Annotated in this window: 54 protein-coding genes (2 of these 54 cut by a window edge); 24 read left to right on the top strand and 30 right to left on the bottom strand. The window is 51.6% G+C overall.

What is annotated here, in order from left to right:
* Both fadB and fadA read left to right on the top strand, forming a co-directional pair.
* Positions 1-1759, top strand: the 3' portion of a protein-coding gene (gene fadB / locus JG725_RS16545; RefSeq protein WP_199378872.1) for a fatty acid oxidation complex subunit alpha FadB. The gene continues 431 nt to the left of window position 1, outside the view; only the last 1759 of its 2190 coding nucleotides appear in the window; the start codon falls outside the window, past its left edge; it ends in the stop codon at positions 1757-1759.
* 11 nt (positions 1760-1770) lie between these two features.
* Positions 1771-2934 (top strand): acetyl-CoA C-acyltransferase FadA, encoded by a 1164-nt coding sequence (gene fadA, locus JG725_RS16540; RefSeq protein ID WP_199378886.1) that lies wholly within the window; start codon positions 1771-1773, stop codon positions 2932-2934.
* An 88-nt stretch (positions 2935-3022) separates the two neighbouring features.
* Here the strand turns inward: fadA and fre are convergent, their stop codons facing one another.
* Positions 3023-3724 carry an NAD(P)H-flavin reductase gene (fre, locus tag JG725_RS16535; RefSeq protein ID WP_172291103.1) on the bottom strand — a complete coding sequence of 234 codons (702 nt, stop codon included), beginning with the start codon at positions 3722-3724 and terminating at the stop codon, positions 3023-3025.
* Between the two features lie 53 nt (positions 3725-3777).
* Positions 3778-5274, bottom strand: coding sequence for a 4-hydroxy-3-polyprenylbenzoate decarboxylase (gene ubiD / locus JG725_RS16530; RefSeq protein WP_199378870.1), 1497 nt, complete (start codon positions 5272-5274; stop codon positions 3778-3780).
* Positions 5275-5449: 175 nt separating this feature from the next.
* On the opposite strand from ubiD, the gene rfaH reads away from it, so the two are divergent.
* Positions 5450-5938, top strand: coding sequence for a transcription/translation regulatory transformer protein RfaH (gene rfaH, locus JG725_RS16525; RefSeq protein WP_172291101.1), 489 nt, complete (start codon positions 5450-5452; stop codon positions 5936-5938).
* 39 nt (positions 5939-5977) lie between these two features.
* On the opposite strand, the gene hemB is transcribed toward rfaH, so the two are convergent.
* The 12 genes from hemB to argC all read right to left on the bottom strand — a co-directional run bounded on the left by hemB (position 5978) and on the right by argC (position 17574).
* The gene (gene hemB / locus JG725_RS16520; RefSeq protein WP_199378868.1) at positions 5978-7000 is read right to left on the bottom strand and encodes a porphobilinogen synthase; all 1023 of its coding nucleotides are present in this window, start codon (positions 6998-7000) and stop codon (positions 5978-5980) included.
* A gap of 17 nt (positions 7001-7017) precedes the next feature.
* Entirely contained in the window at positions 7018-7800 is a 783-nt protein-coding gene (gene tatD, locus JG725_RS16515; protein WP_199378866.1) for a 3'-5' ssDNA/RNA exonuclease TatD, read from the bottom strand.
* A 22-nt stretch (positions 7801-7822) separates the two neighbouring features.
* Complete coding sequence (tatC, locus tag JG725_RS16510) at positions 7823-8575, bottom strand: Sec-independent protein translocase subunit TatC (protein ID WP_172291098.1); 753 nt, start codon at positions 8573-8575, stop codon at positions 7823-7825.
* Positions 8576-8578: 3 nt separating this feature from the next.
* A complete protein-coding gene (tatB, locus tag JG725_RS16505) occupies positions 8579-9100 on the bottom strand; it encodes a Sec-independent protein translocase protein TatB (protein ID WP_172291097.1) in 522 nt (173 codons plus the stop codon).
* Positions 9101-9103: 3 nt separating this feature from the next.
* On the bottom strand, positions 9104-9370 hold the full coding sequence (gene tatA / locus JG725_RS16500) for a Sec-independent protein translocase subunit TatA (RefSeq protein WP_172291116.1): 267 nt from the start codon (positions 9368-9370) through the stop codon (positions 9104-9106).
* An 80-nt stretch (positions 9371-9450) separates the two neighbouring features.
* Complete coding sequence (ubiB, locus tag JG725_RS16495) at positions 9451-11091, bottom strand: ubiquinone biosynthesis regulatory protein kinase UbiB (protein ID WP_199378864.1); 1641 nt, start codon at positions 11089-11091, stop codon at positions 9451-9453.
* Positions 11088-11696 (bottom strand): SCP2 domain-containing protein, encoded by a 609-nt coding sequence (locus JG725_RS16490; protein WP_199378862.1) that lies wholly within the window; start codon positions 11694-11696, stop codon positions 11088-11090. The genes ubiB and JG725_RS16490 overlap by 4 nt, the downstream gene beginning before the upstream one ends.
* A 12-nt stretch (positions 11697-11708) precedes the next feature.
* Positions 11709-12464, bottom strand: a complete 756-nt coding sequence (gene ubiE, locus JG725_RS16485; protein WP_172291094.1) for a bifunctional demethylmenaquinone methyltransferase/2-methoxy-6-polyprenyl-1,4-benzoquinol methylase UbiE — start codon at positions 12462-12464, stop codon at positions 11709-11711.
* A gap of 154 nt (positions 12465-12618) precedes the next feature.
* Complete coding sequence (gene rmuC / locus JG725_RS16480; RefSeq protein WP_172291115.1) at positions 12619-14139, bottom strand: DNA recombination protein RmuC; 1521 nt, start codon at positions 14137-14139, stop codon at positions 12619-12621.
* 186 nt (positions 14140-14325) lie between these two features.
* A complete protein-coding gene (argH, locus tag JG725_RS16475; protein ID WP_199378860.1) occupies positions 14326-15699 on the bottom strand; it encodes an argininosuccinate lyase in 1374 nt (457 codons plus the stop codon).
* Between the two features lie 62 nt (positions 15700-15761).
* Positions 15762-16535 (bottom strand): acetylglutamate kinase, encoded by a 774-nt coding sequence (argB, locus tag JG725_RS16470; RefSeq protein ID WP_199378858.1) that lies wholly within the window; start codon positions 16533-16535, stop codon positions 15762-15764.
* A 34-nt stretch (positions 16536-16569) separates the two neighbouring features.
* Positions 16570-17574 carry an N-acetyl-gamma-glutamyl-phosphate reductase gene (gene argC / locus JG725_RS16465; RefSeq protein ID WP_172291091.1) on the bottom strand — a complete coding sequence of 335 codons (1005 nt, stop codon included), beginning with the start codon at positions 17572-17574 and terminating at the stop codon, positions 16570-16572.
* 203 nt (positions 17575-17777) lie between these two features.
* Here argC and argE point away from each other — a divergent pair, with 203 nt between their 5' ends.
* A complete protein-coding gene (gene argE, locus JG725_RS16460) occupies positions 17778-18929 on the top strand; it encodes an acetylornithine deacetylase (protein WP_172291090.1) in 1152 nt (383 codons plus the stop codon).
* A 297-nt stretch (positions 18930-19226) separates the two neighbouring features.
* Positions 19227-21866, top strand: coding sequence for a phosphoenolpyruvate carboxylase (ppc, locus tag JG725_RS16455; protein ID WP_199378855.1), 2640 nt, complete (start codon positions 19227-19229; stop codon positions 21864-21866).
* Between the two features lie 86 nt (positions 21867-21952).
* Here the strand turns inward: ppc and JG725_RS16450 are convergent, their stop codons facing one another.
* The 3 genes from JG725_RS16450 to metE form a co-directional block, all read right to left on the bottom strand.
* Positions 21953-22735: a tyrosine-protein phosphatase gene (locus tag JG725_RS16450; protein WP_172291088.1), complete on the bottom strand. Its 783-nt coding sequence runs from the start codon at positions 22733-22735 to the stop codon at positions 21953-21955.
* Positions 22736-22764: 29 nt separating this feature from the next.
* A complete protein-coding gene (gene udp / locus JG725_RS16445) occupies positions 22765-23535 on the bottom strand; it encodes a uridine phosphorylase (protein ID WP_199378853.1) in 771 nt (256 codons plus the stop codon).
* Positions 23536-24002: 467 nt separating this feature from the next.
* Positions 24003-26267 carry a 5-methyltetrahydropteroyltriglutamate--homocysteine S-methyltransferase gene (gene metE, locus JG725_RS16440; RefSeq protein WP_199378851.1) on the bottom strand — a complete coding sequence of 755 codons (2265 nt, stop codon included), beginning with the start codon at positions 26265-26267 and terminating at the stop codon, positions 24003-24005.
* Between the two features lie 103 nt (positions 26268-26370).
* Here metE and metR point away from each other — a divergent pair, with 103 nt between their 5' ends.
* A complete protein-coding gene (gene metR / locus JG725_RS16435) occupies positions 26371-27306 on the top strand; it encodes an HTH-type transcriptional regulator MetR (protein WP_172291085.1) in 936 nt (311 codons plus the stop codon).
* Here metR and JG725_RS16430 read toward each other — a convergent pair.
* The 6 genes from JG725_RS16430 to JG725_RS16405 all read right to left on the bottom strand — a co-directional run bounded on the left by JG725_RS16430 (position 27212) and on the right by JG725_RS16405 (position 32323).
* Positions 27212-28111, bottom strand: coding sequence for a carboxylate/amino acid/amine transporter (locus JG725_RS16430; RefSeq protein WP_172291084.1), 900 nt, complete (start codon positions 28109-28111; stop codon positions 27212-27214). The two genes, metR and JG725_RS16430, sit on opposite strands and share 95 nt — an antisense overlap.
* Before the next feature lie 268 nt (positions 28112-28379).
* Positions 28380-29012 (bottom strand): lipid IV(A) palmitoyltransferase PagP, encoded by a 633-nt coding sequence (gene pagP, locus JG725_RS16425; protein WP_233356453.1) that lies wholly within the window; start codon positions 29010-29012, stop codon positions 28380-28382.
* Between the two features lie 249 nt (positions 29013-29261).
* Positions 29262-30083 (bottom strand): serine O-acetyltransferase, encoded by an 822-nt coding sequence (gene cysE, locus JG725_RS16420; RefSeq protein ID WP_172291083.1) that lies wholly within the window; start codon positions 30081-30083, stop codon positions 29262-29264.
* A 186-nt stretch (positions 30084-30269) separates the two neighbouring features.
* Complete coding sequence (gene gpsA, locus JG725_RS16415) at positions 30270-31289, bottom strand: NAD(P)H-dependent glycerol-3-phosphate dehydrogenase (protein ID WP_199378850.1); 1020 nt, start codon at positions 31287-31289, stop codon at positions 30270-30272.
* Entirely contained in the window at positions 31289-31759 is a 471-nt protein-coding gene (secB, locus tag JG725_RS16410) for a protein-export chaperone SecB (protein ID WP_172291081.1), read from the bottom strand. Before secB ends, gpsA begins: the two co-directional genes overlap by 1 nt.
* A gap of 132 nt (positions 31760-31891) precedes the next feature.
* A complete protein-coding gene (locus JG725_RS16405) occupies positions 31892-32323 on the bottom strand; it encodes a rhodanese-like domain-containing protein (RefSeq protein ID WP_172291080.1) in 432 nt (143 codons plus the stop codon).
* Positions 32324-32619: 296 nt separating this feature from the next.
* Between JG725_RS16405 and envC the strand changes: the two genes are divergently transcribed.
* The gene (gene envC / locus JG725_RS16400) at positions 32620-33921 is read left to right on the top strand and encodes a murein hydrolase activator EnvC (protein WP_199378847.1); all 1302 of its coding nucleotides are present in this window, start codon (positions 32620-32622) and stop codon (positions 33919-33921) included.
* 65 nt (positions 33922-33986) lie between these two features.
* Entirely contained in the window at positions 33987-34877 is an 891-nt protein-coding gene (locus JG725_RS16395) for a divergent polysaccharide deacetylase family protein (RefSeq protein ID WP_172291078.1), read from the top strand.
* Between the two features lie 59 nt (positions 34878-34936).
* Here the strand turns inward: JG725_RS16395 and tdh are convergent, their stop codons facing one another.
* Complete coding sequence (gene tdh / locus JG725_RS16390) at positions 34937-35965, bottom strand: L-threonine 3-dehydrogenase (protein WP_172291077.1); 1029 nt, start codon at positions 35963-35965, stop codon at positions 34937-34939.
* Between the two features lie 10 nt (positions 35966-35975).
* Positions 35976-37172: a glycine C-acetyltransferase gene (locus JG725_RS16385; protein WP_172291076.1), complete on the bottom strand. Its 1197-nt coding sequence runs from the start codon at positions 37170-37172 to the stop codon at positions 35976-35978.
* A 378-nt stretch (positions 37173-37550) separates the two neighbouring features.
* On the opposite strand from JG725_RS16385, the gene rfaD reads away from it, so the two are divergent.
* The 15 genes from rfaD to coaD all read left to right on the top strand — a co-directional run bounded on the left by rfaD (position 37551) and on the right by coaD (position 53346).
* A complete protein-coding gene (rfaD, locus tag JG725_RS16380; protein WP_172291075.1) occupies positions 37551-38483 on the top strand; it encodes an ADP-glyceromanno-heptose 6-epimerase in 933 nt (310 codons plus the stop codon).
* Between the two features lie 24 nt (positions 38484-38507).
* Entirely contained in the window at positions 38508-39560 is a 1053-nt protein-coding gene (gene rfaF, locus JG725_RS16375) for an ADP-heptose--LPS heptosyltransferase RfaF (protein ID WP_199378845.1), read from the top strand.
* A complete protein-coding gene (rfaC, locus tag JG725_RS16370) occupies positions 39557-40540 on the top strand; it encodes a lipopolysaccharide heptosyltransferase RfaC (RefSeq protein ID WP_199378843.1) in 984 nt (327 codons plus the stop codon). Before rfaF ends, rfaC begins: the two co-directional genes overlap by 4 nt.
* 130 nt (positions 40541-40670) lie before the next feature.
* The gene (locus tag JG725_RS16365; protein ID WP_233356452.1) at positions 40671-41819 is read left to right on the top strand and encodes an O-antigen ligase; all 1149 of its coding nucleotides are present in this window, start codon (positions 40671-40673) and stop codon (positions 41817-41819) included.
* Positions 41820-42113: 294 nt separating this feature from the next.
* Positions 42114-43373, top strand: a complete 1260-nt coding sequence (locus JG725_RS16360) for an O-antigen ligase (RefSeq protein WP_199378839.1) — start codon at positions 42114-42116, stop codon at positions 43371-43373.
* A gap of 34 nt (positions 43374-43407) precedes the next feature.
* Entirely contained in the window at positions 43408-44487 is a 1080-nt protein-coding gene (gene rfaQ, locus JG725_RS16355; RefSeq protein ID WP_199378837.1) for a lipopolysaccharide core heptosyltransferase RfaQ, read from the top strand.
* Positions 44484-45605 carry a glycosyltransferase family 4 protein gene (locus JG725_RS16350; protein WP_172291069.1) on the top strand — a complete coding sequence of 374 codons (1122 nt, stop codon included), beginning with the start codon at positions 44484-44486 and terminating at the stop codon, positions 45603-45605. Before rfaQ ends, JG725_RS16350 begins: the two co-directional genes overlap by 4 nt.
* Positions 45602-46399: a lipopolysaccharide core heptose(I) kinase RfaP gene (rfaP, locus tag JG725_RS16345; RefSeq protein WP_172291068.1), complete on the top strand. Its 798-nt coding sequence runs from the start codon at positions 45602-45604 to the stop codon at positions 46397-46399. Before JG725_RS16350 ends, rfaP begins: the two co-directional genes overlap by 4 nt.
* A gap of 22 nt (positions 46400-46421) precedes the next feature.
* Positions 46422-47504, top strand: a complete 1083-nt coding sequence (waaB, locus tag JG725_RS16340; RefSeq protein ID WP_199378835.1) for a lipopolysaccharide 1,6-galactosyltransferase — start codon at positions 46422-46424, stop codon at positions 47502-47504.
* Positions 47505-47553: 49 nt separating this feature from the next.
* Positions 47554-48567, top strand: coding sequence for a lipopolysaccharide 3-alpha-galactosyltransferase (gene waaO, locus JG725_RS16335; protein WP_199378833.1), 1014 nt, complete (start codon positions 47554-47556; stop codon positions 48565-48567).
* A 25-nt stretch (positions 48568-48592) separates the two neighbouring features.
* On the top strand, positions 48593-49582 hold the full coding sequence (locus JG725_RS16330; RefSeq protein WP_199378831.1) for a glycosyltransferase: 990 nt from the start codon (positions 48593-48595) through the stop codon (positions 49580-49582).
* 24 nt (positions 49583-49606) lie between these two features.
* Positions 49607-50509, top strand: a complete 903-nt coding sequence (locus tag JG725_RS16325) for a glycosyltransferase family 2 protein (protein ID WP_199378829.1) — start codon at positions 49607-49609, stop codon at positions 50507-50509.
* Between the two features lie 102 nt (positions 50510-50611).
* Complete coding sequence (locus tag JG725_RS16320; RefSeq protein WP_199378827.1) at positions 50612-51355, top strand: glycosyltransferase family 2 protein; 744 nt, start codon at positions 50612-50614, stop codon at positions 51353-51355.
* 190 nt (positions 51356-51545) lie between these two features.
* A complete protein-coding gene (waaA, locus tag JG725_RS16315; RefSeq protein WP_172291063.1) occupies positions 51546-52823 on the top strand; it encodes a lipid IV(A) 3-deoxy-D-manno-octulosonic acid transferase in 1278 nt (425 codons plus the stop codon).
* Positions 52824-52860: 37 nt separating this feature from the next.
* Positions 52861-53346 carry a pantetheine-phosphate adenylyltransferase gene (coaD, locus tag JG725_RS16310; protein WP_172291062.1) on the top strand — a complete coding sequence of 162 codons (486 nt, stop codon included), beginning with the start codon at positions 52861-52863 and terminating at the stop codon, positions 53344-53346.
* 6 nt (positions 53347-53352) lie between these two features.
* Here the strand turns inward: coaD and JG725_RS16305 are convergent, their stop codons facing one another.
* The 5 genes from JG725_RS16305 to radC all read right to left on the bottom strand — a co-directional run bounded on the left by JG725_RS16305 (position 53353) and on the right by radC (position 56950).
* Entirely contained in the window at positions 53353-54438 is a 1086-nt protein-coding gene (locus tag JG725_RS16305) for a glycosyltransferase family 4 protein (RefSeq protein WP_199378825.1), read from the bottom strand.
* A gap of 38 nt (positions 54439-54476) precedes the next feature.
* A complete protein-coding gene (gene mutM / locus JG725_RS16300) occupies positions 54477-55286 on the bottom strand; it encodes a bifunctional DNA-formamidopyrimidine glycosylase/DNA-(apurinic or apyrimidinic site) lyase (RefSeq protein ID WP_172291060.1) in 810 nt (269 codons plus the stop codon).
* A gap of 343 nt (positions 55287-55629) precedes the next feature.
* Entirely contained in the window at positions 55630-55797 is a 168-nt protein-coding gene (rpmG, locus tag JG725_RS16295; protein ID WP_004392084.1) for a 50S ribosomal protein L33, read from the bottom strand.
* Between the two features lie 11 nt (positions 55798-55808).
* The gene (rpmB, locus tag JG725_RS16290) at positions 55809-56045 is read right to left on the bottom strand and encodes a 50S ribosomal protein L28 (RefSeq protein WP_048637009.1); all 237 of its coding nucleotides are present in this window, start codon (positions 56043-56045) and stop codon (positions 55809-55811) included.
* Positions 56046-56284: 239 nt separating this feature from the next.
* Entirely contained in the window at positions 56285-56950 is a 666-nt protein-coding gene (gene radC / locus JG725_RS16285; protein WP_199378823.1) for a DNA repair protein RadC, read from the bottom strand.
* A gap of 184 nt (positions 56951-57134) precedes the next feature.
* On the opposite strand from radC, the gene coaBC reads away from it, so the two are divergent.
* Positions 57135-57671 carry the 5' end (the start) of a bifunctional phosphopantothenoylcysteine decarboxylase/phosphopantothenate--cysteine ligase CoaBC gene (gene coaBC, locus JG725_RS16280; protein ID WP_199378882.1) on the top strand. 720 nt of this gene lie beyond the right edge of the window, so 537 of the gene's 1257 nt are visible here — the first part of the coding sequence; its start codon is at positions 57135-57137; the stop codon falls past the right edge of the window.

The following is a 57671-nucleotide window of genomic DNA, read 5'->3' as shown; positions in this document are numbered from 1 at the left end:
CATGCCGGGATTTGGCGGAACCGTACGGTTACCACGCCTGTTGGGCGCAGACAACGCGCTGGAAATCATTGCCGCAGGCAAAGACCTCGGCGCGGCTGAAGCATTAAAAGTCGGTCTGGTACAGGCGGTCGTGGCCAATGAAAAGCTTGTTGCCGCCGCAATGCGGATATTAAAGCAAGCGATTAACGGTGAACTGGACTGGAAAGCCTATCGGCGCCCGAAACTTGAAGCCCTGAAACTCAGTAGCATTGAAGCCGGCATGAGTTTCACCACGGCGAAAGCGATGGTGCTGCAAACGGCCGGTAAACATTACCCCGCGCCAATGACCGCGGTAAACACCATCGAAGCCGCCGCGACGATGGCTCGTGATGAGGCATTGCGGCTTGAGACAAAAAATTTCGTCCCGCTGGCGCATTCCGACGCCGCGCGGGCGCTGGTCGGTATTTTCCTTAGCGATCGGTATGTCAAAGACAAAGCGAAAAAAATCGTCGGCGACATTCAACCACCGGGACAGGCAGCGGTATTGGGCGCAGGCATTATGGGCGGCGGCATCGCCTATCAGTCCGCGTTCAAAGGGGTGCCCATCCGCATGAAAGACATTAACCAAAAACCGCTCACGCTGGGGATGAATGAAGCGGCGACGCTGCTGAACAAACAGATGGCGCGCGGCAAGCTGGACGGTATGCAAATGGCGGGCATACTGGCGAACATTTGCCCAACGCTGGACTACGCTGGATTTGAACGGATGGATATCGTGGTTGAAGCCGTGGTCGAGAATCCCAAAGTGAAGGCCAGCGTACTGGCGGAAACCGAATCACAAGTCAGCGAGCGCACTATACTGGCATCAAATACCTCAACCATCCCGATTGCGCTGCTTGCCGCCTCATTAAAGCGGCCGCAAAATTTCTGTGGTATGCATTTCTTCAATCCGGTGCACCGTATGCCGCTGGTGGAAATTATCCGTGGCCCGCAGACTGACGAGAAAACCATCGCCCATGTGGTGGCCTATGCCGGCAAGATGGGGAAAACGCCGATTGTCGTCAATGATTGCCCGGGATTCTTCGTTAACCGGGTGCTGTTTCCCTACTTTGCCGCTTTCAGTTTATTGATGCGAGATGGCGCGGATTTTCGTGAGATTGATAAGGTCATGGAGAAACACTTCGGCTGGCCGATGGGCCCGGCGTACCTGCTGGATGTGGTCGGTATTGATACCGCGCACCATGCTCAGGCGGTGATGGCCGAAGGATTTCCACAGCGCATGGCGAAAGATTATCGCGATGCCATTGACGTACTGTTTGAACATCAGCGATTCGGCCAGAAAAATGGCCGAGGCTTCTATCGCTATCAAACGGACAACAAAGGAAAGCAGCGTAAAGAACAGGATGAAAATATCGATAGCATGCTGACGGCCATCAGCCAGCCACGACGACACTTCAGCGCTGAAGAGATCGTTGCCAGGCTGATGATCCCGATGATTAACGAGGTTGTTCGCTGTCTGGAAGAAGGCATCGTCGATAGTCCGGCGGAAGCGGACATGGCATTGGTGTACGGACTCGGTTTCCCGCCTTTCCACGGCGGCGCCTGCCGCTATCTGGACACGCAGGGCAGCGCCCGCTATGTCGAAATGGCGCAGCGACTGACGCACCTCGGGCCGATTTATCAGGTTCCGGATGGGCTGCGACAAAAAGCCAGCCGCAATGAAAGTTATTATCCCCCTGTCGCGCCGCACGCGGACGTTTCTCAAGGGCAACCAGCATGAGGTCGGAGAATATGGAAAACGTGGTGATTGTCGATGCCGTGCGTACGCCGATGGGCCGCTCCAAAGGCGGCGCATTCCGTCAGGTACGTGCTGAAGATCTGTCCGCTCATCTGATGCGTAGCTTGCTCAGCCGCAACCCTGCGCTTGAGGCGGGCGGCATTGATGATATTTACTGGGGCTGCGTGCAGCAAACGCTCGAACAGGGCTTCAACATCGCCCGCAATGCAGCCTTGCTGGCAGAAATTCCCGCCTCTGTTCCTGCCACCACGGTTAACCGGTTATGCGGCTCCTCTATGCAGGCGCTGCATGACGCGGCGCGCGCCATTATGGTTGGTGACGCTCATGTCTGTCTGATTGGCGGCGTTGAGCATATGGGCCACGTGCCGATGAATCATGGCGTGGATTTCCATCCCGGACTTAGCCGCACCGTCGCAAAGGCGGCGGGGATGATGGGATTGACCGCCGAAATGCTGGCTCGCCTACATAATATCAGCCGTGAAATGCAGGATCGGTTTGCCGCGCGTTCGCACCAGCGCGCCGCTAACGCAACGACGTCAGGTGCGTTTCGTCAGGAGATAGTCCCGACCGCCGGTCATGACGCCGATGGCGTTTTACAGCGCTTTGACTATGACGAGGTCATTCGTCCGGAAACCACCGCGTCCGGCCTCGCGGCGCTAAAGCCGGCCTTTGATCCGGTTAACGGCACCGTGACCGCCGGCAGTTCTTCCGCGCTGTCCGACGGCGCGGCAGCGATGTTAATCATGAGCGAATCGCGGGCGGCGTCATTGGGCTTGACCGCACGGGCGCGCATTCGTGCGATGGCCGTGGTCGGCTGTGAGCCTTCCATCATGGGATACGGCCCCGTTCCCGCCACCAGGCTGGCATTGAAACGGGCCGGCTTGAGCGTTGCAGACATTGACCTGTTTGAACTGAACGAAGCGTTCGCCGCACAAACTCTGCCGTGCATAAAAGATCTCGGTCTGCTGGAAACCATGGATGAGAAAGTGAACCTTAACGGCGGCGCGATTGCGCTCGGTCATCCGCTGGGCTGTTCCGGCGCCCGGATTTCCACCACGCTGATTAACCTGATGGAAAGCCGCGATGTGCAATTCGGCGTGGCGACCATGTGTATTGGTCTGGGCCAGGGGATTGCCACCGTATTTGAGCGGCCGTAAATACCGTCAGCCATTCAGGCGTAACCAATAAATCACCCCGCGGATCGTCAGGCGGGGTTTTTATTTTATTCGAGCGCAGACAACTTGCTCAGATAAACGAAAAAGCGTCGCTGAACATATTCGCCGCCAGCGCGCCGCGTTCATTACAGAAACGCTCGCGGGCGATTTTCGCCATTTCAAAGCGGCCGGCGATATAAATGTCCTGTTCGGCTAATGAGCCGTAATCCTGTAGTACCGCGCTTAATACGGTGCCGGTTCTGCCGTTCCAGCCCTCTTCCGGCTGCTCAACCACCGGGATCACCTGAAGATTGACGTATCGCGCAGCAAGTTTTTCCAACTCGGCAAGATCATAAAGGTGCTTGGTTTCCCTGCCGCCCCAATAGATCGCGATGGAACGTTCGGGTTGCTGCGCCAGCGCCGTCAGCAAAATAGAACGCACGTACGAAAACCCCGTACCGCCGGCAATCAGCACCAGCGGACGTTCGCTCTCTTCACGCAGCCATGCTTCACCATGCGGAATATCCACCGTCAGCGCTTTCTCTTTCAGGATACGCTCCATCACCGCCATAGCGTAAAGATTAAGCTCAGAAGCACCAATATGCAGTTCAATAAAGTTCTGCTCCATCGGCGTGGACGCCATCGAGAAAGGACGTTTATCGCGTTCGTCCATGACCACCATCAGATACTGACCAGCACGAAAAGAAAAAGGTGCCTCAGGTAATAAACGAACCCGATAAACCGTATCGGTTATTGCCTCTACCAAAGTCACTTTACAGCTCAATGTTGTCATGCATTCCCTCTGTAGGGTAATCGAAGCAAAACTGGAAACAGAGCAACCGCAAATTAACGCCGGGGTTCTCTGTCACTAAAAATGGCAAGGTCATCCCATATGGCATCAACACGTGCACATACCTGCGGATCTTTCTCGATCGGATGCCCCCACTCGCGTTGTGTTTCGCCCGGCCATTTGTTGGTGGCATCCAGTCCCATTTTGGAACCCAAACCGGAAACCGGTGAGGCAAAGTCCAGATAGTCTATCGGCGTATTTTCCACCAATACGGTATCTCGCGCCGGATCCATGCGTGTCGTGATCGCCCAGATGACATCTTTCCAGTCACGCGCATTGATGTCATCGTCACAGACAATAACAAACTTAGTGTACATAAATTGCCGTAAAAAAGACCAAACGCCCATCATGACGCGTTTGGCGTGACCGGCATACTGCTTCTTCATGGTAACGATCGCCAGACGATAAGAGCAACCCTCCGGCGGTAAATAAAAGTCGACGATCTCCGGAAATTGCTTTTGCAAAATCGGCACAAAGACTTCATTGAGCGCCACGCCCAGCACGGCGGGTTCATCCGGCGGACGCCCGGTATAAGTGGAATGATAAATCGCATCATGCCGCTGTGTTATGTGCGTCACGGTAAAGACCGGGAAGTCATCAACCTCATTGTAGTAACCGGTGTGGTCACCGTAGGGCCCTTCCGACGCCATTTCACCCGGCTCAATATAACCTTCCAAAACAATTTCCGCACTGGCGGGCACTTCCAAATCGTTGGAAAGACATTTTACGACTTCAGTTTTATGGCCGCGCAATAGCCCGGCAAAAGCATATTCAGATAACGAATCGGGTACGGGCGTGACCGCGGCCAGAATAGTGGCGGGATCGGCGCCCAACGCCACCGACACCGGGAAACGCTGGCCCGGATGTTCCTGACACCACTCCTGAAAATCCAGCGCGCCGCCGCGATGCGACAGCCAGCGCATAATCAGCTTGTTTTTACCCAGCACCTGCTGACGGTAAATGCCCAGATTCTGACGCTCTTTATTCGGGCCGCGCGTCACCGTCAGCCCCCAGGTAATCAGCGGCGCCGCATCCTCCGGCCAGCAGTGCATCACCGGTATGCGGCGTAAATCAACGTCATCCCCCTGCCACACCTGTTCCTGACAAGGCGCTGAAGCCAGCCGTTTCGTCGGCATATTAAGCACCTGGCGGAATTTAGGCATTTTATCCACCAGATCGCGAAATCCTTTCGGCGGTTCAGGCTCTTTCAGAAAGGCCAGCAGTTTTCCGACATCGCGCAACGCGCTGACGTCCTCCTGTCCCATTCCCATGGCGACGCGTTTTGCCGTGCCAAACAAGTTGCACAGCACCGGCATGTCATAGCCTTTCGGATTTTCAAACAGCAGCGCCGGGCCTTCCGCCCGCAGGGTACGGTCGGCTATTTCCGTCATTTCAAGATAGGGATCAATGGGCTGGCTAATGCGTTTCAATTCCCCTCTCTCTTCCAGCAGCGAGAGGAATTCGCGTAAATCACGATATTTCATGCTGATCATCGGGGCAGTCAGTGGAACTGGTTATTATAAAGTCTCTTCGCCGACCTGTCGCTTCTTAGTGTGGCTATTTATGGTCGCCGCAACGTGATATGGCGTTAAAAATTCCTGCTGAAAATTTTTTATCCACGTCGGCTTTTGTTATGCTTAGCCACCGAAATGACAAGTCTGCGAAATTATGGAAGCTTGGTATTTACTGTATTGCAAACGCGGTCAATTACTGCGGGCGAAAGAGCATTTAGAGCGCCAGGATGTTACCTGCCTGAGTCCGATGATCACGCTGGAAAAAATAGTACGGGGTAAACGTACCGAGGTTTGCGAGCCGTTGTTTCCGAACTACCTGTTTGTGGAGTTCGATCCTGAACGCATCCATACCACCACCATCAGCGCTACGCGCGGCGTAAGCAATTTCGTACGTTTCGGTAATCTGCCCGCCACCGTTCCGCAACAGGTGATCGATGACCTGTCGCAGCATCCGACACAGGGCGTTACCGATCCGCTGACGCCTCAGCCAGGCGATGAAGTAACGATCACCGATGGGATTTTTACCGGCCTGCAAGCTATCTATACGGAACCGGATGGGGAAGCCCGCTCAATGTTGTTGCTGAATTTGTTGAATAAACAGGTTCGCCAGAGCATTGATAATCGGCAATTTCAAAAAATGTAATCGTCAGGGACGGCGAAAACCGCCCTGACGTCACTGACATCAGCGCTGTAATTGCCCATCGCGTAACCACTGCGCGACGCGCTTGGCGAAGTAGGTCAGTACACCGTCCGCCCCGGCACGTTTAAAGCACAGCAGCGATTCCATGACGACAGGCTGCTCCTGTAGCCAGCCATTCTGAATAGCCGCCATATGCATCGCGTACTCTCCGGACACCTGATAGGCGAAAGTCGGCACGCCGAACGTCTCTTTCACGCGCGTAACCACATCCAGATAGGGCATACCCGGTTTTACCATCACCATATCGGCGCCTTCCTGAAGATCCTGGGCAATTTCCTGCAAGGCCTCATCGCCGTTGGCCGGATCCATTTGATAGGTTTTTTTATCGCCGCCTTTCAGATTGCCGGCGGAACCCACCGCATCACGGAACGGGCCGTAATAACAGGACGCATATTTCGCCGAATACGCCATAATCTGCGTATTAATCAGACTCTGCGCTTCCAGCGTCTCGCGAATAGCGCCAATACGCCCGTCCATCATATCGCTAGGCGCGATAATTTCCGCGCCCGCTTGTGCATGCGACAGCGCCTGACGCACCAGAATCTCTTTCGTGACATCGTTAATAACATAACCATCTGCATCGATGATGCCATCCTGCCCGTGCGTGGTATAGGGATCGAGCGCCACATCCGTCAACAGCCCCAGTTCCGGCACCGCGTCTTTGAGGGCGCGAACCGCACGCTGAACCAGACCATCCGGGTTATAGGCTTCTTCGGCATGTAATGATTTTTTATCCGCCTCGATTACCGGAAACAACGACAGTACCGGGATGCCAAGTTTAGCGATGTCCTCAGCCTCCCTTAGCAATACATCAATGGTCATCCGGTATACGCCTGGCATAGAAGGGACTTCCTGCTGATGGTTTTTTCCTTCCATGACGAAAACGGGATAGATCAGATCGTTTACCGTCAGTTGATTTTCAGCAACCAGGCGGCGACTGAAGTCGTGACGACGCAGACGACGCAGACGTCGGCCAGGGAACGTACCGGGAAAAACATTGCTCATATAATTATTCTCCTGAATCAAGCCAGTTGGAAAACCCGGCGGGCGTTTTCATCTGTTTTCTGCCCCAGCCACGCGGCATCTTCTTCGCGCCAACCCGCGACCTGACGGACAATGTGCGGCAGAAAACAGGATTCATTACGGCGGGATGCGGGCTTGGGCGTTAAATCCCGGGGCAATAAATAGGGGGCGTCGGTTTCCAATAACAGCCGATCGGCTGGAATATCCGTTAACAACGCGCGCAGCTCAAGGCCCCGCCGCTCATCGCACACCCAACCGGTAATGCCGATCATTAACCCTGCCGACAGACATTCTTCAAGCTCACTGCGGTTCCCGGTAAAGCAATGGATAACCGCAGCAGGCAATTTGCTCAACCAGGGCGTCAGCAAGGTAATAAAACGGGCGTGGGCGTCGCGACAGTGCAGAAACACGGGCAGCGATAACTCCGCCGCCAACGCCAGTTGGGCGCTGAATGCCTGTTCCTGTTGCTCAGGGGGGGAAAAGTTGCGGTTGAAATCGAGTCCGCATTCGCCGATCGCAACCACGGGATCGGATTGCGCCATGCGGTAAATCTGCTCAGCGGCCGACGCCTGCCAACGGCTGGCATCATGGGGATGAACACCCGCCGTTGCCCAGCAGTAATCCGGATACGCCAATGCCAGCGCCAATGCCTGACGGCTTTCATCAACGTTGGTGCCCGTCACCAGCATACCGCGGACGCCAGCTTGTTTAGCCCGGGCAATCACTTGCCCGCGGTCTTTCGCAAACTGCGTACTGGTTAAATTAACTCCGATATCAAACATGTGCTGACGTATTCGCAGATAGCTACGGTGAAGGTTCTTCCGCTTTCGCCCGGCGACCTTTGCCCACATAAAACCGGGAGAAGAACACACCGATTTCAAACAACAGATACATGGGGAGAGCCAGCAACGTCTGCGAGAACACATCGGGCGGCGTCAATAACATACCGACGATAAAAGCGCCGACCAACATATAAGGCCGTTTCTTTTTCAGGTCTTCCGGCGTGACCACGCCGCTCCAGCATAACAATACAATCGCGATCGGCACTTCAAACGACACGCCGAAGGCCATAAATAGCGCCATGACAAAATCGAGGTAATTGTTGATATCAGTCGCAATCAATACGCCTTCCGGGGCGGTTTTGGCAAAGAAGCCAAACGCCAGCGGAAAAACCACGAAGTAGGCAAACGCCATACCGGCATAAAACAACAGGCTACTGGAAACCAACAGCGGTATCATCAAGCGACGTTCATGCTTGTACAGGGCCGGCGCAATAAATGCCCAAACCTGATACAACACCAGCGGCGCCGAGACAAACACCGACACAATCATGGTGAGTTTTATCGGCGTAAAAAACGGCGATGCCACATCGGTGGCGATCATGCTGGCACCGGCGGGAAGTTTCGCAATCAGCGGAGCGGAAACCATCTGGTAAATGTCATTAGCAAAGTAAATCAGTGCGAAAAACACCACCAGCACACAAATAATACTGTTCAGCAACCGCTTACGCAGTTCGATCAGGTGACTAATCAGCGGTTGGGTATCTTCAGCGGCCATAAACTAACGATCATCACTTGGTTGACGGGCAGAAGCAGCAGGGGAGTGCTCAGGTTTGATTTTGTTGTCCGAAACCGGTACAGGCGCGATCGGATTGTCATCAGGCTGGTGATTAACCGCAACCGATTCCGGCGCTTTTTCCGTGTCGATCACGCCATCATGAACAGCCTCGGGATCGTTGAGCGGCTGATAGGATGACGGTTCCGCCGAATCCTCGCTCTGGGGCGATTTTTCAGCATAGCTGCGCTTCATGGCTTCTGCCGCTTCTTTCAGTTCATCCATGGAGGCTTTCAATTCCGGCGACAGATTTTGCAGGCTGGCTTTCTCTACTTTCTTGAGGCTGTCCTGTAATTCCTGCAATTTCAATTCCTGCGACAGCTCATTCTGAACCGTGGACGCCAGCGAACGCAGTGTTCTAATCCAGCCGGCCACTGTCTTAACCGCCACGGGCAAACGTTCTGGCCCAAGAACCACCAAGCCAATCACCATTACCAGTAGCAGTTCGCTAAACCCGATATCGAACACCGATTATACCTGCTCTTTATGCTTGCTCTTTGCTTCATCCTGCTTAACAACTTCCGGCTGTTGGTCTGCAATCGATTTGGTTGCAAAATCAGCATCCTGCTGTGTTTTATCAGCATTATTCGCTGACGGTTGCTCATCGCCCATGGCTTTTTTAAAGCCTTTGATGGAAGCGCCCAAGTCTGAGCCCAAGGTTCTCAGCTTGTTGGTACCAAACAGCAATACGACGATCACTGCGATAATCAACAGGTTCCAAATACTAATACCGCCCATAATATTTACCTCTTTCAAAAGGGGGTCACCCAGATTACCCTCAGTATATAGGGTAATCTGGTTATGCATCATGATCTGCTTCAACGAGTTCGTCGCCAGCCGATAATCCAGGCGATAATTCCCGCGGCCATCAAACCAGAAGGAACAATGTCCGCTTCCACGTGACTGACCAGCAACACCGTACCACTTATTAATAGCGTTGCGCCAATTCCCAGTAGATAACGGGATTGTCCCTGACGAACATGCTGCGTGCGCAATTCATCGGCAAGCTTGTCGACACTCTGCCGCAGTATCTTGTGCTGACGTAAACCGTCATAGAATAATTCGGGGATCTCCGGCAATTTTTCGGCCCAGAACGGCGCCTTTTCCTTTAATGCCCGAATAACGGCAGGCAAGCCAACCTGCTCTTTCAGCCAGTTTTCTAAAAATGGTTTTGCTGTTTTCCACAGATCCAACTGCGGATAGAGCTGGCGTCCAATCCCTTCAATATACAGCAGCGTTTTTTGCAACAGCACCAGTTGTGGCTGTACTTCCATGTTAAAACGACGAGCCGTATTAAAGAGATTCAATAATACATGACCGAATGAAATTTCCGCTAACGGCTTTTCAAAAATAGGCTCGCAAACGGTGCGAATAGCAAACTCGAAGTCCTCAACGTTGGTATCCGCCGGCACCCAGCCTGAATCCACATGCAACTCGGCCACCTTACGATAGTCACGATTGAAGAACGCAATAAAGTTCTCCGCCAGATAGCGTTTATCTTCCTTGTTCAGCGAGCCGACAATCCCGCAGTCAATCCCAATGTACTGAGGATCGTCCGGGTGTTCGTAACTGATAAAAATATTGCCGGGATGCATATCCGCATGAAAGAAACTGTCGCGGAATACCTGGGTAAAGAAAACCTGAACCCCGCGTTCCGCCAGTAACTGCAAATTGGTGCCATTGGCTTTCAAGGCTTCAATATCAGAAACCGGAATGCCATAGATCCGCTCCATCACCAGCATACTCTCAGTGCAGTAATCCGAGTACACTTCAGGAATGTACAGCATACGGCTGCCTTCAAAATTACGCCGCAGTTGAATCGCATTGGCCGCTTCACGCAACAGATTCAATTCATCAAGCAACGTTTTTTCATACTCGCGCACCACCTCTCGCGGGCGCAGACGCCGGCCATCCGGCAATAGTCTCGGCAGCCAGCCGGCCAGACGCTTCATCAGCCGCATATCGGCCTGAATCACCGGTAAAATATCAGGCCGGATCACCTTAATGACGATATCTTTGCCGGTGGCTTTCAGACGAGCGGTATGAACCTGCGCAATCGATGCCGATGCCAGCGGCTTCACATCAAAATCATCAAACCAGTTTTCCAGCGGGATGCCGCCCATCGACAGCTCGATTTGTTTGCGCGCCAACATACCGTCAAAAGGTTCGACCCGGTCTTGCAGCATAGCCAGTTGTTCGGCAATGGCGGGCGGGAACAAATCACGCCGCGTCGACATCATTTGACCGAACTTGATCCACACCGGGCCAAGCTCTTGCAGCGCCAAACGCAAACGCTCGCCCAACGGCATGCGGCTGTGCCGATTCGGCAACCAAAATAACAGCCGGCGGCCAAAACGCAGCGGGATGGTCAAACGCATTTTGGGGATGAGCTCATCCAGCCCATAGCTCAGCAAAACGCGTACGATGCTGTAAAGCCGCAGCAGTTCACTTGGCATCATGGCAGGGCCTCCAGTTTCGCCAGCCGTTCAGCCAGATTGTCCGTGGATTTCTCCAGTGCGGCGATTTCATCCTGGAACCAGGCGTTTTCAAGTTTTCCCGGCGCTAACCGCCACTCTTCGGTAAGCGTCTCGGATAAGGCGTGCCGCTGTCTGCGCAATGTACGCCGCAGTAAATTCAGCGTCTTCTGCGCGGTCTGACTCAGCCCCTGCGCAACCACATCCCCCAGATAAGGCGCCAGCCATTCCGCCGGATCAAACTCGGCCAAATCAAGCAGCCCGATAAACTGCTGCACGACCTGGATATCGCCCTCAATGATCAAATCGCCGCTGCGCATCAGCGAAGAGAGGTGCTGCCGATCGCGCAGCTTCATCAGAACCGGTAAACGCGTCTTTAGCCGGCAATCCGCCGGTTCCCCCCACTCGCTCATCACATCGAGCCGGTGTTCGCTGAAGATAAGCACCAGCGGCGCGTTCAGTTCAGATAGCTCGATTTGCAGCGTTTTGCCGTGCAGGCGCTGACGCGCCGCTTTCATACCGCGGTCACGAAACAGTAGTTGATTCAGCGCAGTTTCCAGCGAAGCAGTCAGCACAGACGTTATCAGCATTGGCCTTCCCAATCAGAATTTAAAACCACGATGCAACGCGACAATCCCACCGGTAAGATTGAAATAATTGACACTGTCAAAGCCCGCGTCGCTCATCATCCCTTTCAGGGTTTCCTGATCGGGGTGCATACGGATAGATTCAGCCAGATAGCGGTAGCTCCCGGCGTCGCTCGCGACCATCTCGCCAATTCTAGGCAGGATGTGGAACGAATAGGCGTCATAAACCTTGCTCAGCGGTTTCATCACCGGCTTGGAGAATTCCAGCACCAGCAACCGGCCGCCGGGTTTCAAAACGCGATACATGGAGCGCAGCGCTTTATTTTTATCGGTAACGTTACGCAAGCCGAAGGAAATGGTGATGCAGTCAAAGAAATTATCCGGGAACGGCAGTTCTTCGGCGTTTGCCTGCACATAGCTGACATTATTGATAATGCCTTTATTGCGCAGTTTCTCACGGCCGACTTTTAGCATGGAAGCATTGATATCGGCTAAAACGACTTCCCCTTCGTCGCCCACAATACGGGAAAATTTCGCCGTCAGATCGCCAGTGCCGCCGGCGACATCCAGCACACGCTGACCGCGCCGCACGCCGCTGCACTCAATGGTGAATCTTTTCCAGATTCGATGAATGCCGAAAGACATCAGGTCATTCATCAGGTCATATTTTGCTGCGACAGAATGAAAAACGTCAGCCACCATGACTTCTTTCTCATCCTTGGCGACAGTGCGAAAACCAAAATCGGTCGTTTTCTCCGGCTCATTTGCCATTTTATCCGCCTACTTATTCAGTCAAATTTCGGGTCTACCGGTTATTGGGAAGAGTGTAACAGACCCGGATAAAAAGCCCACCGCCCTTCTTTGCCGAAAAGGGACGAAAAGCCATTGCGACAGCTACCCGCCAAGCCTGCGACGCAGAAAAAACCTAACGTCCTTCCGCATCGATTGCCGACGGTTTACCGTCGCCGGCCGTATCCGCCAGCGCCTCGCCGGCGGCGTTTTCATGGTCGGTTGCCTGCTCCGCCAGCGATGGGCTGATGGGACGCTTTACCTCCACCCCCAATGCGCGAAAACCTTCGGCCTGGCCGATAAGATTACCACGACCGGAAGCCAGTTTATTCATCGCCTGACGGTAGCTGCCGTGCGCCCTATCCAGGCTTTGCCCCAACGTTTCCATATCATCGACAAACAAACGCAGTTTATCGTACAGCCTCGCGGCTCGTTCAGCGATCTGCTGTGCGTTGCGACTCTGCTGTTCATAACGCCACAGGTTGTTGATGGTGCGTAACGCCACCAGCAACGTGGTCGGGCTTACCAGCATAATATTGTGCTTCAGCGCTTCAGCGATCAACTCCGGCTGGCGATCGATCGCCACCAGAAACGCCGGTTCGACAGGAATAAACATCAAAACATAATCCAGCGAACGCAGCCCCGGCAACTGTTGGTAGTCTTTGCCGCCTAACAGGCGAATATGACCGCGCACCGAAAGCAAATGCTCATTAAGGGCGGCCAAACGCTCGGCGTCGTCTTCGCTGTTAAAATAGCGCTCATAGGCGACCAGCGACATCTTGGCGTCAATCACCACATCTTTGCCTTGCGGCAAACGGACAATCACATCCGGCTGCATACGGTTATTCGCGCCGGTCTGTACGCTGACTTGAGTCTGGTATTCATAGCCTTCGCGCAGCCCGGAGGCTTCCAGCACCCGGCTGAGCACCACCTCGCCCCAGTTTCCCTGCGTCTTATTGTCTCCTTTCAGGGCCTTGGTGAGATTAATCGCTTCGCGGGCCATCTGCGCATTGAGCTGTTGCAGATTACGAATTTCATGCGTCAGGGTGTGGCGTTCACGGGCTTCAGCGCCAAAGCTATCCTGAACCTGACGCCGGAAACCATCAAGCTGTTCGCGCAGCGGCATCAACAGACGATCCAGACTCTGTTTATTCTGTTCATCCACCTTGCGGCCGCTGTGCTCAAAAATACGGTTCGCCAGATTTTCAAACTGCGTGGTCAGCCGCTGCTCGCTGTTTATCAGCAGACGCTGTTTCTCTTCGGCGGCCATGCGCGTTTCTTCAAGCCGGATGGTGACCTCGCGCAGCTCCGCCTCTTGAGCGCTATTGACCTCACGCAAGGCGCGCAGTTCCTGATTTAACTGAACGCATTCCTCACGCAGTTGCGCCAGCTGTTGCAACTTTTCCTGACTGGCGGCCAACTGGCCATGAACGTTGCGCAACGCCAGTTCATTTTCACGTAATTGCTGTTCATGCTGTTTTCTCGCCTGCTGACTTTCGTTCAGCAACTGTTGGGTCTGCTGCAATGTCTGTTCAAGCAAACGCCGATCGGTTTCATGACGAGACTGCCGCTGCTGGTGCGATACGCCGACGATGAGCCAACCGGCCAACAGACCAATAACGCCGCCGCCCAATCCATAAAATATGCTGATATCCACTGCGCCTCCGCTGGCTGCCATTGCTGCTCGTCAAAGTAGAATGATACTGTATGGATGTCCAGAGGCAATGCTGATAATGAAACAAATTTGGCGAAAAGCGCGGTGAAAAATCAGAAAATGCGGGCGGGATTGCGATTTGGCGATGAAACAAACAAGGCCGGTACAGTGACCGGCCTCAGATAACCGTCAGCTCAGACGCTGTTTCGCCTCGCTGATGGCTTTCGCCACCTGCTGCGGCGACACGCCGCCCTGCGCGGCGCGTTTATCCAGACAGGATTGCAGCGACAGGATCGGGTAAACATCGTCAGCGATAACGGCGCTGAACGCCTGCAAGTCGGCTAACGGCAGGGCTTCCAGCGCTTTCCCCTGACGAATGGCCTCCACCACCGCCTCACCGACGATATGGTGCGCCTCGCGGAACGGAACGCCTTTCGCCACCAGATAATCCGCCAGCTCCGTGGCGTTGGCGTAACCCTGCTCGGCCGCTTCCTGACAACGCGGACGCTTCACCTGAATGCCTTCCAGCACCAGAGCCGCCATCATCAGACAGTCATGCCAGGTATCCAGCGCATCGAACAACCCTTCCTTGTCTTCCTGCATGTCTTTGTTGTACGCCAGCGGCAGCCCTTTCAGCGTCATCATCATACCAGTCAACGCGCCCTGAACCCGGCCGCATTTGCCGCGGATCAGCTCCAGCGCATCGGGGTTCTTCTTCTGCGGCATCAGCGATGAGCCGGAAGTCACACGGTCGGAAAGCTCCACAAAAGCCGCTTCGCCGCTGTTGAAGAAAATCAGGTCTTCGGCAAAACGGGATAAATGCACCATGCCGATCGACGCATCAGACAACAGCTCCAGTACGTGATCGCGGTCAGAGACCGTATCCAGGCTGTTGCGCGTGGCGCCGGCAAATCCCAGCCAGCCCGCCAGTTGTTCGCGGTCGATGGGATAGGCGGTGCCGGCCAATGCGCCGCAGCCCAGCGGGCTGACGTCCAGACGCTTCAGCGTATCTTCCAGACGGCTTTCGTCGCGCACCAGCATTTCATGATAAGCCAGACACCAGTGGGCAAACGTGACCGGCTGGGCGCGTTGCAGGTGAGTATAACCCGGCATCACCGCGTCCTGATTGGCTTCCGCCGTGGTGACCAGCGCCTGACGCAACTGGCGCACCGCCAGCAGCAGTTCGGCAACCTGCGCCTTGCACCACAGCTTCAGATCGGTCGCGACCTGATCGTTGCGGCTGCGCCCGGTGTGCAGTTTCTTGCCCAAATCGCCGACCTTTTCGATCAAACGCTGCTCGACCCAGCTATGAATATCTTCCGCATCGCTTTGCAGGATCATTTCAGGATCGACCCGCACTTCGCTCAGCAACGCGTTCAGCGCCTGTTCCAACTGCTGTTGCTCCTGACGGCTGAGCACATTGACGGTAACCAATGCTTTCGACCAGCCAATCGAGCCGATGATGTCCTGCTCTGCCAGACGGTAATCAAACCGCAGTGAGTCATTGAACTGTTTAAAACGTTGATCTGCCGCCTGACTAAACCGACCGCCCCACAAAGCCATAACCCTTACTCCTGAAATTCAGATAAATGCAGGTATGACATCATGCCATACCCGAAAACCGCTTACGCTAAAATACGCGTCCCAATCGCCACCCCGTTAAACAGCGACGGTAGCTGATCGGCATGCCGCCAACTGGCGATATCCACCGGCCGCCCCAACGTACGGGCCGCATCCAGCGCTGCGTTGACCTTGACGATCATGCCATCGGTGATGATGCCCTGCTCAATCAGTTGCTCCGCTTTTTGCGCGGTCATTTCCGCAATGCGCTGGCCTTTTCCATCCAGAATGCCGCTCACGTCGGAAAGCAGGATTAAATCCGCGCCCAGCGTTTGCGCCAGCGCCGTCGCGGCCTGGTCGGCATTCACATTCATCAAGTCGCCCCCATCGGTAATCCCGATGGAGCTGACCACCGGCAGATAACCCGCCGACAACAGCGTATTCAGCAGCGCAGGCGAACCCGCCTGCGCTTTACCGACAAAACCCAGCGCTTCATCCAACTGCGTCACTGTCGTGCTGCAGCCGTCCGCCAGACACAGGCCGACGGCGTCAATACCGTGCTTCCTGGCCCACGACAGCAGCGTTTTATTCGCCGACCCCGCCAACGCGCCGGTAATAATGTCGATCTGATCGGCGGGCGTCACGCGCAGGCCGTTTTTCTTCACCACCGGCAACGACAGCTTTTTCATCAGATCGTCAACCAGACATCCGCCGCCATGCACAATCACAAGCGGGCGCTGGTGCTGCTGACGATAGGTAACCAGTGCGGTGAACAGACGCTCCAGCGCCTCTTCGCTATCCAGTAAAACGCCACCTAGCTTGATAATTAACGGATTCATTGTTCTCTTCGCGCCTCAGAATGGTAAATGATAATCAGAGTAAAGACTGGGTTTCCGGGAAACCAAAACGAATATTCATACATTGTACCGCCTGCGCCGCGGCGCCTTTCAGCAGGTTATCCTCCGTGGCGACCACAATCAGATGCTCGCCCTGTACGGAAAAACCGATATCGCAGAACGGCAGCCCGACGACGGATTTCAGCGCCGGCACCCCTTTCTCATACAGGCGCACCAGCGGTTTGCCGTGATAGGCGTTGTGATAGGCTTCGGCCACATCCTGCTGCGTCACGTCCGGCTGCAACCGACAGGTGATAGTCGCCAGTATCCCGCGAGCAAAATTGCCTAAATGCGGCGTAAAAATAACCGGCGTACCGAGGTGAGTCGAGATTTCAGGCTCATGACGATGGGTAAAAATACCATAAGGATGCAGACTGACCTCACAGAAACTGTTGGTCATGGAGGCTTTACGCCCCGCGCCGCTGACGCCGCTGACGGCGTTGATCACCGGCCATTGCGCGGTATTCAGCAATTGACCGTCCACCAGCGGCTTCAACGCCAGCTGTGAGGCTGTCGGGTAACATCCCGGCACCGCAATCAGTTGCGCATGTTTAATGCTTTCGGCCTGCCATTCGGCCAGCCCGTAGACAGCCTGAGCCAGCCAGTCGGTATGCTGATGCTCAAACCCATAATACTGACGGTAAAATTCCGCATCATTAACACGGAATGCGCCGGATAAATCGAAAACGGCGCAGCCCGCAGCCAGAAACTCGGGCGCCAAATCGTGGCTGACCTTGTGATCCGTCGCCAGAAAGACCACATCGACCCCTTTGGCCGCTTCCGCGACATGGGTTAACGGCTGGACCGGCAAATCAATGATGCCTTTCAACTGCGGATGCAAATCAGAAATTAATTTTCCTGCGTCTACGCTTTGCGCTGAAACGGCTAAAGCGGTTATGTTCATCTGTGGGTGACGGTTCAGGTAAAGCGCAAGTTCGGCGCCGGTATAACCGCTTGCACCAACAATCAACGTATTCAGCATGGGATCTGCGTACCTTCTTACTTATCAATGGAACAGGTAACAGGGCTCACCAGCGCCATCACGCTGTTCACCCGTGAAGCTAAGCGGAGTGGTGAATTCATCATCACTGATACCTTATGGTTTCCTTTCACTTAGCGTTATTGTATTTTTATTCAAAATAAATGCATGAATATTGATACTATCCTAACCAGAGGCTGTCAACAGTGAAGATGAATTTACCCCCTTTTATTGAGCTATACCGGGCGTTGATCGCGACTCCGTCCATCAGTGCGACCGACAGCGCGCTCGATCAAAGTAATCAGGCATTAATCAACCTGCTGGCAGGCTGGTTTACCGATTTAGGCTTTCATGTTGAAGTCCAGCCGGTCCCCGGCACGCAACATAAATTTAACATGCTGGCGCGAATCGGTGAAGGTAAAGGGGGATTGTTGCTGGCCGGGCATACGGATACCGTGCCTTTCGACGACGGGCGTTGGACGCGCGATCCCTTCACGCTGACCGAACACGACAATAAGCTGTACGGCTTAGGCACCGCCGACATGAAAGGCTTCTTCGCTTTCATTCTCGATACGCTGCGCGACATTGATCCGGCGAAACTGACTAAACCGCTGTATGTGCTTGCCACCGCCGACGAAGAAACCACCATGGCCGGCGCCAAATATTTTGCCGGGTCGACGCAGATCCGCCCGGACTGCGCCATTATCGGCGAACCGACATCGCTACAGCCGGTTCGCGCCCACAAAGGCCATATGTCCAGCGCTATCCGCATACAGGGGCAATCCGGCCACTCCAGCGATCCGGCGCGCGGCGTCAACGCCATCGAATTGATGCATGAGGCCATCTCGCATCTGCTGGCGTTGCGCAATACCCTGAAAGAGCGCTATCACCATGCGGCGTTCAATATCCCCTATCCGACCATGAATCTGGGTCATATTCATGGCGGCGATGCGGCCAACCGCATCTGCGCCTGCTGTGAGCTGCATATGGATATCCGTCCGCTGCCGGGGTTGACGCTCAACGATCTGAACGGGCTACTGTCTGAAACGCTGGCCCCGGTAAGCCAACGCTGGCCGGGGCGTTTAACCATCAGTGAACTGCATCCGCCGATCCCCGGTTATGAATGTCCGGCGGATCATCATTTAGTGTCGGTGGTGGAGAAATTACTCGGTACGCAAACAGAAGTCGTCAATTACTGCACCGAGGCGCCGTTTATTCAGGAACTCTGTCCGACGCTGGTGCTGGGGCCGGGCTCCATCAATCAGGCGCATCAGCCGGACGAATTCCTTGATACCGCGTTTATCAAACCGACGCGCGCGTTGATTGCGCAGATGATTCAGCATTTCTGTCACCACTGAGTCAACGGATAGCGGCCTCGCCAGCGTATATCACTAGCCGCGGGCCATTTTACGGGGCATTTATGCCCCCGTTTCCCCTGCTTAAATTAGCGCCCCTAATATCAGCGCATCTGTAATTAAATTTCACAAATTGCCAAACCTGCATCAATACGGGTAAAAAGATCGGCTGATATAAAGAATCGTGGGAACAAAGAATCGCCAATTGACGAATCAACCTTGTCGTGGCTAGATGAGGGAAGAGCTGTATTTTTTCTGGTGAAACAAACTTACAAAAAATTGAGATGGGTCAGGGTAACTATGAACGAGCAATATTCGGCAATGCGCAGTAACGTCAGCATGCTAGGTAAGCTACTTGGCGATACGATCAAGGAAGCGCTGGGTGAGAACATTCTTGATAAAGTAGAAACAATTCGTAAATTGTCAAAATCCTCCCGAGCAGGCAGTGAAAAGCACCGTAAGGAACTGCTGAACACACTACAAAATCTGTCCAACGATGAGCTATTGCCGGTTGCCCGTGCATTCAGTCAATTTCTTAACCTGACCAATACCGCTGAGCAATACCACACCATTTCGCCGCATGGCGAGGCCGCCAGCAATCCGGAGATGCTGACCACCGCCTTTAATCGTTTGAAAGCCAGCAAGGATTTGACGGAAAAAGACATTCGGGAAGCCATAGAATCGCTTTCTATTGAATTAGTGCTGACCGCGCATCCGACGGAAATTACCCGTCGGACGCTGATTCACAAGCTGGTCGAAGTCAATACCTGTCTCCAGCAGCTCGATCATGACGACCTGGCGGATTATGAACGCAACAAGATTATGCGTCGTTTACGTCAGATCATTGCGCAATCCTGGCATACCGACGAAATCCGTAAAATTCGCCCCACCCCCGTGGATGAAGCGAAGTGGGGCTTTGCCGTGGTTGAAAATAGCCTCTGGGAAGGCGTTCCGGCGTTTTTGCGTGAACTGGACGAGCAGATGGAGAAATCGTTTGGTTATCGGCTGCCGATAGAAGCCGTTCCTGTACGCTTTACGTCCTGGATGGGCGGAGACCGTGACGGCAACCCCAATGTCACCGCTGAAATTACCCAGCATGTATTGCTGCTCGGCCGCTGGAAAGCCGCCGACCTGTTCCTGCGCGACATTCAGGTTCTGGTGTCGGAACTGTCAATGTCCGCCTGCACGCCGGAAGTGAGCGAACTTGCCGGCGGCAGCGAAATACAGGAACCGTACCGCGCCATCATGAAATCATTGCGGGCCCAGCTCACGACCACGCTAAGCTATCTGGAATCCCGCCTTAAAGGCGCGCAATCGCTTCCGCCCAAGGATTTATTGATTAGCAATGAACAGCTCTGGGAGCCGCTGTATGCGTGTTATCAGTCGCTGCACGCCTGCGGCATGGGCATCATCGCCGACGGGCAGTTGCTCGACACGCTGCGTCGCGTACGCTGCTTCGGCGTACCGCTGGTGCGTATTGATGTGCGTCAGGAGAGCACCCGCCACACCGAAGCGTTGGCTGAAATTACCCGCTATCTTGGTTTAGGGGATTACGAAAGCTGGTCCGAGTCCGACAAACAGGCCTTCCTGATCCGTGAATTAAGTTCCAAACGTCCGCTGCTGCCACGTCAGTGGGAACCGAGCGCGGACACCAAAGAAGTGCTTGATACCTGTAAGGTTATCGCCAAATCCCCGGCGGGTTCGATTGCCGCCTATGTCATTTCGATGGCCCGCACGCCATCAGACGTGCTGGCCGTTCATCTGCTGCTCAAAGAGGCTGGCTGCCCGTTTGCTTTACCGGTCGCCCCGCTGTTCGAAACGCTGGAAGACCTGAACAACGCCGATGATGTCATGACGCAACTGTTGAATATCGACTGGTATCGCGGTTTCATTCAGGGCAAGCAGATGGTCATGATTGGCTACTCCGACTCGGCGAAAGATGCCGGCGTCATGGCGGCATCGTGGGCGCAATACCGGGCGCAGGATGCCCTGATTAAAACCTGCGAGAAAGCCGGCATTGCCCTGACGCTGTTCCACGGCCGCGGCGGTTCCATCGGCCGCGGCGGCGCTCCCGCCCACGCCGCTCTGTTGTCCCAGCCGCCGGGAAGCCTGAAAGGCGGCCTGCGCGTGACCGAACAAGGTGAGATGATTCGCTTTAAGTACGGCCTGCCGGAAGTCACGATCAGCAGCCTGGCGCTTTATACCGGCGCCATTTTGGAAGCCAACCTGTTGCCGCCGCCGGAACCCGAGCAGGAATGGCATGAGATTATGAATGAGCTGTCGCGTGTGTCTTGCGATATGTACCGTGGGTATGTGCGTGAAAATCCAGACTTTGTTTCTTATTTCCGCGCAGCCACGCCGGAACTGGAGCTGGGCAAACTGCCGTTAGGCTCGCGCCCGGCGAAACGTCGTCCTAACGGCGGCGTCGAAAGCCTGCGCGCCATTCCGTGGATCTTCGCCTGGACGCAGAACCGCCTGATGTTGCCGGCGTGGCTGGGTGCGGGCGCCGCGTTGCAAAAAGTCGTGGACGACGGCAAACAGAAACAGTTGGAAACCATGTGTCGCGACTGGCCGTTTTTCTCCACCCGTCTCGGGATGCTGGAAATGGTGTTTTCCAAAGCCGACCTGTGGCTGGCCGAATATTACGATCAGCGCCTGGTGGATAAGACGCTGTGGCCGTTGGGAAAACAGCTGCGTGAACAGTTGGCGGCCGATATTCATGTCGTGCTGACGATCGCCAATGACGACCACCTGATGGAAGACCTGCCGTGGATTGCCGAATCCATCGCCTTGCGTAACGTTTATACCGACCCGCTGAACGTTCTTCAGGCTGAATTGTTGCACCGTTCACGCCAACAGGAAAATCCCGAACCCGAGGTAGAACTGGCGCTGATGGTGACTATCGCCGGTGTTGCCGCCGGCATGCGCAACACCGGCTAATCACCGCACAGCGATCTTCAGTAAAAAGCAGAGGCCGGTTCATGTGACCGGCCTCTCAATTGATATGCTCCTGTCCGGCGCCTGAATCAAATCAAATACTTATCCTGTAAAAATTGCCGGGCGCGATTATCTAATCCGTACTCCGCTTCAAGCCAGCTATCGACAGAACCATGACGCTCATAAATGGCCTGTAATGCCGTCGAGATAAACGCTTCCTGAACCGACAGTACATACGCAAACTGCCCCAGCGCTTTATCACTCATGGTCTGGGACAAATGCGCCATTAACTGTTGTCGGAAAGGCGTCAGCGTGGTGTCGGTGAGCAGATAATCTTCGATCACCGTTTGCTCATCGGCTCCCAGGGCCAGCATCACCAGCGCCGACCCCATACCCGTACGATCTTTCCCCACCGCGCAGTGCTGTACCAGCGCGCCGTTATCCGGTTGCAACAGCAGCGAGACCAGGTGGCGGTATGCGGAGTTATCGAAAGGTAAGCGGCGGTAAAGCTCCAGCATGAATGCCTGTGAATCAAAGGTCTCCAGCACATCCGAACCTAAAGAATCCAGGTTCGCCGTGACCTCGTGCCGCAGCGGGTTTGCGGGGAATGGATGGTAGTTTGCGCCAGACCAAAGAATATCGGGCTTGAGCGCAATTTCATCGGGATCGCGGTAGTCAAGAATATCGGTAACGGGCACCCCGGCCAGTTGTTCACAATCCGCCGGACTCAATAAATCCAGCGAGCCGGAGCGAAATAACTTTCCACGCCGGATAAGACGCCCATCCGCCGCCCGATTACCGCCCAAATCGCGGAAATTGATCCCGCCGTCCAGCGGCACTAAAGACGGATGGAGTAACGTTGGTTCGGTCATACCTCTCCCGGTGATGGCTTAAAGAACAATTATGCCGAGGCCAGCAATCGACGGGTGGCGTCCAGCATAACCTTAACGACCGTCGTTTCCGCCAGCTTCATGGTCGCGGCATCAGGAATTTCCTGCTGGGTGCGATTGACAATAACCCCGGCGATCATGCCGGCGCGCAGCCCCTGGCTGGCGCACATGGTCAGCAGCGTGGCGGATTCCATCTCATAATTCAAAACGCCCATGCTTTGCCACTCTTCCATTGAACCGCGGAAGCGGCGCGCCACGCGGCCGGAAAACGTATCATAACGTTCCTGCCCCGGATAAAACGTGTCGGATGATGCGGTCACGCCGACATGCAGCGCGGCGCCGGCCGCTTTCGCCGCCTCGACCAGCGCGGTCGTACAGGCAAAATCCGCCACCGCCGGAAATTCCATCGGCGCAAAATGCAGACTGGCGCCGTCAAGGCGCACCGCCGCCGTCGTCACCAGCACATCTCCCACATTGATGCCCGGCTGAATAGCGCCGGTAGTGCCGACTCGCAGGAAAGTGCGGATACCAAGCTGAGCCAGTTCTTCAACCGCAATCGACGTTGACGGGCCGCCAATGCCGGTAGAGCAGACAATAACCGTCTTTCCGTCCAATTCGGCGCGCCAGGAGGTGAATTCACGGTGCGACGCCAGATGTACCGGGTTCTCCATCAGACGGGCTATTTTTTCGACGCGCTCGGGATCGCCGGGAACAATCGCCAGCGTCGCCCCTTGTAAATCATGCTTCGTCAGACCGAGATGGAACACATCAGATGTAGACATAACCGCCTCCCAGGCAATGAGTTGGATAATCAGAGGGATAAGGACAGACTTTATCGTATTACGATGGCATTTTTAGTGATGACTATCACTCATAAAAAAGAAACAAAAACTAAACGTACATAAAAACGTGATATGCATCACTAATCAGAGTTTCACAACGCTTCCCGCCGTTCGCCCCTTTTATTGTAGATTCTTTACTCATCGATACGATTTGTCGCAGAAGTGAAATTTGCTGCCGAAATGAAAAAAGGAGGCTTTCGCCTCCCTCAGACCGTTGACAAACCTATCACCCTTTATCGAACGGTGATAATGGAATGGAAGAGTAAAGCGTCCGCGCCAGGGATGGCGCGGTTCGAGCTTACAGGGACGTACTTGCAGCGTCTTTACGATCCATCCATTATCGCCGCTCACCAGGCTTTGTCAGCAACCTCAAGGAGGCTTTCGCCTCCCTGGTCATTGATACATGCTTACTGCGTTTCACGCAGACGCCGGGCCGCCTGTACCAGGTTCGCCAGCGCCTGACGGGTTTCCGGCCAGCCGCGGGTTTTTAGGCCGCAGTCCGGGTTAACCCATAGGCGCTCCGCCGGGATACGCTGCGCGGCTTTAAGCAACAGCGCTTCCATCCATTCAACGCTCGGCACGTTCGGCGAGTGAATATCATACACGCCCGGGCCGATTTCATTCGGGTATTCAAACTCTTCAAACGACTCCAGCAATTCCATATCGGAACGTGACGTTTCAATGGTGATCACATCGGCGTCCAGCGCCGCAATGGAATCCATGATGTCGTTGAATTCGCAATAGCACATATGGGTATGGATCTGCGTGTCATCCTGCGCGACCGCCGCATTCAGACGGAAGGCGTCCACCGCCCAGGCCAGATAGGCCGACCAGTCGGAGCGATGCAGCGGCAGACCTTCACGCAGCGCAGGTTCGTCAATCTGGATAATGCCGATACCGGCTTTTTCCAGATCCGCCACTTCATCGCGCAGCGCCAGCGCGATCTGTTTGGCAATGGTTTCCCGCGTCACGTCTTCTCGCGGGAAAGACCAGCACAGGATGGTGACCGGGCCGGTCAGCATGCCTTTCATCGGCTTATCCGTCAGCGACTGGGCATACTTCGCCCACTCAACGGTAATCGCTTCAGGACGGCTGACATCGCCGATAATCACCGGGGGTTTCACGCAGCGGGAACCGTAGCTCTGCACCCAACCATTCTGCGTAAACACAAAGCCGTCCAAATGTTCGCCGAAGTATTCCACCATGTCGTTACGCTCGGCCTCGCCGTGCACCAGCACGTCCAGCCCCAGACGTTCCTGCTCCGCCACCGCTTGCTTAATGTGTTCGGCGATGCCGGTACGATAATGATTGCCGTCCAGACGCCCTTGCTTGAAGTCCAGACGCAGGCCGCGAATTTCCGTGGTTTGCGGGAAAGAACCAATGGTGGTTGTCGGCCATGCGGGCAGATTGAAACGCTCGCGCTGTGCTTTGGCGCGCAGCGGATACGGCTGCCGGCGCTGGCTGTCCTGCGGCGTAATGGCCGCCAGACGCTGAGCCACCGCCGCATTGTGCACGCGGGTCGAGGTACGGCGGGCGCGGATCGGCGCGCTGTATACCGCCAGCGCCCGATCGTCGCCGCTGTTCAACGCCTGAGACAGCAGGGACAGCTCGGCGCACTTCTGGATAGCAAACGCAAACCAGCTTTTTACTTCATCATCCAGGCGCGTTTCCACGTTGAGATCGATCGGACTATGCAGCAGCGAACAGGAGCTTCCCAGCCAAAGCGTGCGTTTGCCCGCCAGCGGTTGCAAACGTTCAAACCAACCACTCAGATCGGCGCGCCATACGTTACGCCCGTTAATCACGCCCAGCGACAGCAGCCAGTCAGCGGGTAATTGCGCATTCAACGCCGCGGCATCATCCTTGCCGTGCACCAGATCGACGTGCAGCCCCTGTACCGGCAGCGCTTTGATGGTCGGCAGATTCTGACCGATGCTGTCGAAATAGGTGGTCAGCAATAATTTCACCGACCCTTGCAGCGCATCGTATGCGGGTTTGAACGCCGCCAGCCATTCCTGCGGCAACTCCAGAACCAATGCGGGTTCATCGATCTGTACCCATTCGATGCCACGTTTAGCCAGTTCAGTCAGCACCTGGCGATAGACCGGCAAAATGTCCTGCAACAGCGATAAACGATCGAACTGCTCGCCTTTTACCTTACCGAGCCACAGATAGGTTACCGGCCCCAGCAGCACGGGCTTCACCTTGTGCCCCAACGCCAGCGCTTCATCCACTTCATCCAGCAACTGCGTCCAGGTCAGTTTGAACTGCTGCCCTTTGGTAAACTCCGGGACCATATAGTGGTAGTTGGTGTTGAACCACTTGGTCATTTCGGCGGCGGCGGCGGGTTCGCCGGTCGGCGCCCGTCCGCGACCAATACGGAACAGCGTATCCAGGTCAACGGAGCCATTCGCGTTCTGATGACGGGCCGGTACGTTGCCCAACAGCAGGCTGGTGGTCAGCACATGATCGTACCAGGCAAAATCACCCACCGGCAGCAGATCGACGCCCGCATCTTTTTGTTGCTGCCAGTGACGCGCCCGAAGTTCACGTCCGACAGTCAGCAACTCTTGCTGTGTCGCGTTGCCTGCCCAATAGCTTTCCTGCGCTTTTTTCAATTCGCGTCGCAATCCAACACGTGGAAAACCCAGTGTGTGATTTAAAATCGTCATCGTAATTCCTCATTTAGCCGTCCAGATGTTTACACATCCATAATCCGCAGGTAGTGTATGATGCACAAGCGCAATTTATTCACTGTCACTGTGAAGGACTCTCATGATCGAACTTAAACACCTGCGAACGCTGCAAGCACTGCGCAATACGGGATCGTTAGCCGCGGCTGCCGCTGCGCTTCATCAGACCCAGTCGGCGTTGTCCCACCAGTTCAGCGATCTGGAACAGCGTCTTGGGTTCAGGCTATTTGTGCGTAAAAGCCAGCCGCTGCGCTTTACGCCGCAGGGAGAGATCCTGTTGCAGTTGGCCGAGCAGGTGTTGCCGCAAATCCAGCAGGCGTTACAGGCATGCCACGAACCGCACCAAACCACGCTGCGTCTGGCGATTGAGTGTCATAGCTGTATTCAGTGGCTGACGCCGGCGCTGGATGAGTTCCATCAAAGCTGGCCGCAGGTGGCGATGGATTTTAAATCCGGCGTCACGTTCGATCCGCAACCCGCTCTGCAACAGGGCGAACTGGATCTGGTGATGACCTCGGATATCCTGCCGCGCAGCGGGCTGCACTATGCGCCGCTGTTTGATTTTGAGGTCAGGCTGGTGCTAGCGCCCGATCATCCGCTGGTCGCCAAAGAAAAAATCGAACCTGAAGACTTAAGCGCGGAAACCCTGATGATCTACCCGGTTCAGCGTCAACGATTGGATGTCTGGCGCCATTTTCTGCAACCTGCCGGCATCAGCCCGGCGTTGAAGAGCGTCGACAACACCTTGCTGCTGATTCAGATGGTTGCCGCCCGCATGGGGATCGCCGCGCTGCCGCACTGGGTGGTGGAAAGTTTTGAACGTCAGGGGCTGATTGTGACAAAAACGTTGGGAGAGGGGCTATGGAGCCGGTTGTACGCCGCCGTCCGGGACGGAGAACAGCGCCAACCGGTGATCGAAGCGTTTATTCGCTCGGCGCGTCAGCACGCTTGCGATCATTTACCGTTTGTGCGGGACGCTTCACGACCCAATGCCGGTGCACCCACAACGAGGACATAATAATTAATGCCCCGATGATAAAGCTCGGCCAGTGGGGTTTTTCCTGCCAGATAGCCAGATTGACCAGCAGCGCGGCCGGAACATGGAAATTATTCATGATCCCCAGCGTGCCCGCATCCACCTGAGTGGCGCCGTAGTTCCACATAAAGTAGCCCAGACCCGAGGCCGCGACACCCAGCCAGATTAAAACCCCCCACTGCAACGAGGTGGTGGGCAGTTGGTTGGCATTGCCGAACAACAGCCAGGCGACCACCGAAACCGCCAGCGCGCCCAGATAAAACCATGAAAAGGCGGTATGTTGCGGCATCGGATGGACTTCCATCAGGCGCTTATACCCGACTTGCCCGATGGCAAAAAAGATGTTCGCCGCCTGAACCAGCACCAGTCCCCAGACAAAATGCGTGCTGACCTCATCGTAACGGATCACCGCCGCGCCCAGCACCGCCAGCAACGCGCTAAAGACATACCCCCAACGCAGACGCTCACGCCGCAACAGATCGTAAATCAGCGTGACATATAACGGCGTCATCACCGTAAAGAGCAAAAACTCCGGCACGGTAAGATATAAATAAGCCTGAAAAACAAATAGATACATAATCCCCAGTTGGCAGGCGCCAACCAGTAGATACAGTAAAATGACGCGCGGCGCATAGCCCCGCCAACGTAAAAAGGGCAGGAACACCAACGCAGCCAGCCCGACGCGCATCAATACGGAAAACCAGCTATCGACCTGGCCCGCCAGATATTCGCCAATCAGACTAAATGAAAAAGCCCACAATATGGTGGTGATAACGAGTAATGGCACAGCACAATATCCGCTCAGCAAAGAAGTGCCGTTATTGTAACGGAGGAAAGAAAATAAATTTTAACCAATATGGTTTACATCTGAGCAAATAAACAGCTAACAATCCTCAAAAGCTGTACGGCAAAAACTTACCCTGAACCGATGTAATCAATTGCAATGTATCGTCGATACATTCCGGCAAAGGCATCAAAAGAAATAACCCCTTTCAATATTCCGAAAGGGGTTAGCAATTAATCGAAGTGAGTAATAAGAAGATTGAATATCACTATTAAATTTGCCATCTGAACCAGGCAAAAAAGACGTTCCCATTATTATAAGTGCCGGGAATATACGTCGCCTGAAAAGAAAGCTTTTGGTAGCTTATTGATGCCAGAGGCAACAAGACCGGAATAGGAATATAGTTCCAGTTGTCGCGCATCGTGACGCCGGCGGTGAAACCTAACCCCAGTTGGAAGTCCTGATCGCGGGTCGGCCGCCAGCGTTTCTCAAAACCATAGCCGCCGATAGGCTCCCATTTGTTATGGGAATCCTTAAACGCCATGGCATAAATCCCATGCCAGTCGCCATCTTCATCAAAGCGCGACACGCCATACCCGGCCCCCCACGGACGCTCGTTATACTCATCCGTTTTTTCTTTATCGTACGTCCAGCGGTTATGCCAGGTAATCGCCGGGATGTAGATATCGTGGTTTGGTGATTCCGACCAGGTTTTAGACAGGTTATTTTTACTTCTCTGCCACCAGCTTTCATCGTGCTCTGCCGTGACGGTTCCGGCGCCGCGGTTATCCGCACCGTTGTTCGCCGCAGAGTAATTATTTTCCGTGTCAGTTGCATGAGCCAACATCGGCATAGCGGATGACGCCACAAAACACAGGGTTATTAAAACGCGCTTTAAATACATTATTGAACTCTCTGCAACCATAACACCACCTACACAGATATCAGAATATATCGTTCAACCCATTCTGTTTGCACAGATAGTACGACAATAAAACAGCTCGTCATTATGTAGTAAAATACGACGAGGGTAGTTAAATAAATGACTATCCGTGAAATAGTTTCAGACGTTTCCTACTCTGAATAACTAACAACAGCGAGCTAGCGGATAATTTATAAATAACGTTTTTTATTGACGCATGAAGCGACGGTATTAAATACCGTCTCCATACTCAAAACCACGATTCACACCGTTGAAATACTGATCCATATCCATTGACGGCTTATCCGTTTCCGGACGGCCGACTATCCGGGCAGGAACGCCGGCAGCGGTGGTATGGGGCGGAACAGGCTGTAAAACCACCGAACCCGCGCCGATTTTGGCGCCGCGCCCGATCTCAATATTCCCCAGGATCTTGGCGCCCGCGCCGATCATTACCCCTTCGCGGATTTTAGGATGGCGATCGCCGCTGGTTTTCCCCGTACCGCCCAGGGTAACGGATTGCAGAATGGACACATCATTCTCAACAATCGCCGTTTCGCCGATCACAATACCGGTCGCATGATCGAGCATGATCCCGCAGCCGATAGTCGCAGCCGGGTGAATATCAACGCCAAAGGACACCGAGATCTGATTCTGGAAGTAGATCGCCAGCGCCTTACGATCCTGAGACCACAGCCAGTGACCGATGCGATACGCCTGTAAGGCGTGAAATCCTTTCAGATAAAGCAACGGCGTTGAGTATTTATCCACGGCGGGATCGCGCAGGCAGACCGCCTGAATATCGCGCGCGGCGGAAATGATCATCTGCGGATCGGCATGGTAAGCCTCTTCAGCGACTTCACGGATGGCAATGGCGGGCATGATCGGACTAGACAGCTTATTAGCCAGCATATAGCTTAGCGCGCTACCCAGATTTTCGTGTTTCAGCAATGTGGCATGAAAAAAACTGGCCAGCATCGGTTCGCAATCCGCCAGATTACGCGCCTCAGCCTTAATATTTTTCCAGACCAGTTCCAGTTCTTCTGTCGACATTGCCTTGCTCTCCGCAGTACCACATACCGAATTATACCCTGCCGGCTTGAAGTCGCGAGGGATGTTCGTTCACTCACCGCCCGCCCGCAGCGCCCATGACTTTGGGTATACAATTTGTCGCCGACGCCGTTCACACACAAAAAACACCCTAGGCCGCCGGCATTAAGCAAGCTTGGTCATAGGATGTTATAAATGAGTGCTTTCGTCTTTGCGTGTACGCCCCAGCAGACTTAACGCTGCTTCCCGGGCATCTTTTCCACAGTACAGGACTTGCCAAAGTTGCTCGGTAATCGGCATTTCAACGCCGTAACGCTTCGCTAATGCCAATACCTCTTTGGTATTGCGATATCCTTCGACAACCTGACCAATCTTATCCTGCGCTTCCTGAACCTCCATCCCCTGCCCCAGCATCATACCGAAACGTCGATTACGGGATTGGTTATCGGTACAGGTCAGCACCAGATCGCCCAATCCGGCCATGCCCATAAAAGTGGTGGGATCGGCGCCCAATGCCACACCCAGCCGGGTCATCTCCGCCAGACCCCGGGTAATCAACGCCGTACGTGCGTTGGCCCCAAAGCCAATGCCGTCAGACATACCGGCGCCGATAGCGATAACATTTTTAACCGCCCCGCCCAGCTGTACGCCGATAAAATCAGGATTGCTGTATACCCGGAAACTTTTACCGCAATGCAGCAAACGCTGAAGATCATCGGCAAATGCGTCATCCGTCGCCGCCAGCGCAATCGCCGTAGGCAGGCCGGCGGCCAACTCTTTCGCAAAGGTCGGCCCGGATACGACAGCAAGCGGGATTTGTTCCCCCAACGCTTCTCGGGCCACGTCCTGCAACAAGCGTCCGGTTTCCGCTTCCAGCCCTTTCGTCGCCCACACTATCCGCGCGTCAGCGCGCAGATGGGGTTTAATCTGACGCAACACATCGCCGAACACATGGCTGGGAACCACCACCAAAACATTCCGGCTGGCCGCCAGCGCCTGCGCCAGGTCGGTTTCCAGTTGCAGCGAATCAGGAAAAGAAACGTCAGGCAGGAACGCCTGATTACAGCGGGCCGCCTGCAATGCACGGATATGCTCAGGCTGATGACCCCAGAGCACCACCCGGTGACCGTTACGCGCCAGGGTAATCGCCAATGCGGTGCCGTATGAACCGGCACCGATCACGGTCATTGAAGCGTCAGACGCGTTCATCAGGCATCCTGACGCGGCGCGGCATTTTCATCTGCCGTTTGTTGCTGCAAATAGTTCATGAACAGCGCATCAAAGTTAACCGGCGCCAGATTCAGCTGTGGGAAAGTGCCGCGGGAAACCAGGCTGGTGATGCACTCGCGGGCATACGGGAACAGAATGTTCGGGCAATACGCGCCCAGGCAATGCGCCAGTTGAGTGCCTTCAATGCCCCCAACGGTGAAAATCCCGCCTTGCTGAACTTCGCACAGAAATGCCGTTTCTTCACCCAGCGAAGCCGTGACGGTAACGCGCAGCACCACTTCATAAATATCTTCCGCCAGTTGGCTTGATGCCGTGTCCAGATCCAACTTCACTTCAGGCTGCCATTCCTGCTGGAATACCTGAGGGGCGTTCGGCGCTTCAAAGGAGATATCCTTGGTATAGATACGCTGGATTTGGAAAGACATTTCGGCGTTGTTTTGTTCAGACATGTTGAATAATACCTTTTGTTGGTTTTTTTGACGCCTTCCATCGTCAGAGAAGGTGGACGCCAGCACATTAGTCATTTTAGCGTTGCGGACAGCCCGTTGCGCCGTCTTGCAAGAATTATTTGCGGCGAACCGTTATTTGCCGCGGACCAGGGGCAGATTTTCACCGCTCCAGCCGGCAAGGCCGTCTTTCAACACCAATACGCGTTCAAATCCTGCTTTGAGCAGGTTATCCGCCGCTTCGCGCGAAGAAATGCCGTTGGCGCACACTACAATCACCGGTTGCGCTTTATGTTTTTCCAACTCGCCTACGCTGCCGTTTTTAATATCATTGGGTAACAGGTTAAACGCATTGGCGATGTGGCCGCGACGATAGTCGTCACGATTGCGAATATCGACTATCACGGCGTCTTCTTTGTTGATCAATTGGATCGCTTCACCGCGAACCACTTCCTTCACTTTAGAAAGTTTACTCTTCACAGTAAGCACAATGACGGCGACCAACAGGGCAACCCAGGCCAAACTCAATATAGGGTGCTTGCTAATGAATGGCATAATCTCTTGCATGGGGTATAACGACTCCCGAATCAGTTAAGCGATAAAATATAAGGTTCCTGAGTATACCTGCGCGATACGGCAATTACAGCCAGTAAGCCAACATAGCGTACTGAATCTGCGGCGCGATAGGTAAAAATCACCTCACAGATTGTGTAATTCAACCATTCTATGCGCATACGTTCCCATTTATCTATTATTGATGCATCCCTGCTGCGGATTCCGTGTCATCCTTGTCACGAATGGAAATAGAAATCCAGAAAGAGACGACTGGTAAGCCGCTGTTCATCGTGGAATAATCCTTCGCTATGAGTAAAAAAGCGTTATCTGTACAGTTGAGAGCAGTATGTCGCGCCAAAATTCAATCCCGGGCGTTACACAAGCTGTTCGCCCGGTGCGCCAGCGCGTTTTGCGTCGGCGCCTTGCTGCTGTCCGGCTTCAGCCAGGCGGCGGATAATCAGCAACAGCTCAAAGCCCTGCAACAGGATATCGCCGCCAAGGAAAAAAGCGTTCGACTGCAACAGCAACAGCGCGGCGCGTTAGTCCAGCAGTTGAAAAAGCAGGAGCAGTCCATCGCGCAATCAAGCCGTCAACTGCATGAAACGCGCAATACGCTGTCCACGCTGAATAAAGAGCTGAACGCGCTTGGCGCATCCATCGCCAAATTACAATCACAGCAAGACACACAGCAAGAAATTCTTTCCCGCCAGCTTGATGCCGCATTCAGACAGGGTCAGCACAGCGCTTTGCAGTTGATTCTGAGCGGCGAAGAGAGCCAGCGCAGTGAACGTATCCTGGCTTATTTTGGCTACCTGAACGAAGCGCGGCAGAAATCCATCAATGAGTTGCAACAAACGCGAACCGAGTTGGCCAGCCAGAGACGACTGCTTGAGGAAAAACAGACGCAGCAGAAAACGTTGTTGAGCGACCAGCAGCAACAGCAGAAAACGCTGGAGCAGGCGCAGACAGAGCGGCAAAAAACCCTATCGACGCTGGAAAGCTCGCTGGAAAAAGATCGGCAACAGCTCACCGAATTACGTCAGAATGAAACGCGCCTGCGCGATCAAATCGCCCGCGCTGAGCGCGAAGCCAAAGCAAGGGCCGAGCGGGAAGCCCGTGAGGCGGCCAAAGTCCGCGCCAAAGAAGAACAGGCCAAACGCAGCGGCGGCAGCTACAAACCAACAGAAAACGAGCGCTCGCTCATGGCGCGCACCGGCGGCCTCGGCCGACCGGCCGCACAGGCCTTCTGGCCGGTTCGGGGGAATATTGAGCATCGTTTTGGTGAACCGCTGCAAGGCGAGCTACGCTGGAAAGGGCTGGTCATCGCCGCGCCGGAAGGAACCGAAGTCAAGGCCATCGCCGATGGCAACGTGCTGATGGCCGACTGGCTGCAAGGCTATGGTCTGGTTGTGGTCGTCCAGCACGGCAAGGGCGACATGAGTCTTTATGGCTATAACCAAAGCGCGTTGGTTTCCGTCGGGGCACAGGTTAAAGCAGGCCAGCCTATCGCGCTGGTCGGCACCAGCGGCGGACAAAGCCAGCCTGCGCTCTATTTTGAAATTCGTCGCCAGGGTCAGGCGGTAAACCCACAACCTTGGTTGGGAAGATAGTCTTGTATCATTTAAAATCAAAAATCTTATTTTTTTTCAGTCTATTGGTGCTCTCCCAATCCGGTATGGCCGGTAAGCTTTCCATTGTGATTGATGACTTCGGCTACCGTCCGCATAACGAAAATCAGGTTTTAAACCTGCCCGCGGCCATTTCGGTGGCGGTGCTGCCCAATGCGCCTTACGCCAGAGAAATGGCGACCAAAGCGCATAATCAGGGACGGGAAGTCCTGATCCATCTGCCGATGGCGCCGATGAGCAAACAGCCGCTGGAGCGCGACACGCTGCGCCCGGACATGAGCGGCGAAGAGATCCAGCGCATTATCCGTCAGTCGGTCAATAATGTGCCTTATGCCGTCGGCCTGAATAACCACATGGGCAGCGCGATGACCGCCGATCTCCCCGGTATGCAAAAAGTGATGCAGGCCCTGAGCGCCTATCAGCTCTATTTTCTCGACAGTATGACGATCGGCAGCAGCAAAGCCACTCAGGCCGCCGCCGGAACCGGCGTAAAAGTGATTAAACGAAAGGTTTTTCTGGATGATAGCCAGAACGAAGCCGACATCCGCCGCCAGTTTAACCGCGCAGTGCAGATTGCACGGCGCAGCGGCTCCGCCATCGCCATTGGGCATCCCCATCCGTCGACCATCAAAGTGTTGCAGCAAATGCTGCCCGCGTTGGATGCGGATATCGTACTGGTGCGTCCAAGCCAGTTGCTGAATGAACCGACCTGGCATTACGAACCGTCACCCGCGCCAGAGACGCCGAAACCGGTTAAACCGCGTAATCCATTCCGGGGCATCAAACAATGCCTGGTGAAACGCCCGCCTGAACCCGTGAAAAACGATGTGATGTTCAAACTGGTCGATAGCAGCATTCGCGATAGCGCCGCCATCACATTTGTAAAACGTCGTTGGCAAACCTGGGTAGCGCCCGCCGAATCGGATGTGAGACCCTAGGTTTATTTTTCGTGTTTGCGCCTCAATTTGAGGCGCAAACAGGTCACTCAAGCCGGAAGTTATCCCTTCCAACTGAGAATAACTTTCCCCGACTGCCCGGAACGCATGACATCAAATCCCTTTTGAAAATCATCAATCGGAAAACGATGCGTAATAATGGGGGATAAATCCAGACCGGACTGGAGCAGGGCGGACATCTTGTACCAGGTTTCAAACATTTCCCGACCATAGATACCTTTGATAAACAGCCCCTTGAATATGACCTCGCCCCAGTCAATCGACATCGGCTCCGGGGGAATACCGAGCATGGCGATGCGGCCGCCGTGATTCATGGCTTTCAGCATGGCGCGAAACGCAGGCGGCGCGCCGGACATTTCCAGCCCGACATCAAACCCTTCGGTCATTCCCAGCGCCAGCATGACGTCTGAAAGATTTTCATGCGCCACATTTACCGCCCTCGATACCCCCATTTTACGGGCGAGATCCAGTCGATAATCGTTCACATCGGTAATCACCACATGCCGGGCGCCCACGTGGCGACACACTGCCGCGGCCATCACACCGATCGGCCCCGCGCCGGTAATCAATACATCCTCGCCGACCAAATCAAACGACAGCGCGGTATGCACCGCATTGCCCAAGGGATCGAAAATCGCCGCCAGCTCATCGGAAATATTGTCAGGAATACGGAATGCGTTTTCGGCGGGGATAACCAGATACTCGGCGAACGCTCCGGGACGGTTTACTCCCACGCCAAGGGTATTGCGACACAAATGCCGGCGTCCCGCGCGGCAGTTGCGGCAATATCCGCAGGTGATATGCCCTTCGCCGGATACCCTGTCGCCGATGTTGAAACCGCTCACTTCCTGACCGATGGCCACGATATCGCCGACATACTCATGTCCGACCACCATCGGCACCGGGATGGTCTTCTGTGACCACTCATCCCAGTTATAAATGTGCACATCCGTACCACAGATGGCGCTTTTACGAATGCTAATCATAATGTCGTTATGCCCCAGTTCCGGCTTGGGCGCATCCATCATCCAGATACCGGCCTCGGGGCGCAATTTCGCCAATGCTTTCATCGTCGTGATCTCAGTCAATCACGCCCAGGCGTTTGCCTACCCGGATAAAGGCGTCAACCGCCCGCTGAACCTGCGACAGCGTGTGGGCCGCGGACATTTGGGTACGAATGCGGGCCTGGCCGCTGGGGACGACGGGATAAAAGAATCCGGTGACGTAAATACCTTCGCGTTGCAGCGCCGCGGCAAAGTCCTGCGCTAACCGGGCCTCCCCCAGCATAACCGGAATAATGGCATGATCGGCCCCCGCAAGGGTGAATCCCGCCGCCTTCATCTGCGCGCGAAACAGACTGGCGTTCGCCCACAGCCGCTGGCGTCGTTCATTGCCATCCGCCAGCAGGTCCAGCACTTTGAGCGACGCCGCCGCCATCGCCGGCGCCAGCGAGTTGGAAAACAGATAAGGGCGCGAGCGTTGCCTCAGCCACTCGATAACCTCACGACGCCCGGCGGTATAGCCGCCAGAGGCGCCGCCCAGCGCTTTGCCCAATGTCCCGGTGATGATGTCGACACGATCCATCACGCCGCAATATTCGTGCGTTCCCCTCCCCTGCGCCCCGACAAAACCGACCGCATGCGAATCATCCACCATGACCAACGCATCGTAGCGATCGGCCAGATCGCAGATCCCCGACAGATTGGCGATAACGCCATCCATCGAAAAAACGCCATCGGTGGCGATCATGATATGGCGCGCGCCTTCCGCCCTTGCCCGCTGAAGCTGAGCTTCCAACTGACTCATATCGTTGTTGGCGTAACGATAACGTCGGGCTTTGGAAAGACGGATACCGTCGATGATCGAAGCATGATTCAACGCATCGGAAACAATGGCGTCTTCCGGACCCACCAGCGTTTCAAACAGACCGCCGTTGGCATCAAAACAAGAGGAATAAAGAATCGCATCATCCGTTCCCAGAAAGTCAGCCAGCTTTTGCTCCAGCTGCTGATGAATATCCTGCGTGCCACAAATAAAACGCACCGACGCCATACCAAAACCGTGGCTCTCCAGCCCCTGTTTCGCGGCAGCGATCAGCTCCGGGTGATTTGCCAGCCCAAGGTAGTTGTTGGCGCAAAAATTGAGCAGCTTACCGCTGTCGGCGACATCAATTTCAGCCTGCTGCGGAGAGGTAATGATGCGCTCTTGTTTGAATAAGCCCTCGGTGCGGGCAGCCATAATCTGTGTGGCGAGTTGCTGATAAAAAGCGGCGGGCATAAGCGATCTCTCCGGTAAAAAGGATGCCATGTATACCCTAAATAATTCGAGTTGCAGGAAGGCGGCAAGTGAAGGAGTCCCGATGAGCTTACTCAGGTAAGTGATTCGGGTGACTGAGCGCGGCCAACTCACATGCAACTTGAAGTATGACGGGTATAGATTAATAAACTAGCGGAAGTGGACGTGAATGAGGGAGAAAGAATCTGAAAATGCAATCTGCGTCACGCGGTATTTATCTTCGTCCGGCGCGAGAACGAATGCAGGAAACGGCGCTAAAAAAACCTCAGGCTGCTTGCCGTAAAATGTAATGCTATTATAGCGCTTATAGACAGCGTGAGGCGTGGTGCTTCACCGGCAAGATTAATAAGGGTAGACCCCATGATTATCGTTACTGGCGGCGCCGGCTTCATCGGCAGCAATATTGTAAAATCTCTCAATGATATGGGTTATCGGGATATTCTGGTCGTCGATAACCTGAAAGACGGGACGAAATTCGTCAATCTGGTGGATCTGGATATCACAGACTACCTGGATAAAGAAGATTTCATCGCCAGCATCATCGCTGGCGACGATCTGGGTGATATCGATGCCGTCTTCCACGAAGGCGCCTGCTCGTCGACCACCGAGTGGGACGGCAAGTACATGATGGATAACAACTATCAATACTCCAAAGATGTGTTGCAATATTGCCTCGATCGCAACATCCCGTTCCTGTACGCCTCGTCTGCCGCAACCTATGGCGGCCGCAACGATAACTTCATTGAAGATCGCCAATATGAGCAACCGCTGAACGTCTATGGCTACTCCAAGTTCCTGTTCGATCAGTACGTGCGCGAAATTCTGCCGCACGCCGAGTCGCAAATCTGCGGCTTCCGCTACTTCAATGTCTACGGCCCGCGCGAGGGGCACAAAGGCAGCATGGCCAGCGTCGCCTTCCATCTGAACAACCAGATCAATCAGGGTGAAAACCCGAAACTGTTCGCCGGCAGCGAAAACTTTAAGCGGGACTTTATCTACGTCGGCGATGTCGCCGACGTCAACCTGTGGTTCTGGCAAAAAGGGGTTTCCGGCATTTTCAACTGCGGCACCGGCCGGGCGGAATCTTTCCAGGCTGTCGCTGACGCCACGCTGGCATTCCATAAAAAAGGCAGCGTGGAATACATTGAATTCCCGGCCAAGCTGAAAGGCCGTTATCAGGCGTACACCCAGGCCGATCTGACCAACCTGCGCGCCGCCGGTTACGATAAACCGTTTAAAACCGTCGCCGAAGGCGTTGCCGAATACATGGCCTGGCTAAACCGTACCGTTTAATCGGATAAGGAACGGACAAACGGTATGAAAATTCTGGTCATCGGCCCTTCCTGGGTAGGCGACATGATGATGTCGCACAGCCTGTATCGCGCGCTGAAGGCTGAACATCCGCAAGCGGTCATTGACGTGATGGCCCCCGCCTGGTGCCGTCCTCTGCTGGCCCGTATGCCCGAGGTTAATCAGGCGCTGGCGATGCCGCTCGGCCACGGCGCGCTGGCGCTGGGGGAGCGTCGCCGTTTGGGGATTTCCCTGCGGGCCGCCCAATACGACCGCGCTTACGTGTTGCCTAACTCGTTTAAATCCGCGCTGGTGCCTTTCTTCGCCGGTATCCCGCAACGCACCGGCTGGCGCGGTGAAATGCGTTACGGGCTGCTGAATGATATCCGCGTACTGGATAAAGCGGCATTTCCGTTGATGGTGCAGCGCTATGTCGCGCTGGCCTACGATCGCCAACGCGTTCATGGCGCTCAAGATCTTCCGCAGCCGTTACTGTGGCCTCAGCTACAGGTTAGCGCGGAAGAAACCGCTGAGATGACGCAAACTTTCGGCCTGCGCGATCCGCGTCCGATGATTGGTTTTTGTCCCGGCGCAGAATTTGGCCCCGCTAAACGCTGGCCGCATTATCATTACGCCACGCTGGCGCAGAAGTTGATTGAACGGGGCTATCAGGTCGTCCTGTTTGGTTCGGCCAGCGACCAAGCGGCAGGCGAGGATATCCGCCAGGCCTTAACCGAGAAAGCGCAGCAACACTGCGCCAACCTCGCCGGGAAAACCGCTTTGGAACAGGCGGTAGTGCTGATCGCCGCCTGCCACGCGGTGGTGAGCAATGACTCAGGATTAATGCACATTGCCGCCGCCCTCAACCGTCCGCTCATCGCGCTTTATGGCCCCAGCAGCCCGGACTTCACCCCGCCGTTGTCGCATCAGGCAGAGGTCATTCGCCTGATTACCGGTTATCACCGGGTGCGCAAAGGCGATGCCGAGCAGGGATATCATCAAAGCCTGATTGACATCCAACCGGAGCGCGTGCTCGACGCGCTGGAAAAATATCTGACCACGCCGGGAGAACCCGCATGAGGGTGCTGATTATCAAAACATCCTCAATGGGCGATGTGCTGCATACGTTACCCGCGTTAACCGACGCCATGCTGGCCCTGCCCGGCATAACCTTCGACTGGGTGGTGGAAGAGGGCTTTGCCCAGATCCCCGGTTGGCACCCGGCCGTATCCCGCGTGATCCCGGTGGCTATCCGGCGCTGGAGAAAAAGCTGGTTCAGCGCCCAGACACGTCAGGAACGCAAAGATTTTAAGCGGCAACTACGTGAATATCATTATGATGCGGTGATCGATGCCCAGGGGTTAATTAAAAGCGCCGCGCTGGTCACCCGCCTTGCCCGAGGCAAAAAGCACGGTCTCGACTGTAAAAGCGCGAGGGAACCCCTGGCGAGCGGGTTCTATAACTACCGCCATCCCGTCAGCCGTCGGCAACATGCCGTAGAACGCCTGCGCGAACTGTTCGCCGCCAGCCTTGGCTACAAGAAACCCGCCGAGCGCGGCGATTACGCCATCGCTCCGCGCTTTCTTTCCCAGCTACCGGCCGATGCCAATCAATATTTGGTCTTTCTTCATGCTACTACCCGGGATGAAAAACACTGGCCGGAATCTCACTGGCGCGAGCTGATTTCTCTACTGCAATCCAGCGGACTCCGGATCAAGCTTCCCTGGGGCGCGGAGCATGAACGCCAGCGCGCTCTGCGTCTGGCGCAAGGGTTTGCGCACGTCGACGTTTTACCTCGTCTTACGCTGCAACAGGTCGCCGAGGTGCTGGCCGGAGCAAAAGCGGTGGTTTCCGTCGATACGGGCTTAAGCCATTTAACCGCGGCGCTGGATCGTCCGAATATCACCCTGTATGGCCCGACCGATCCGGGATTGATTGGCGGTTATGGGCTGAATCAGGCAGTGGAAATGTCTGAAAATCGGCAGATGAGTACAATTACGGCCGGGGAAGTCCGCCAAAAGCTGGATCAAATGATAGAATTAACTCCATCAGGCGAGTAATCCCGCTCTCCCCACGTTGAATAAATAGATGATCAATAACTTAGGATATGATCTGACAAGATCTTCCGGCATAAGCGCGGCCCTCGCCCTTAATCTTATTTTCCCCGGCTGTTTACTGACGCTCTGTATTATGCCATTCAGTACCATCGTCGCCGGTTGGGTTTTCTACCTGACCGGTTCGCTTTCCGTTTTTTACGTGATGACGCACCTGAAAACCATCGCGGCGACCAAACGACTTCTGACGATCCCGCTGTGTTTGTTGCTCCTCGGCCTGACCAATCTTGTCTGGTATCATCAATATTATCAGCCGGACACCGCCTTTTCCGCAGTCTACAACGCCTATGAAACCTCCGCCCACGCCTGTATTCTGGGGGCATTCATCCTACTAACGACGTTGCATATCGCCCGGGAGAAGCAAAAATTTCAGCTTCCCTGCATCCTGGCGATCTGCGCTCTGACGCTGGGCTATGCCTTTTATCAGTCCTTATTTAGCGGTGTGCACCGTATCGGGCTGGTATTCGGCCCGGCAACCAGCGCGGCCTATTTCCTCACCTTTATCGGCGCGCTGAGCGCCCAGGCGATATTAACGCTCAGTACACCCTGCAAGTATTATCTTTATATGGCTCATTTTCTGTTGATGACCATCGCCATTCTGCTCACGGAAACGCGGGCGGCAATATTTGTTTATCCGATTGTCGGCGCCACGATTTTATTATCAGAAGTCAGACACAATAGGCGTTTATTTATCAAAGCCTTTGCGGGTTCGGTTATCACTGTTCTGCTGTGCTCGTTTCTCTTCCAGGAGACGATCCATCAGCGCACCAACGATCTGATTAACGATATCCGCAATTACAGTATGAACAACAGCAAAACGTCAGTCGGCGCCCGCCTGGCCATGTACCAGGCCGGCGTACAGGTCGGCGAAGACGCGTTGTTCGGCCAATCGGCGGAACAGCGTTCAGTGCGTATTGTTCAGTTGGCGGAACAGGATCCCGGATTGGCGGGCGCCGTAGGATTCCTGAACGTGCATCTCCATAATGAAGCGATCGATGCCTTTTCTCTTAAAGGGTTGCCCGGCGCTTTTATCCTGCTGATGCTCTATGCCGCATTGATCTATTTTTCCGTCTTTATACTCAGAAGCCATCTGTTGGCAGCCATGATTTTTGCGCTACTCATGTACGGTTTGAGCGATGTTATTTTGTACTCTCGCGATATGCTAATCGCCTGGCTGCTGACCTTTTGCCTCGGCACCACATTGACCGGCAGATGGCTTAAGTAATAACCACATGTAACATGGTGATATAGGCAATTATCGCTGTGACAGGGAGCCGGGTTTTAGTACCATGGCAGGCTAAAATGGCGCACCGCAAACCGCTGTGCCGCCCGATCGGTCATCTCAGTCCACTGGTAGCTGTCGAGCCAGGGGCGGTAGCGTGGTTTGTTTGCAAAACGTCCATTTTTGAGCAAAGTCGTAGCTTTTATTATTTTCATTTAGGTATATCAATCTTATTACTAAAGAACAGATTCCCATTTATACACACACCAAAAAAACAAACTTAATATAAAATTAAACATGAAAAACTTTGAATTAAACACCCGAAAAAATCTACTTTCTACTTTCATCTACATAGGATTTATTATTGCATTAAGTTTCATGATTTTTAACTCACGATTATCTGTAAAAATATTCAACAACATAGGTATAATTGCTATTATATTTCTATTCCTGATCATCAAGATAAAGGAGATAAATAATAAAAATATAATGGTCGCACTAAGCATGCTATTGCTAAGTGCAGTAAATTTCATTTGGGAATTAATATATAAAACAGATGATAGTGAATTTTTAGGTGTATATCGCTCTTATCACAGCGTAGAGAAAATACTACTTCTAGGTGCAATATTTATTTTACTCACAACGATATTAAGCTCAGTATATAAAATAAAAAAACCATTTCTTATCTTAATATATTCAATCCCTTGCACGCTATTAACTTATTTTTGTTTTTTCAACAAAAATGGAAGATTCACTCTATCTGACGGAATAGCAACAACATCTGGCTATATGATGACATTTATTGGGATTATCATATCGCAGGCTATTCTCTTAAATAAATCATCAAAAAGGGTTAATTTTTATCTTCTAGCTTATGCTCTATTTTTTATTTTAATAATATATACAGAAACGCGAGCGGCAATATTAACATATCCTATATTAAGTGCATTAATTTTATTTCCTTTTGTTTTTAAAAACAAAAAAGTGAATTTCAAGATAATAACAAAATTCATACTAGTCAACATAGCATGTTTGATATTATGCCAAAACATCATTAACAACAGAGCAATTAATCTCTTTTCAGATTTAAAAAAGTATGAGCAATCTGATAGCAACTCATCAGTTGGTGCACGTATTGCCATGTATAAAACAGGGATAACCAGCTTTCTTGACGCACCACTGGGTCAGTCATTGGAGTCAAGAGCAGTTAATATCCGACAACAAGCAGAAAAAGATCCCTCTCTTTTTGGCGCATCGCTATTCACGAATGTTCATTTACATAACGAATTTATCGAAGCTGTCTCCTTGAAAGGAATATTCGGTGGGATTGGTTTACTTATTTTTTATGCATCTTTACTTTACTCATCTCTATTTATCATAAGGGACTACTCCATTATAGCGATCTCTTTAGCAGTGATCATTTACGGTTTAAGCGATGTCATTTTTTATGACAATAATATAACCATCGTCTGGGTTATGACTTATTGCCTCAGTATTTTCTTGGCCCAAAGCCAAAGAAATGAACAGACTAGTTTTGATAAAGTAGTCCTGCAATAAAATAGTTATACGTGAAATAAACAAAGGAATTACGGTGGATAATGTTTATCAAAATTACCAAAAAATCCTGGTTGTAAAGCTCAGATTCCATGGTGATATGCTACTCACCACCCCACTTATCAGCACGCTGAAAATGAATTATCCGGATGCCCAAATCGACGTATTATTGTACGAAGATACCATGCCGATTTTGTCCGAAAATAAAGATATCAATGTATTATACGGTATCAAGCGAAAAGAGAAAGGGGCACTGCGTAAACTAAAAAGTTTCTCGAATCTGGCTCGCAAACTAAGAGCCAACCATTATGATTTGATTATCAACCTGACGGATCAGTGGCTTATAGCCCCATTGCTAAAGCTAGCCAACGCCCGCAAGAAAATAAGTTTGGAATTCAGGCATCGAGATTCCTTTTTCTGGCGCTTTTGCTTTGATGAAATCGTCAGGCCAGTAGGTTCTCACGTTGTTGAACATAATCTTTCGGTAGCCAACGCATTGCATTTATCAAAAATTGATATGCACACCATTATGGCTTACGATGAGAAACAATGGGAAACGATTCATAACCAACTGATAACTATCAACGCAGACAAAAAATATATCGTTATACAACCCACAGCGCGACAGATATTTAAATGCTGGGATAATGATAAATTTGCTGACGTTATCGATAACATTCAGTCAAACGGATTGAATGTTATTTTAACGTCCGGCCCCAGCGAAGAAGATCAACAATGTATTAATGCTATTTCAGCGCTGTGTAAATCACCACCGATAACGGATTTTGCGTGCAAAACGACATTTCCTCAGTTAGCCGCATTAATAGATCACGCGGAACTCTTTATCGGTGTCGATTCCGCTCCCATGCACATGGCTGCCGCTTTGGAGACGCCGATAGTATGTCTGTTCGGCGCAACGGATCATCTATTCTGGCGCCCCTGGAGTGAGAATAAAATCGTTATCTGGGCTGGAGATTACCAGACGATGCCCCAACGCAGCGGAATAGACAGGCAGCATAAATATCTGTCTTGTATTCCGGCAACAGATGTCATTGAGGCAGCACTGACTATGCTGTCTAAAACTAGGCAGGCATCCCAATCTGGGACACGACAATGATCATTGCATTCTGTTTGTACAAGTACTTCCCTTTTGGTGGGCTACAGAGAGATTTTTTACGCATCGCTCAGGCCTGCCAGGCTCGCGGACATCATATTCGCGTATACGTCCAATCATGGGAAGGTTCGCAGATTGATAATTTCGAACTGATTCAGGTTCCGGTTCGGAAACACACCAATCACGCACGCAATAAAGAATATTATCAGTGGATACAACAACATATGCAACAACACCCGGTAGACCGGATAGTCGGTTTTAATAAAATGCCGGGGTTGGATTTCTATTATGCCGCCGATGTTTGCTATGCCGAAAAAGTGGCGCAGGAGAAAGGTTTTCTTTATCGCCTAACGTCGCGTTACCGACATTATGCCGCTTTTGAAAAGGCCGTTTTTGAGCGTGATAGCCGCACTAAAATGCTGATGCTCACTCACCGCCAGATTGACGACTTCAAAAAACATTACGGCACACAGGATGAGCGATTCGTCATTTTACCACCGGGTATTTCTCCCGATCGTAAATATCGTCCGGATGCGGCACAGGTCAGAACACGATTCAGACAAGAGCAACAGATCCCGCAGCATAGTCTGGTGGTTTTGCAGGTTGGCTCGGATTTCTATCGTAAAGGCGTTGAACGAAGTTTATATGCGATTGCCAGCCTGCCGGAAACACAGAGAAAACAGACGATTTATCTGGTTGTCGGGCAAGATAAACCCGGCCGTTATCAAAAAATCGCCTCGCGTCTGGGAATCAGCGCTCAGGTTCGTTTCTTTTCAGGCCGTAACGATATTCCTGATTTTATGGCGGCGGCCGATTTACTGATTCACCCTGCGCATCAGGAAGCGGCTGGCATCGTGCTACTTGAAGCACTGACCGCGGGTTTGCCGGTCATTGTGACCGATGTGTGCGGCTACGCTTTTTATATTGATCGGGCAAATGCCGGGGCCGTTATCGAAGAACCTTACCGTCAGAATGAATTAAATGCCGTATTACACCACGCGCTAAGCCAGACGGAAGAGCGTACGCAATGGGCCGCCAATGCGCGCCATTTTGCCGATACCGCAGATCTATACAGTTTGCCGGAGAAAGCCGCAGCGTTGATAACGGGTGATCCATCATGATTGAGCTAAAAGAACCTTTCGCATCATTATGGCAAAATAAAAACCCGTTTGAAGAGGTCGATAAACTCGACGGCGATATATTCCGCGCGCTGGAAAGCCGCCGGACGTTGCGTTTTACTGTGGGCAAGCAGTCCTATTTTATAAAAATACACCGCGGCACCACGCTAAAAGAAGTGCTGAAAAACCTGATCTCACTCAGGCTGCCGGTGTTAGGCGCCGATCGCGAATGGAATGCAATCCACCGTTTGTCCAAGCAGGGCGTCGACACCATGCGAGGAGTGGGATTCGGGCAACGCGGTTTAAATCCGTTGCGCCGCCATTCCTTTATCATTACGGAAGATCTTAACCCGGCGATTAGCCTGGAAGACTACTGCGCAACCTGGGCGAAAAATCGTCCGACATTTAAGGAAAAGAGGCGGCTCATCCGTCGGGTCGCGGAAATGGTGCGCGGCATGCACGCCAGCGGGATCAACCACCGGGATTGTTATATCTGCCATTTCCTGCTGCATCTACCGTATAATCCGGACAGCAGCAAGCTGAAAATATCGGTAATTGATTTACATCGTGCGCAGCTTAGAAAAAAAGTGCCATTGCGCTGGCGTAATAAAGATCTTATCGGTTTGTATTTTTCGTCGCTCACTATCGGCTTAACCCAAACGGATATTTTTTATTTTTTAAAAATTTATTTTAATCAGCCATTGAAAACGATATTAGACAGTGAAAAAAATCTGCTTAGCGAAGCAGAAATTAAAGCTGATAAGATAAAAAGCAGAACTGAACGTAAATCACTATAATGCACAATACGATCGAATCAATATGAATATACTTTTTGTTGGTGAAGCGGTATCCGGATTTGGCGGCATTGAAACTGTGATACAAAAAGTAACCGGTTTTCTAACAGATGATCCTGCAACCAGACATCACTATACTCTTTATTTCCTTTGTCGTGACGATAGAATGGATAAAAGCTGGCTGGCTGGGAAGAAAGCTGTTTATTCCAGATCCGGGATTAAGATTTCATTTTTCAGACGACTTAAACACATTTATGCTCTCAGTCGTTATATTGAGAAAAATAATCTTGATATCATCATCGCTTTTGATTCGCCCTCCTGCCTGATTGCAGCCAGAGCGATAAAATACAGCAACAGAAATATTCGGCTGATTTCATGGATCCATTATTCTCTCGATCATAAAAAATACTCCGAACGTGTACTGGAAGCGGATTATCATTTGGCTATCAGTTCTGGCATTCAACAACAGTTAGTCAATCGTGGTGTGCCGGCAGAGAAGATCTATACGATATTTAACCCAGTGACGCCAACAGAGATAGTCATTCCCCGACCTGAATCTACACAGCCAGCCTCTTTCTTATATGTTGGCAGAATCAAGTTCGAAGGCCAAAAACGGCTCAAGGACTTATTGGATACGCTCTCTAGGCTTGAAGGCGATTGGGTATTCCATGCCGTAGGCGATGGCTCAGATCTGAAAATATGTCAGGCTTATGCACAGCAGTTAGGGATCAGTCAGCATATCCATTGGCATGGCTGGCAGGCAAATCCATGGGAATATATTAGAACCGAGATTAAAACAGTTAGTTCCTTACTCTTAACATCCTCCTTTGAAGGATTCGGAATGGTTCTTGCGGAAGCCATGTCTTACGGTATCTATTGCATCAGTTCAGACTGCCCATCAGGACCAGCAGATATTATAAAAAATGATGTAAATGGGAAATTATATCCTCCTAAAGAAACAGAAAGGTTACAATCCACTTTACAGGATATTATAAATCACCAGACGTTACCATCGACTGATGTCATAAAAACATCGATAAGCAATTTTTATGATGAAAAATATTATCAAGAAATAAAAAAAATAATTCAGGCCATCATCAATTTATAATCTGCCAAACAGTCTAATAACGGCTAATGATTTTATTTCTGAGGTTATCATGCACTTCAAAAAAGATGATATTATTACAGAAATCGTATCATTCTCATTTAGTTCTAAAAGTGAAAATGTGCTAAACATTTCTTTCGGTACGGATAAAAATTTTTTATTTGGCTGCGCCATTTCCATTGCATCAATATTATTGAAAAACAGTGACAAAAACCTATCTTTTCATGTTTTTACTGATACTTTAGGAAAAAATGAAAAAGAAAAATTTGGTAAATTAGCAAAACAATACAACACATCAATTACATTATATGTTGTAAACTGTGACGAACTAAAAAAGTTACCCAGCACAAAAAATTGGTCTTATGCCATTTATTTTAGATTTATTGTCACTGATTATTTTCACAACTCGCTGGATAAAATAATTTATCTTGATTCTGATATAGTCTGCAATGGCTCTTTGCAGGAATTAATTGATTTAGATATCAGTAATTATATCGTTGCTGCGGTTAGCGAAGGTGATCAAAACTGGTGGGGAAAATGTGCGGAAAGATTAGCAACCCCAGCGATCAAAAATGGTTACTTTAACTCAGGCTTTTTACTAATTAATCTGCAAAACTGGCATGGCGGCAGCATAACATCCAGAGCAATGGATATGTTAAAAAACCAGGCGATTGCAGAAAAAGTATCCTATCCCGATCAGGATATTCTCAATATGTTATTGCCCGGACACATCCTTTTTCTCGATAAAAAATATAATACCCAGTTCAGCATAAACTATGAACTGAAATGTAAATCCGGCGAAACCTATCCTCATCCTATCAATGACGGTACGATATTCATCCACTATATCGGTCCAACAAAACCTTGGCATGAGTGGGCACAGTATCCCTGTTCGGAATATTTTTATATCGCTAAAAACACCTCTCCCTGGAAAGATGAGCCTTTGGAAAAAGCAACGACAACCAATCAATTACGTTATTGCGCCAAACATCATTTTCACAAAGGAAGATTCAGTTCATTCATTATCAATTACATCCGATATTTTGTAAAAAAAATATCAAATTAATGAGTCATAAGAAAGATTATATAGCATGTATTTTAATAAAGAATTAATCATTGAAGACACTATAAAAATCATTGGAAATAATAATTCCGATGAGCCTTTTTTACATGTCGCTTATGGCATAGATAAAAAATTTATTTTTGGCTCGGCCATTTCAGCAACCTCGATCCTCATCAACAATAATATTCCTTTATTTTTCCACTTTTTTACCGATTACATCGATGAGGATACTATCCATAGATTTAAATCTATGGCAGAAAAATTTCATACAAATGTTCATATATATAAAGTAAATACTTCAATATTAAAAGAATTACCCCAAGAAAGATGGCCATGCTCTGCATATTTCAGAATTGTAGCTTTTGATTATTTAAGCGATAAAATTGATAAATTACTTTATTTAGATGCAGATATTATGTGTAAAGGTGATCTTAGCGCCCTCACCGATATTGATTTCAGTCATGCAATTTGTGCTATTGTACCGGATATACAGTCAACGCAAGAACAGGCAGCAATCCGATTGAGAAAACCTGAATTGGCAGAGTATTACTTCAATTCAGGTGTAATGTTCACTCAGTTAAAAAACTGGAATGAATATCAACTCACTCAAAAGACGCTATCCTTTATTCTGGATAATTTAACGCTAAGATATCCCGATCAAGATGCGCTTAATGTACTCCTTTATGAAAAGACAATTATCCTTCCCCGCAAGTTCAATAGTATCTATAGCATCAAGAGCGAATTGAAGGACAAATCTCATCAGGCCTATAAAGAAATCATCACTCCCGAAACTATTCTTATTCATTATGTTGGGACAACAAAACCATGGAATGAATGGGGACAGTATCCATCCACCGTTTTTTTTAAGAAAGCATATCACGTATCAACATGGTGTGATGTACCTTTGACTAAGGCCGTTACCCCCTTGCAATGGAAGAAAAAATCAAAACATGAAATAAGACAAGGGAAATATATAAAAGGAATCCTTAGTAGATTAAAATACAAGCTTAACAAATAAAATATATATTACGGTAATTGATAAATGAATATAACATCTATTGTAATAATTTATAACTCAAAAATACAAGATTCCGAGACATTACAAAGCATCATAGAATGCCATATTGAAAACATAAACTTAGAAATTTGTATCTGGAACAATGGTCCTCAACTCCTCAATGAAAATGATATAGCCAATTTCCTCTCTATATGCCTAGAAAAAAACATCAAAGTAAATATATACCAAGATACCAGAAATATATCACTATCAAAAATATACAATTTTTTCATAAAAAATACATCATATGACTTTATTACAATTTTAGATCAAGACTCTGTTTTGCCCCCCAATTACTATCATAATATATCTCATCACGGCAGTATGGATATTATTGTTCCTAAAGTAATCGCCGATAAAAATGGCATGAGCGCACAAACTGACCCTCACATATATGGCGATTCGAATATTATGATAGATGACGGTCCGGTAAATGTAAAAATAGATTCTATTATGTCCGGGCTTACACTTTCCCAAAATGCGATCGGTAAAATTGTAGCATTCCGAGGTTATGTATTTGAAGAAAAATTAGCATTCTATGGTATTGATAGTGATCTATTCAGAATCATCAGTATGATGTCGGATACCAGGCGCCCGCTTAATATATATTGTACCAATGAAATTCATCATTCATTTGCCATATTTAATCAACAAGAAGCAAAGAGCAAATTTCGAATGATGGAAATGTTTTATTTCAAATTCTTCATAAGAAATGAATACCAGAAAAAAGCCAAAATAAGTACAATTTGGGTTTGCTTGCGAGACTTTATAAGAGGGAAAAGTAGCTTTTACAGAACGAAAAACCTGATTAAGTTTACCTTAATAAATATTCACCCTCGCTCCAAGTTAGAGATAGATGACAAAATAACACCTACTCATTACATTTAGGAGATGCAGTAGTAAAAATATCTCCTTGTTTTTTTAAGAAATAATAGAGATTACCACATATACTCATATAATATATAATCAAACAGCAGAGAAAAATGCAAAATGAAAAACATATCTTTTGTAATTTTAACATGGAATAGATCAAAGATGTTAAAATTATGCCTTAGTCGATTACATGCAGTGATTAAAAACAAAGATGAATGCGAAATAATAATTTTAGACAATGCATCGAGTGATAACACAAAAGATGTAATAAATGAATTTAAAAACGAAAAAACAGACATCAAGATTACAACAATCTTTAGTAGAAAAAATACTGGGCTAAATGGTTACAAGAAGCTTTTTTCAAAAGCAAAAGCAAAATATATCGTCGAAGTCGACGATGATGTTTTGGATTTCCCTGATAGCTTAGATCATATATTCGATACTTATATGAGTAATTTCCCAGAATATGGCTATCTGGCTTTGGATGTTATCCAGAACGAACATACTGACGGAGCTAAACCTGGAGCTGAATGTTATACAGAGGTAGAGCGTAATGGTATGGTAATTGAAAATGGCCCTACGGGAGGGTGGTGTTCCTGTTTTAGAAAAGAAGACTTTAAGAAAACATCCATATTATTTGATTTATTCCATAAATTTGATTTTAAAAATGGAGAGGATGGTTATTTATGCCGAACACTAAGAAAACGGGGTAAAAAATTCGGCATAATCAAAGGAGTTAAATGTTTTCATGCCTCAGGCCCCTATTATTCAAGAGAATTTCAACAGTTAGATAGGGATATTATGAAATACGAAGATTCCGGACTGGATACTTATGTAAAAAAATATAAGGAATATCGGTAATCACTCTCTCACATTACGAAGATAAAAATCATTAGACCACAAGGTTACCTTTACAAAAAAGCCACTCTTAACTTATTAAGATATATAAATTTATTAAGCTTTAACAAAAATCTAAAATCACACAAATCATAGATTTAATATTCTTAACTATATAACATTACTATCAATACTAACCAGAACAGTAAACAATATGCTACAAACTCTCTACACCGTTCTTCTTTACCTTATTCAGCCGCTGATATGGATTCGACTGTGGCTGCGCGGTCGCAAGGCGCCGGCATATCGTAGACGCTGGAGTGAACGCTACGGGTTCTGCGCGGAAAAAGTGAAACCAGATGGCATAATGCTGCACTCCGTTTCCGTGGGCGAGACGCTGGCGGCTATCCCTCTGGTCAGGGCTTTACGGCATCGCTACCCTAACCTGCCGATTACCGTCACCACGATGACGCCAACCGGTTCAGAGCGTGTACGTTCCGCTTTCGGCGATACGGTTTATCACGTTTATCTCCCGTATGATTTACCCTCCGCTTTGCGACGTTTCTTTAATCAGGTTCGCCCCAAAGTCGTTATCATTATGGAAACAGAGCTGTGGCCTAACCTGATTGATGAGCTGCATAAACGTAAAATTCCGCTGGTGATCGCCAACGCTCGCTTATCTGCCCGCTCAGCCGCCGGCTACAAGAAAATCGGCAGTCTGACGCGTCATATTCTGCGGCGTATCACACTGGTGGCCGCGCAAAATCGGGAAGACGGCGAGCGTTTTATCGATCTCGGTTTGAAGCGTTCAAGTCTCACCGTTACCGGCAGCCTTAAATTCGATATTTCCGTTACCCCGGAACTGGCGGCCCGCGCGGTGACGTTGCGGCGCCAGTGGGCGCCACACCGCCCGGTATGGATCGCGACCAGCACGCACGAAGGCGAGGAGTCCATTGTGCTTGCGGCGCATCGTCAGCTGCTGGTTAATTTCCCTGACCTGCTGTTGATCCTGGTTCCCAGACATCCGGAGCGTTTCTCCACCACGCAGGCGCTGACCCAAAGCCTGGGTTTCAACTACACCTTGCGAAGCAGCGGCGAACTCCCTTCCGCCGATACTCAAGTTATTGTTGGCGACACCATGGGTGAACTCATGTTGTTATACGGCATCGCCGATCTGGCGTTTGTCGGCGGCAGTCTGGTCGAACGCGGCGGTCATAATCCGCTCGAAGCCGCCGCCCATGCCATTCCCGTTCTGATGGGGCCGCACACCTTTAACTTTAAAGACATCTGCAACAAACTTGAGCAGGCGGATGGCCTGATTACCGTGACGGATGCGGCATCGCTGGCCAGAGAAGTTGGGAATCTGCTCGCCGATGAAGATTACCGCCGCTATTATGGCCGGCACGCCGTCGAGGTATTGCATCAGAATCAAGGGGCCTTGCAGAAGTTGCTCTCATTGCTGGAACCCTATCTGCCGCCTCGGACGCAATAATTGGCCGTGGTTTTGAGCATAGGAGCAGAGGATCATCATGACAATCAAAGCGATTTATCCCGGCACTTTCGATCCGCTAACCAACGGCCACCTGGATCTACTCACCCGCGCATCACGGATGTTCGACCATCTGGTGCTGGCGATTGCCGCCAGTCCGAGCAAAAATACGTTATTTACGCTTGATGAGCGGGTAGCGCTGGCAAAAGAAGTCACCCAACATTTGCCGAATGTGGACGTTGTCGGCTTCAGCGAACTGATGGCGCATTTTGCGCAACATCAGCAAGCAACCATTCTGGTGCGGGGATTGCGCGCGGTATCCGATTTCGAGTACGAACTGCAACTCGCCAAAATGAATCACCATCTGATGCCGGCGCTGGAAAGCGTGTTCCTGATGCCTTCCGAAGAGTGGTCTTTTATTTCCTCTTCGCTGGTCAAGGAAGTGGCTCGTCATGGCGGCGATGTCTCTCACTTCCTGCCCGCGTCCATTGCCGGCGCATTACAGAAAAAACTGCAACACGCCTAAAGCGCATCAAGACCTGATAATGCTCATCAGGCGATTGGTATTCGCGTCCAGCCCAAATCTGGCTCTAACATCTTTTTGTCCCGCTTGCGCATAGGATCGCATGGTCTCCTGATTTGATAATGCGAAATCAATTGCCCTGACCCATTCCTGCGGCTCGTTTCGTGCAACGATAAGCCCGGTGACGTGATCCTTGACCGTTTCCGGCAGCCCGCCTTCGTTACTGATAATCACCGGAACCGCCAATCCCAACGCTTCTATTTGCGCCATCCCCAGCGGCTCTTTGGTTGAAGGCATGACCAGCACGTTCGCTCTCTTCAAGGCTGCGGCCACCGACTTTAATTCTCCTAGCCATATATTTTTTTGTAAGCCACGCTCAGCAATTTCTGCTGTTATTTTCTCAGCATTACCGCCACCGGCAATAACGTATCTCAGGTGAGGCCTGCTTTTTATTAGCTCGCTCATCGCAGACAGGATTATGTTATGTCCTTTTTCCGCCCTCAACATGCCGAGCTGAATAATCACATCGCCCTGATTTTCATTGAGCCAGTCGGATAAATCCTCCCTGACGGGGAGATTGATCTCGTTATCAAGTTTTGCAAAATCAATTCCCGGATAAACCACCGCAATCCCTTTACCCAAAAACTGCGGCTTAATCTTGTGAGCCATAAACTGGCTTGGCACCATGACCAAATCAATCGGCAGAAAGCGGCTAAGAGGATTCGGTTTTCTGTTGGTGTAATAGGTTCTCGACCTGATGATTTTGGGCCGTTTGACCAGGGTGATTGCCGCAACGCACAGATTGTTGGCATCATGGCCGCTGTGACAAATACACGCCATCGGGCGATGGCGCTTTATCGCTTTTCTAATCCCCTGAATCGTCGGCAGATGAAAGCTGTTGCGAAAGGGCAAATTAATGACGGACAACCCGCGCGAACGTGCTTCGCCATCAATGCGCCCTTGGGGATTACATAATAAATAGGTCGCCACGCCTCGCCGGTTCAATTCTTCCATCTGTTGCAGCAGCTGCCATTCCTGTCCCCCCATATTTTTCGAACTTTCGAGGAAAAATACGACATCGTTATTTTTATGCATGCATCAACCCTGATTTAATAAATGTGATTGCAGGAAAATTAACGCTGGCAACGGCGACAAAAGAAAGTGCTTCGCTGCCCGTGCCTGGCGATTTCTATCGGCGTTCCACAAGCCCGGCAAGGTTCGCCGGTCCGTCCGTAGACCTGAAGTTCCTGAGCGAAATATCCCGGTTTGCCGTCTGATTGCAGAAAATCCCGCAACGTTGTGCCGCCCTGCTCAATCGAACGCAGCAGAACCTGTTTGATGGTTTCCACCAGCAAATTCGCTTCCGTTTCACTTAACGAACCGACAGGCCTGTCCGGCCTGATGCCCGCCATAAACAACGATTCGCTGGCATAGATGTTCCCCACGCCAACCACGACCTTGTTATCCATAATCCATAGCTTAACCCGCGTCTTTTTGCCGCGCGATCGCTGATACAGATAATCGCCGGAAAACGCCTCACTCAACGGTTCCGGCCCCAGATGCGCCAGCACCGGGCTTGCCTCAGGGTTATCCGTCCATAACCAGGCGCCGAAACGCCTCGGATCGGTATAACGCAGGACTTTGCCGCTATCCATGACCAAATCGACATGATCGTGTTTCTCCGGCTCAATATACTCCGGCAGGATACGCAGACTGCCGGACATGCCCAGATGAACGATAATCCACCCGGCGGTCAACTCAATCAGCAGATATTTGGCGCGCCGATGGACGCCCAGCACAACCTGATCGCTGAGCGATAAAATCTCGCTGGAAACCGGCCAGCGCAGACGAGAATTGCGGACTTCGGCATAAAGGATGGTATGACCGATAAGATAGGGTGAGATTCCCCGACGACTGGTTTCAACCTCTGGCAGTTCGGGCATGCTTTATCTCCTGAAAAATTCGATCGGTTAATTGAGCCGCTGCCAGAAAGCGTATTTCCGCCCATGCTGTTGCTTTAGCTGCGCCTGATATTCTTGCCAATCCGGCAGGATGTTGCGCATGCGGCGTCGTCAGCAAAAGTTGGTGTAACGTCGAATTCATATGTGTTCATTACCAAATGGTTGCAGAAACCCAAGTTCAGGAAATTGGCATAACATGAAGAAGGATACAAGCGGCTGATACAGAAAATCGGAACCATAAAAAATCGTCGCTTGTGGTGGCGGGCAAGGATAGCCTGCCATAAAAAAACCCGGCCGAAGCCGGGTTTTCAGTAATCCGCCAAAATTATTTAATTTTAGCTTCTTTGTAGATCACATGTTGACGGACAACTGGATCGAATTTCTTCAGTTCCAATTTTTCCGGCTTCGTGCGCTTGTTCTTCGTGGTGGTATAGAAGTGACCAGTACCAGCAGAAGAAACCAGCTTGATCTTCTCGCGAACACCCTTAGCCATGATTCAGTTCCTTAATACTTTTCACCACGGGCACGCAGATCGGCCAGAACCGTCTCAATACCCTTCTTATCAATAACACGCATACCTTTAGCAGATACGCGCAGCGTTACAAAGCGCTTTTCACCCTCAACCCAAAAACGGTGTGAGTGCAGGTTCGGCAGAAAACGGCGTTTAGTCGCGTTCAGTGCGTGGGAACGGTTGTTACCGCTCACCGGGCGCTTGCCAGTAACTTGGCAGACTCGGGACATGTCTATTCTCCAAAAATCAAAATCAGCTCGAGCTTCGTATAGAGTGGTGGCCGCCTCGTCAGGCTCTAGAGCCCATCTCAGCAACTTCACTGAAAAGACTCCGTCATCAGGATAAACCTGCTGAGATAGGCTCTTAACGCCACACCCAAGATTCTCAAAGGTGGCGTAGTATACGCTTTGAAGCGTAAGTGCTCAAGTCCCGAACAGCTAAAGATCCCCCAGGATCGCGGAAATATCGGTTAAATCCATCCGCGCTCGGCAAAAGAGACATATTCGCCACGCCCGATGACCAGATGATCAAGCACGCGAATCTCTAATAACAGACACGCTTTAATAATTTGTTCGGTTATCGCCCGGTCGGCCTGGCTGGGTTCCGCTTTCCCGGATGGATGATTGTGAGCCAAAATCAACGCGGCGGCATTGGCTTTCAGCGCTTCACGCACAATTTCCCTCGGGTGTACCTCTACGCTGTTAATCGTACCCGCAAACATTTCCTGATGACGAATAACCCGATGCTGATTATCCAAAAACATCACCAAAAAGACCTCTCGTTCCTGACGGGCCAGTAATAATTGCAAATACTGCCCGGTGATTTCCGGACTCAGCATCGCGTCCTCTTTTGCCAGGCGGGACGAAAACAGCCGGCGCGACAGCTCGGCCACCGCCTGCAATTGCGTATATTTTGCGATACCAATGCCTTTGGCGGTACAAAACTCCGCCTGTTCGGCGGACATCAGGTGATACAGCGAACCAAATTTCGCCAACAGGCTCTCGGCCAGTTGCATGACGTGCATACCGGGCAACCCGGTGCGTAAAAAAATCGCCAGCAGCTCGGTATCCGTCAGTGCTTCAGCGCCCTGGCTCACCAATTTCTCCCGCGGCGCCTGCTCATTTCCCCAGCTCATAGAACCTCCCGCTCCGACCGAACGCCATCATGACATGGCCGGCATTAAGGGACGATGCCAGCCGTGACAGGTTGCGAATCGGTTCGCAATTTTTGTTCGCCAGTCAGCCGGGAGGCTTAAGATTCCGCGCTTAGGGCAAGGTTATGATAAAATGACGCCTCTTTCGGTTTTTAATCGGACCATGATGATGGGACTTTCCAGTCTGAATGAGCTTTCTAACCAACGTATTTCTGGAAAACGAATCGTGCTCGGCATCAGCGGGGGCATTGCCGCTTATAAATGCCCGGAGCTGGTAAGACGCCTGCGCGATAGCGGGGCGGAAGTGCGGGTTGTCATGACATCAGCCGCCAAAACCTTTATCACCCCGCTGACCTTGCAGGCCGTGTCCGGTTACCCGGTGTCGGACGACCTGTTCGATCCGGCGGCGGAAGCTTCGATGGGTCATATCGCGTTGGGGAAATGGGCGGATTTGGTTATTCTGGCTCCCGCCACCGCCGACCTGATCGCGCGTCTGGGCGCCGGCATGGCCAACGATCTGCTAACCACCCTCTGTCTGGCGACGCCCGCGCCCATAGCCGTCGTTCCCGCGATGAACCAGCAGATGTATCGCGCGTTACCGACGCAGGACAACCTGCGTACGCTGGCGGCGCGTGGTTTGCAACTCTGGGGGCCGGACAGCGGCAGCCAGGCGTGCGGCGACATCGGCCCGGGCAGGATGATT

Source organism: Brenneria sp. L3-3C-1 (genome assembly GCF_016456245.1).
In the GTDB taxonomy this organism is placed as follows: Bacteria; Pseudomonadota; Gammaproteobacteria; order Enterobacterales; family Enterobacteriaceae; genus Brenneria.
This window is presented reverse-complemented; position numbering and strand designations above follow the sequence as displayed.

Excerpts from the sequence above, each read along its gene's own strand:
- fadA (WP_199378886.1), top strand. The coding sequence starts at position 1,771 with ATGGAAAACGTGGTGATTGTCGATGCCGTGCGTACGCCGATGGGCCGC.
- fre (WP_172291103.1), bottom strand. The coding sequence starts at position 3,724 with ATGACAACATTGAGCTGTAAAGTGACTTTGGTAGAGGCAATAACCGAT.
- ubiD (WP_199378870.1), bottom strand. The coding sequence starts at position 5,274 with ATGATCAGCATGAAATATCGTGATTTACGCGAATTCCTCTCGCTGCTG.
- rfaH (WP_172291101.1), top strand. The coding sequence starts at position 5,450 with ATGGAAGCTTGGTATTTACTGTATTGCAAACGCGGTCAATTACTGCGG.
- hemB (WP_199378868.1), bottom strand. The coding sequence starts at position 7,000 with ATGAGCAATGTTTTTCCCGGTACGTTCCCTGGCCGACGTCTGCGTCGT.
- tatD (WP_199378866.1), bottom strand. The coding sequence starts at position 7,800 with ATGTTTGATATCGGAGTTAATTTAACCAGTACGCAGTTTGCGAAAGAC.
- tatC (WP_172291098.1), bottom strand. The coding sequence starts at position 8,575 with ATGGCCGCTGAAGATACCCAACCGCTGATTAGTCACCTGATCGAACTG.
- tatA (WP_172291116.1), bottom strand. The coding sequence starts at position 9,370 with ATGGGCGGTATTAGTATTTGGAACCTGTTGATTATCGCAGTGATCGTC.
- ubiB (WP_199378864.1), bottom strand. The coding sequence starts at position 11,091 with ATGATGCCAAGTGAACTGCTGCGGCTTTACAGCATCGTACGCGTTTTG.
- JG725_RS16490 (WP_199378862.1), bottom strand. The coding sequence starts at position 11,696 with ATGCTGATAACGTCTGTGCTGACTGCTTCGCTGGAAACTGCGCTGAAT.
- ubiE (WP_172291094.1), bottom strand. The coding sequence starts at position 12,464 with ATGGCAAATGAGCCGGAGAAAACGACCGATTTTGGTTTTCGCACTGTC.
- argH (WP_199378860.1), bottom strand. The coding sequence starts at position 15,699 with ATGGCTTTGTGGGGCGGTCGGTTTAGTCAGGCGGCAGATCAACGTTTT.
- argB (WP_199378858.1), bottom strand. The coding sequence starts at position 16,535 with ATGAATCCGTTAATTATCAAGCTAGGTGGCGTTTTACTGGATAGCGAA.
- argC (WP_172291091.1), bottom strand. The coding sequence starts at position 17,574 with ATGCTGAATACGTTGATTGTTGGTGCAAGCGGTTATACCGGCGCCGAA.
- ppc (WP_199378855.1), top strand. The coding sequence starts at position 19,227 with ATGAACGAGCAATATTCGGCAATGCGCAGTAACGTCAGCATGCTAGGT.
- JG725_RS16450 (WP_172291088.1), bottom strand. The coding sequence starts at position 22,735 with ATGACCGAACCAACGTTACTCCATCCGTCTTTAGTGCCGCTGGACGGC.
- udp (WP_199378853.1), bottom strand. The coding sequence starts at position 23,535 with ATGTCTACATCTGATGTGTTCCATCTCGGTCTGACGAAGCATGATTTA.
- metE (WP_199378851.1), bottom strand. The coding sequence starts at position 26,267 with ATGACGATTTTAAATCACACACTGGGTTTTCCACGTGTTGGATTGCGA.
- metR (WP_172291085.1), top strand. The coding sequence starts at position 26,371 with ATGATCGAACTTAAACACCTGCGAACGCTGCAAGCACTGCGCAATACG.
- pagP (WP_233356453.1), bottom strand. The coding sequence starts at position 29,012 with ATGTATTTAAAGCGCGTTTTAATAACCCTGTGTTTTGTGGCGTCATCC.
- cysE (WP_172291083.1), bottom strand. The coding sequence starts at position 30,083 with ATGTCGACAGAAGAACTGGAACTGGTCTGGAAAAATATTAAGGCTGAG.
- gpsA (WP_199378850.1), bottom strand. The coding sequence starts at position 31,289 with ATGAACGCGTCTGACGCTTCAATGACCGTGATCGGTGCCGGTTCATAC.
- secB (WP_172291081.1), bottom strand. The coding sequence starts at position 31,759 with ATGTCTGAACAAAACAACGCCGAAATGTCTTTCCAAATCCAGCGTATC.
- JG725_RS16405 (WP_172291080.1), bottom strand. The coding sequence starts at position 32,323 with ATGCAAGAGATTATGCCATTCATTAGCAAGCACCCTATATTGAGTTTG.
- envC (WP_199378847.1), top strand. The coding sequence starts at position 32,620 with ATGAGTAAAAAAGCGTTATCTGTACAGTTGAGAGCAGTATGTCGCGCC.
- JG725_RS16395 (WP_172291078.1), top strand. The coding sequence starts at position 33,987 with ATGGCCGGTAAGCTTTCCATTGTGATTGATGACTTCGGCTACCGTCCG.
- tdh (WP_172291077.1), bottom strand. The coding sequence starts at position 35,965 with ATGAAAGCATTGGCGAAATTGCGCCCCGAGGCCGGTATCTGGATGATG.
- JG725_RS16385 (WP_172291076.1), bottom strand. The coding sequence starts at position 37,172 with ATGCCCGCCGCTTTTTATCAGCAACTCGCCACACAGATTATGGCTGCC.
- rfaD (WP_172291075.1), top strand. The coding sequence starts at position 37,551 with ATGATTATCGTTACTGGCGGCGCCGGCTTCATCGGCAGCAATATTGTA.
- rfaF (WP_199378845.1), top strand. The coding sequence starts at position 38,508 with ATGAAAATTCTGGTCATCGGCCCTTCCTGGGTAGGCGACATGATGATG.
- rfaC (WP_199378843.1), top strand. The coding sequence starts at position 39,557 with ATGAGGGTGCTGATTATCAAAACATCCTCAATGGGCGATGTGCTGCAT.
- JG725_RS16365 (WP_233356452.1), top strand. The coding sequence starts at position 40,671 with ATGCCATTCAGTACCATCGTCGCCGGTTGGGTTTTCTACCTGACCGGT.
- JG725_RS16360 (WP_199378839.1), top strand. The coding sequence starts at position 42,114 with ATGAAAAACTTTGAATTAAACACCCGAAAAAATCTACTTTCTACTTTC.
- JG725_RS16350 (WP_172291069.1), top strand. The coding sequence starts at position 44,484 with ATGATCATTGCATTCTGTTTGTACAAGTACTTCCCTTTTGGTGGGCTA.
- rfaP (WP_172291068.1), top strand. The coding sequence starts at position 45,602 with ATGATTGAGCTAAAAGAACCTTTCGCATCATTATGGCAAAATAAAAAC.
- waaB (WP_199378835.1), top strand. The coding sequence starts at position 46,422 with ATGAATATACTTTTTGTTGGTGAAGCGGTATCCGGATTTGGCGGCATT.
- waaO (WP_199378833.1), top strand. The coding sequence starts at position 47,554 with ATGCACTTCAAAAAAGATGATATTATTACAGAAATCGTATCATTCTCA.
- JG725_RS16330 (WP_199378831.1), top strand. The coding sequence starts at position 48,593 with ATGTATTTTAATAAAGAATTAATCATTGAAGACACTATAAAAATCATT.
- JG725_RS16325 (WP_199378829.1), top strand. The coding sequence starts at position 49,607 with ATGAATATAACATCTATTGTAATAATTTATAACTCAAAAATACAAGAT.
- JG725_RS16320 (WP_199378827.1), top strand. The coding sequence starts at position 50,612 with ATGAAAAACATATCTTTTGTAATTTTAACATGGAATAGATCAAAGATG.
- waaA (WP_172291063.1), top strand. The coding sequence starts at position 51,546 with ATGCTACAAACTCTCTACACCGTTCTTCTTTACCTTATTCAGCCGCTG.
- coaD (WP_172291062.1), top strand. The coding sequence starts at position 52,861 with ATGACAATCAAAGCGATTTATCCCGGCACTTTCGATCCGCTAACCAAC.
- JG725_RS16305 (WP_199378825.1), bottom strand. The coding sequence starts at position 54,438 with ATGCATAAAAATAACGATGTCGTATTTTTCCTCGAAAGTTCGAAAAAT.
- mutM (WP_172291060.1), bottom strand. The coding sequence starts at position 55,286 with ATGCCCGAACTGCCAGAGGTTGAAACCAGTCGTCGGGGAATCTCACCC.
- rpmG (WP_004392084.1), bottom strand. The coding sequence starts at position 55,797 with ATGGCTAAGGGTGTTCGCGAGAAGATCAAGCTGGTTTCTTCTGCTGGT.
- rpmB (WP_048637009.1), bottom strand. The coding sequence starts at position 56,045 with ATGTCCCGAGTCTGCCAAGTTACTGGCAAGCGCCCGGTGAGCGGTAAC.
- radC (WP_199378823.1), bottom strand. The coding sequence starts at position 56,950 with ATGAGCTGGGGAAATGAGCAGGCGCCGCGGGAGAAATTGGTGAGCCAG.